This window comes from Diaphorobacter sp. J5-51 (assembly GCF_001023515.1).
Classification (GTDB): Bacteria; Pseudomonadota; Gammaproteobacteria; order Burkholderiales; family Burkholderiaceae_C; genus Diaphorobacter; species Diaphorobacter nitroreducens.
This window is the reverse complement of record NZ_JSYI01000100.1, coordinates 1-47,526: the sequence shown is the minus strand read 5'-3', so window position 1 is coordinate 47,526 and position 47,526 is coordinate 1. Positions and strand designations below refer to the sequence as shown.

Sequence of the window (47,526 nt, the reverse complement as noted above, 5' to 3'; positions counted from 1 at the left end):
CCGCCATCAGCATGGAATCGTGTCCGCCATCGCGTGGAATACGCACGCAGGCTCTGCAGGTTGTGCTCGAAGCCTCCATGGTCCGCCATGCACTCGTTGAGCGCATCCTGCCCTGCATGGCCGAAGGGCGTATGTCCCAGGTCATGCGCCAGGCAAATGGCCTCGACGAGGTCCTCGTTCAGCCTCAGCGACCGCGCGATGGAGCGCCCCAACTGCGCAACCTCCAGCGAATGCGTGAGCCGCGTACGGAACAGATCGCCCTCATGGTTGAGGAATACCTGGGTCTTGTAGACCAGCCGCCGGAACGCGGTGGAATGCACGATACGGTCGCGGTCCCGCTGGTATTCCGTACGCGTAGGCGCCGGCGCCTCGGGATGGCGCCTGCCCTGGGTGCACGCCGAATGACAAGCATACGACGCCAAATGCGCCTCAAGCACCAAACTGCCCCATAACGCCCATCAGACAAGCGCAATAAGCTACTATTTTTATAGCAAACATTAGGACGCACAGCACTGGTCGATGACTTCGCGCACCAGCGCATCCGGCGCGGCGCGCATGATGGCTTTGCCGGGTCCGTCGATCAGCACGAAGCGGATCTCACCGCCTTCTGCCTTCTTGTCCACGCGCATGAGTTCCAGATAGCGCCCCGCATTGTCCTGCGCGTCGAGCACCGGCCCCCGTGTGGGCAGACCGGCCCGCTCGATCAGGCGCGTGAGGCGTTCAACGAAGGAGCCGTCCACCAAACCCAGCCGCTGCGATAGATGCGCGGCCATCACCATGCCTGCGGCAACCCCTTCGCCATGCAGCCACACGCCGTAGCCCATGCCCGCCTCGATGGCATGGCCAAAGGTATGGCCGAAATTCAAAATGGCACGCAGCCCGGCTTCGCGTTCATCCGCGCCTACCACCGCCGCCTTGATCTCGCAGCTGCGCTTGACCACGTGGGCCAGCGCGCCGCGCTCCCGCGCGACGAGCGCGTCCATGTGGGCCTCGAGCCAGGCAAACAACTCCATGTCTGCGATCGGCCCGTACTTGATCACCTCGGCCAGGCCCGCCGCCAGCTCCCGGGCCGGCAGCGAATCGAGCGTCTCCAGATCGCACACCACCAGCCTCGGCTGGTAGAACGCACCCACCATGTTCTTGCCAAGCGGGTGGTTGATGGCAGTCTTGCCACCCACGCTCGAATCCACCTGCGCCAAGAGCGTAGTGGGCACTTGCACAAACGGCACTCCGCGCATGTAGCATGCGGCGGCAAACCCCGTCATGTCGCCAATCACGCCTCCCCCAAGCGCAAACAGCACCACCTTGCGGTCACACCCCTGGCCCAGCAACACATCAAAAATGCGCTGCAGCGTTTCCCAGGTCTTGTATTCCTCGCCGTCGGGCAGCACCACCGTGTGAACCGCCGGGTAGCGAGGCGCGAGCGCAGCTGCCAGAACGCCACCATAGAGAGGCTGCACCGTCTCATTCGTCACGATCAGGGCCGCCGTGCCCGGGGGCAAGGCCTGGTGGTGGGCCAAATTCCCAAGCAAGGCCGTACCAATGTCGATGTCGTAACTGCGGTCGTCCAGTTCGATGCGGACGCTTGTCGTGAGTGAGGAGGGCTGCTTCATCACACCGATTTTCCTACGGACAAAAAAAAATCCCCAGACAAGCTGGGGATGGATTCCAACGGAGAGCGCCCTCAGCGAGCCCGGGACCTACAGGAAGCTCCGGGCCAGGGCGCCGCTCATTAGGAGCAGGACACCGTCACCGAGACTTGGCGCGTCACCGATGTCGAGCCCTTGGTTGCTGTCACGAAGAACGTGGGCGTGCCTTCATCGCCGCGATTAGGCGGGGTAGCCGTCAGGTTGCAGCGAGCAGGCGTGCCCGAAACGAATCCCAACGTACCTGTAGTCCCGCCGGTCAGCCAGCTGGGCAGACCTGCGAAGCTCCAAGTCACGCCGGAAACCGACGACGTGAAGGCAAAGGCGAAGTTCTGACCTGCTACCGCCGTACCCAACGCGCACACCTGGTTCAGGTTGCAGTTACCGATTGCAAAGTCTTCCGGCCTCACAGCCCCCACCAGATTCAGCGTAATGGTGGCCGAGTCCACCAGCTTATTCTTGTCCCTCACCGTCACCGTAGCCCGGTAAGGACCCTCAACGTCATCCGGCGTGCCACTGAGAAGGCCTGTCTTCGCGTCAACAGTCAGCCCCTTGGGCAGGCCCGTAGCAGACCAACTAAGTGGCGGCAAACCACCCGTGGCCGTCAGCAAATGGCTGTAGGAGATGGTGTTGGTAACGTCACCCAGGTCTTCGTCAGCGACTTTCAGCGGATCTGTGATTGCTTCAAGTACCGACATCACATCGATGATAGAGATCGGATCCTGGATGCCGTTGCCAACGTTGTTGTCATACCGGTCTGCAGTGAACTCCAGGAAGATAGGCCCCGTATCAGTACCACTGAGCAACGAGAACTGTGCAACTCCGCCGATCGAAGGCAACTGCAGCACGCTGCCGCTCAGGCTCCCCGCAACCAAGCGCGCACCAGAAGCCGCATCCGTTCCCGGCAGGATACGCACCTGCACATTGGCTCCGGAATTGCTGGATACCGGCTGAATGGCGTCGTCTTGCACAAACGCCTGCATGATGACAGTACTGGGGAGGTTGCGAATGTCTGCATTGCCCTTCGTACCCATGTAGCTTCGTTCCGAGGGAACAACCATGCTCACACTCGCAGGCTTACCTGTCACCCCCCCGACGACGATATCAACGCTGGCGGAATGCACCTTCTGATCGCGCGGGTCTGTCACGCTGCAAGTAATACGTGCGGTGCCAGCCTGATTCTTCGCATGGAAGTGGAACGAATTGCCGCCGGAGTTCGAGCCGAGGGTGATGCTGCGGTAGGCCAACGGTACCTTCACCTTGCCGCCATTTCCATCATCCACTTCCTCTTCGTGTGCCGGGTCCCCATCGAGATAGTACAAGCGGCCCGAATCGAGACCGCCAGCCATATTGCAGCTGAAGACATTTTCCCCACCAGGAATTGCGCGATCGCCTTCCTTGGCCTGCACGTACAAGGTAGTGGAGAAAGGAGCGTAAACACCTTGACCCACCGGGTAGTTGCTGACGTTCAGAGGCAATTGCGTCTTTTCGGCACGCAGCGTGATGCTGTAAGGGAAATGGGACTCGCCGCCACTGCCGCCTCCCCCACCGCACCCCACAAGCACGGCAGCTGCCATTGCAGAAATAACATTGAATTTAAAATTTTTCATAATTCACCCATTACAAACTTAACGCACTGGACCACGATCAGTAATTACTTTAGGAGTAATAAAAACCAACATCTCACGCTTGGTAGATTCTTTAGTGCGATTTTTAAATAAATTACCCACTACTGGAACATCTCCCAGCAAAGGAATCTTATTTTCTTGATTGGTCTCTTCCATTTCAAATATACCCCCAATCACCACCGTTCCACCGTTCTCGACAAGCACTTGCGTACGAATATGTTTAGTATCTATCGCCACACCCTGATCGGTGCTTTCCCCCCGGCTATCCTTGTTCACATCCAGATCGAGGATAATATTTCCCTCAGGGGTAATCTGAGGGGTGACTTCGAGTTTCAGAACCGCTTTCTTAAACGCAATCGTGGTAGCACCATTTGGTGCGGTTACTGAATAGGGATATTCTGTACCCTGCTCAATCAATGCCTTCGTCTGGTCGGCAGTAATTAAACGAGGACTCGAAACGATCTTACCCTGCCCATCCGCTTCCATGGCAGACAACTCTAGCGTCAGGAATCGATTAGCCGCCGAGTTAAAGATAGACAAAGCGAACGAGCCCATATCTCGCACGTTCGAGAGGGAAGCCGGCAGGTTAACGAAACTGCCGCCAACATCCACGTTGCCCCCAAAACCAGCTGAGTTAGTAGCATTACTGTAGTTGGTGCCTAGTGCAAGGCGATTGCCACCGCCCAAGGCATAACCTCCGTCTCCACCTCTGTTGGCACGCAAATCCCCGCCGCCCAAGCGTACGCCAAGGGAACGCCCAAAGGAATCCCGGGCTTCGACAATGCGTGCTTCAATCATCACTTGCCGCACGGGCACGTCAAGAGTGAGCAACAGTNATCCCCCCCCCCCGCCGGATGAAGTGTTTGTCGTCAACTGAACTACCATGTCGGCAGCTTTCGCATAATTCAACTGGTACGCTTGCGTACGCAAAGGCTCTAGCTTTTGGATAGCCAATGCGGCCTCATAGTCCTTTTTCGTACGCTCATCGATTTCATCCTTCGGAGCGATCCACAGCACCGTTCCAGACTTGCGCATCCCCAGCCCTTTGGCGTCCATGATAATCTGCAAAGCCTGATCCCAAGGGACATCTTTTAGTCGTAATGTCAGTGCTCCTGTAACCGTATCCGACGTGACAATATTAAAATTCGTAAAATCGGCAATCACTTGCAATAATGAGCGAACCTCAATATTTTGGAAATTCAGCGACAATTTTTCGCCCGAGTATGTAGGTCCCTGGGTCAATTTAGTTAAATCAACCTTTTTCGGCCGAACTTCAACAACAAATTGATTATCGCTTTGATAAGCGCTATATTCCCATTCCCCCACAGGATCGATCATCAGGCGCACGCGTTCCCCCTGTTGGGTCGCAGTGATAGTCTGAACCGGCGTACCAAAATCCGACACATCCAACTTACGCCGCAATCCCTCGGGCAAGGATGAGCGCAGGAAATCAACGATTAATCCCTTCCCCTGCTGTTGTAAATCGACGCCTACCTGATTGTTGGGAAGTCCTACAACAATGCGCCCCGCACCGTCCGTGCTACGTCGAAAATCCAAGTCCTTAAGAGGTAGCACATCAACGTTCTGACTCTCAGCAAAGGAGCCGGCCTGAGACGTCGGCATTTTCGCAGATGAAGTTGCCGCCTCCAGCAATATCATCACAGCGTTACCTTGTGATTCGGCTCTATATGACGTGGGGTGCTTGAGGTTTAAGACTACGCGCGCCCGCTCTCCCGCCTGCACAATGTTGGCAGACTTCACGTTCCCTTGATTAATATCTATCAGCGTGCGGCCTGTGCCATTGGTCACCCCAGGAAAGTCAAGAGCAATACGTGCTGGGCTCTGGATTGAAAACCCGGTAGGGAGTTCTTGTGGTTCGGAAAACTCAATGCGTAGAACTTCGGCACCACCCTGCAAAAGGCCAGAGATAGATTCAATAGACCCCCGTGCCTGAGCTACGGACACGCTCAGCGCTGCGGTAACTATTACACCCATCATCCGTAAATATGCACGAAGACGTACTTTTTCTTGAATCATTTTTTCACCTCACTCCCCTCTTGCAGATCTAGTGTTGTCATCCGCTCCACCCAATCGCCCGAAGAATCTTGGACAATTTCCCGCAAGCGCATATTGGTCTCGGTAATTCCTACTATTTTTCCGTAGTTTTGCCCTAAATAATTACCCAACCGAACTTGATACAACAATTTATCGACACTCACCAACGCGGTAGGCGTGCCTGTTTTATTCATACTTCCTACCATCCGAACCGCATCCAAAGGGTAAGCTTCTAGGGGCTCTTTTCTTCTCGCCATTTCTGGTGCGATTAGCGAGGCATTGGCCGCGGACTCTGCAGAGTCCCGCCTTAATGCCAGCGTCAATTTCATTGAATTGAAGGGATCAACGCCACTATCCGCAATGTAGTCTTGAGGAAAAAACTGCTTGGGTTCCTTCAACGGCGTGACACGTGGTTTCGTTGTCGCACGCAGATCTGCCATCCATTGGCGAAGCTCATCCTCTCCGCTAGGCCCACACCCCGTCAGTATGAAAACGGCGGCTAACGCGGCAATTAGTACATTGTGGTATCTCACTTTTTGGCCCCCTTAGCTGCGGCCTTCTGCGCTTGTATCTCCTCCGGATCAAGATAGCGGAATGTTCGCGCCGTGGCCTCAAGGGTCAAATTACCATTTAAGTCCTTTGAAGCAGGAGTAATTGACAGATTATTCAAGGTAACAATGCGCGAAAGATTCGCCACATCAGATGCAAAGGCCCCCATGTCGTGGTACTTGCCCGCTACTCGAATAGAAATAGGCAATTCAGCATAATAATCTTTAACCACAATCTGCCCAGGACGAAACAATTCGAACTGCAAACTTCGGCCAAGGCCTGCCTGGTTAATATCTGAAAGTAGCGCAGACATTTCCGCTTTGCTTGGCAGCTGTTTTTCCAACTGGATCACGTATTGCTGAATCTGCTCTCTTTGCTTTTTGAGCGCGTCTAGACTAACGGCTTTCACGAGTTTTTTCTGATAGTCTTCTCGCAACGTCTGCTCAGTGCTTCTCTCGGCAGTTAACTCCTGCTCATAGTCAGTCAACTTAAAAAACCAGAGAAATGTAGCTACGCCTGCAACGATGAGTACACAAAGTAACGCACGAGGCAACACCGGCCACAGAGATGGATCTTTTGGATCCAAATTCTGGAATTGCCGTTGCAAATCCTCTAGCAGTTTTGCGAAATCAAATTTCGGCTTGTTTTTCTTTGCCATGTTTACTTCCCCGTGCCTGCTGCGCTGGCAGCTTCCATAGCCTTTTGGGCTTCAGCACTACGCACCAAGCGGAAACGTAAATTAAAGGCGGCAACACGACGCTGATCTTTGGGAGTTAACGAAACGTTAGCTGCGACAATTTCGACCAATTCTGGCTTTGAGAACCAGGGCGTATTATTGGCCAGATTGCGTAGCATCTCTGAAACACGCTCATTAGACTGCGCCATGCCCTGCATGGTGACCGTTTGGTCTGCCTGCTTAAGACTTGTTATATAAACGCCATCCGGCAACTGTAAGACCAGCTCATTAAGAAGGTGTACAGGCAAATTTCGATCGGATTGAAGATCTTCTACAGCTTTTTGCCGAGCCAAAAGGGCAGCAATTTCTTCTTCAAGGGTCGCGATTTCCTTGATTTGTCCTTCAAGGACTTTGATTTCGCTTCGAAGAAAATTATTACGATCCTGCTGATCGGTAATCATCGCTTGAAACCACCAATAAATAGCCGCAGCAATGGCAAGGCCTACCAATGCTGAAGCGAGCATGACGGCTTGAAACGCCTCCCGCCTGCGTTTACGAGCAGCCTCCCGATGCGGGAGTAGGTTGATAAGAATCACTGCAGGAACCTCCGCATTGCCAGCCCACAGGAGGTCAAGTAAGACGGAGCCTCGCGCACCATCTTTTTGAGGCGGACACCCCCACCTACTTCCATGCCATCAAAGGGGTTGATGACGCTGCACGCAAACCCCGTGTTCTGAATGACGGATTCCGTCAAGCCAGGCAGAGGGGCAGATCCGCCTGCGAGCATGATGTGATCCACGCGGTTGTATGGGGTGCTCGTAAAGAAGAACTGCAGCGCGCGGCTGATTTCCTGAGAGAGACTGTCCACGAAGGGGCGCAGGACGGCAGATTGATAGTCCTCAGGCAAGTCGCCATTGCGCTTCTTGCCCTCTGCTTCTTCTTGTGAAAACCCATATTGGCGCACGATCAATTGGGTCAACTGCGCACCACCAAAGGCTTGGTCGCGTTCATACAAGACATCGTCATTCCGAATGACCTGCATGCTCGTCGTCATTGCCCCCACCTCAAAGAGGGCAACGACCGCATCGGCGCCCCGATTGGGCAACCCTTCAATCAGCCGCCCTGCTGCCAAGCGTGCCGCATGCGACTCAATGTCGACGACCACGGGTTTCAGTCCAGCCGCCTCCGCGAGACCTTGACGATCTTGCACCTTCTCTTTGCGAGAAGCCGCAATCAGCACGTCGACATCGCCTGGCGCGCTCTTGCTGGGGCCCACCACGCAGAAGTCGAGGCTCACCTCGTCCAGCGAAAAAGGAATGTACTGGTTGGCTTCGGATTCCACCTGCACTTCCAGTTCCTGCTCGGACATCCCGCCGGGCAGCGTGATGCGCTTGGTGATCACAGCAGAGGATGGCAATGCAAGGGCGACATTCTTGGTTTTGGTCCCGCTCTTCTTCACAACGCGACGCAACGCCTCGGCGACTTCATCGAACTTTTCGATGTTGCCATCCGTGATCCACCCACGCTCCAGTTGCTCGATTGCACAGCACTCGAGAACCAGCGCCCCTCCCTTATCTCGTCCCAACTCCACCAGCTTGACGCTGGAAGAGCTGATGTCCACACCCAGCAATGGGGCAGACTGACGACTGAACAACGACCCCATTGAGATCAAGGTGCCCCTCCGCTACTTATATCTATATGACGCAACAAAACTTAACACTTCACATGAATGCTATCAGTAAGGTTCTTCACCAGCCAAGAGTTTTACCTTTCTCACACAAAAGCGGCGTTGTCAAAAGCAGACGATTTTCAGGTGCTATCGCTGAATCGTCGGCCTTATTTTTCGCGCGGTGACCAAGGCAAGGCGTCCCAGCCAAGCCGAAACGCCAAGATTTTTATAATGACGGGTTGCCTCGTATCGAGACCCTATGCCACAGCCTCCCGACAGAACATCTTCCCCGCCCACATCCTCAATGCCACGCGCCGTGCGCTGGCTTCTGCTGGGGTTCACGTGGATCCTTGGCCTGGGCGCCGCCGCAACGTTGACCGGTGCTCTCGCCATCGGACTGGGCCTTGCGGTGGCCTATCCCAATCTGCCTGATGTGTCCGATCTGGCGGACTACCGCCCTAAGCTACCCTTGCGGGTGTACTCCGCAGAAGGCGCATTGCTGGGAGAGTTCGGTGAGGAGCGGCGTAACTTGACGCCCATCCAGGACATCCCCCCTGTGATGACCAATGCAGTGTTGGCGATCGAAGACGCACGCTTCTTCCAGCACGGGGGCGTGGACTACAAAGGGGTGTTGCGCGCTGCGCTGGCCAATCTGGGGCGCGTAAAAAGCCAGGGGGCTTCCACTATTACCATGCAAGTGGCGCGAAATGTTTATCTTTCTTCCGAAAAAACATTTACCAGAAAAATTTACGAAATATTGCTCACATTTAAGCTCGAGCATCTGTTAACAAAGAACCAGATTCTCGAGATCTACATGAACCAGATTTATCTGGGAAATCGCGCCTATGGATTTGCAGCAGCCGCAGAAACTTATTTTGGCAAGCCGCTGAAGTCCATATCCATTGCCGAAGCAGCCATGCTTGCTGGCCTTCCGAAGGCCCCGTCCGCTTACAACCCCATCTCCAACCCCAAGCGCGCAAGGATCCGGCAGCTGTACATCATTGATCGCATGCTGGAAAACGGCTTCATCACTGCCGAGGAAGCCACTGCTGCAAAGCAAGAGGATCTCAAGCTGCGCTCGTCGACGGATTCGACCCGTATCCATGCGGAGTACGTGGCTGAGATGGCGCGTCAACTCATCTACGCGCAGTACGGCCCCGAGGCATACACGCGCGGATTGAATGTGTACACCACGCTGAATGCCGGCGAGCAGGAGACAGCCTACACCGCGTTGCGCAAGGGCATCATGGACTACGAGCGCCGACAGCATTACCGCGGGCCTGAGCGGTTTGTCAGCCTGCCCTCCGCGTCTGAGGAGACCGAAGACGCCATCGACGACGCTCTGGCCAACCATCCGGATAACGGCAATGTGCTCGCCGCGGTCGTGCTGGAGGTCAACGCCAAGAGGATTCTGGCGGCCCGCGCCGATGGCGAACAGATCGAGATCACGGGCGAAGGCCTCAAGCCCGCGCAGTCCGGACTCAGCGAGAAAGCCCCGCCCAACATCAAACTGCGCCGGGGCGCGGTCATCAGGGTCGTACAAACACCCAAGAAGACTTGGGAAATCACCCAGCTTCCTGAGGTGGAAGGTGCTTTCGTGGCCATCGATCCGCGTTCCGGTGCCATCCGTGCCCTGGTGGGCGGCTTTGACTTCGACAAGAACAAGTTCAACCATGTCACCCAGGCCTGGCGCCAGCCAGGTTCGGCGTTCAAGCCGTTCATCTACTCCGCCGCTCTGGAAAAGGGCTTCACACCTGCCACGGTGATCAACGACGCTCCCTTGTTCTTCAGTGCGGGCGTGACAGGCGGGCAACCCTGGGAGCCCAAGAACTACGATGGCAAGTACGACGGTCCCATGACCATGCGCGCAGGGCTTGCCCGCTCCAAGAACGTCGTTTCCATTCGCATCCTGCAGGCTGTGGGCCCCAAGAATGGGCAGGACTGGGTGACCCGTTTCGGATTCGAAGCCGACAAGCATCCCCCCTATCTGACGATGGCGCTGGGCGCAGGCTCTGTCACCCCGATGCAACTCGCTTCGGCCTACGCGGTGTTTGCCAACGGCGGCTACCGCGTCAACCCCTATCTCATCACCCGTGTCACGGACCACAAGGGACGCATCCTGTCGGATTTCCAACCTCCCGCCGTCGCAGACAACCCCCGCGCCATTGAGCCACGCAACGCGTTCATCATGAACAGCATGCTTCAGGAAGTCGCGCGCTCCGGCACGGCGGCACGTGCACAGGCCACGCTCAAACGCCCCGATATCTATGGCAAGACAGGAACGACCAATGACGCAGTCGATGCGTGGTTTGCAGGCTTCCAGCCCACGCTGGCGGCTGTGACATGGATCGGTTACGACACGCCGCGCAACCTCGGAAGCCGTGAGACCGGTGGCGGACTCAGCCTGCCGGTCTGGATCAGCTTCATGGAAAAAGCGCTCAAAGGCGTCCCAGTGGCAGAGCCCACCGTACCCGCAGGCGTCGTGAACGTGAGTGGCGAATGGTTCTACGAAGAATATGCGCGCAACGCGGGCGTCGCCAGCCTGGGTATGGAGAGCGCCACCCCCACCGATGGTGCGCCGGCTCCGGGAACACCGCCTCCCCCCGAAGAGCGCAACCGCATCCTCGACCTATTCCGTAATTGATGAAGAGGCGGGCCCGTGCGCCCGCGCAATCAATTGCGCAGCCCTTCGCTCGTGGATCGAGCCGCGCTGTCGCCGCTAATCGGTGAACTGGAGCGCTTGCCCCGCTTGCAAAGTGGCGTTGTGGCTGAGCGCTGCAAAGAACTCACCGGCACCCTTGGTATCCATCCACGACGTCCCGTCATGGCGGAAGTGATATCCGCCGGATTGCGCCGCCATCCATATCTCGTGCAGCGGCTTTTGAAGGTTGATCACGATCTGGCTACGGTTGCGGAAAGTGATGGTCACCATGCCCCCCGTACGCTGGCCATCCAGATCGGCGTCGGTGGTGTCGTTGATACGGTCGCAGCTTTGTTCCACCGCCAGCAGCAGCTTTTCTGCACGGTCCATGAATTCGAGGTCGGTCATTACAATTTGCGTATGTTCAGAGCCCGTCAAATTCTAGTCAGGACGATTGTCCTTGCTGTGAGCACGGCAGCCTTCGCGGCCTGTGGCCAACGGGGTCCGCTTTACCTGCCCACGGACCCGGCTGCCGCGCAGCGCGCCACACTCCCTGAAACCCTCAACCCCGCCGCCTCGCGGGCTCCCGCCTCGTCGCCAGTCGATTCCGCTTCCACCACCCGTCCATGACCCATCCCGTTCTGCCCGGCCACCCCCACTTGCACTACCACGACCAAGCGCTTCAGTTGGAGGGCCTTCGCCTTGCCGACCTGGCCCGGGAGTTCGGCACGCCCCTCTACGTCTATTCCCAGGCAGCCATGCTGGACGCCCTGGGGGCCTACCAGCGCGGGTTCGCTGGACGCAAGGTGCAGATCTGCTATGCCATGAAAGCGAACTCGTCGCTCGCTGTCCTGCAGCTTTTCGCACGCCATGGTTGCGGCTTCGACATCGTTTCTGCCGGCGAACTGCAACGCGTGATTGCAGCCGGCGGCGACCCGGCGAAGGTGATCTTTTCCGGCGTAGGCAAGACGCGCGCAGAAATGCGCCAGGCGCTGGAGGTCGGCATTGGCTGCTTCAACGTGGAGAGCGAGGCAGAACTCGACGTGTTGAGCGAAGTGGCCCAATCCATGGGATTGCGCGCACCGATCAGCATTCGTGTCAATCCCAACGTGGACGCCAAGACCCACCCCTACATTTCCACGGGCCTCAAGGGCAACAAGTTCGGTATCGCCCATGAACGCACGGTTGCCACCTACCAGCGCGCAGCCGCCCTGCCCGGCTTGCGCGTGGTGGGCATCGATTGCCACATCGGCTCCCAGATCACGGAAGAGAGCCCGTATCTGGACGCCATGGATCGCATGCTGGACCTCGTGCAAGCCATCGAGGCCGCAGGCATCGCGATCCACCACATCGATTTTGGCGGTGGTCTGGGCATCGATTACAACGGCGACACGCCACCACGGGCCGACGCGCTGTGGGCCAAGCTGTTGGCCAAGCTGGACGCGCGCGGCTACGGTGACCGCCAATTGATGATCGAGCCCGGTCGCTCCTTGGTGGGCAACGCCGGTGTTTGCCTGACGGAGGTGCTCTACCTCAAGCCCGGCGAGCAAAAGAACTTCTGCATCGTCGATGCGGCCATGAACGATTTGCCGCGGCCGGCGATGTACCAGGCCTACCACGCCATCGTGCCCCTGCAGGCGGCCACCCCGACGGCCGTGTCGCACGTGTATGACGTCGTCGGCCCGATCTGCGAAAGCGGGGACTGGATCGGCCGTGACCGCAACCTGGCGGTCGTAGCGGGCGATATGCTGGCGGTGCTGTCCGCCGGGGCGTACTGCAGTTCCATGGGGAGCACCTACAACACCCGCCCCCGACCCGCCGAGGTGCTGGTGGACGGAGCGCAAGCCCACCTCATCCGCACGCGCGAAAGCGTGAACGACATCTTCCGCAGCGAAAAGCTGGTACCGCAGGGCAACCCTTGATAACTATCAAGGAATAACCATTTCGCCCTGAGTACTATTGCACTTTCATTGCGGAGTCACGTGCATGCCTCAGGAACCTCTTGAACTCTACCGGGACAAGAACCACGCTTGTCTGATGTTCTCGGACCTTGTCGAGGAGGATGGGCAGGCGGTTCAGGCCAACCAGTTCCTGATCGTGGACGACGACACGGGCGCCATCATCGACCCGGGCGGCAATCTGGCGTTCAACGAGTTGTTCATGGGCATGTCCAAGCACTTTCCGCCCCACAAGCTGTCCTACCTGATTGCGTCGCACGCCGACCCCGACATCATCGCCTCGCTGGACCGCTGGTTGAGCAGCACCAAGGCGACGCTGGTCATCTCACGCATCTGGGAGCGCTTCGCACCGCACTTCACCAAGCTCGGCAAAACCGAGAACCGCATCATCGGGGTGCCCGACAGCGGCGGCCGCCTGCCGCTGGGCCGGCACGAACTGGTGCTGCTGCCGGCGCATTTCATGCATTCCGAAGGCAACTTCCACTTCTACGACCCGGTCAGCCGCATCCTGTTCACGGGCGACCTGGGCGTGTCCATGACCTCGGGCGCCGACGCACGCGTGCCGGTGACCCATCTGGCACCGCACATTCCACGCATGGAAGGCTTTCACCGCCGCTACATGGTCTCCAACAAGATCCTGCGCCTGTGGACGCGCATGGCGCGGCAACTGGACATCGCCATGGTGGTTCCGCAGCACGGCGCGCCCATCATGGGCAAGCCGGCCATCGACGACTTCTTCCAATGGCTCGACAGCCTGATGTGTGGCATCGACCTGTTTGATGACCGCGCCTACCAGATCCCCACGGGTCACATCGATCCTGTCACCCGCCAGGTGCGCCCTGCGCTGCAGGCCGTGCGCGCCTGAAGGTTTGATAGAAAATCGGCTCTAGCGCTTACCCAGAAAGCGCTATCAGCTATCTAATTAATAGCAATCAGACGGCACGGCGGCGCCGGCGCAACCAAGGCCGAGCGAGCAGCAACGCCGCCAGGATGGCGGCATAGACCGCCACCTCGGCAAAGTCGTTCTTGCCCGACCGCATCCAGAAAAAGTGCAGGATCGCCAGCCCCGCGGCCAGGTACACGCCGCGGTGCAGTTGCTGCCAGCGCCGCCCGCCCATCCAGCGCATGGCCCGGTTGAACGACGTGGCCGCCAGCGCCAGGAGCACCGCAAAGCAGCCCATGCCCACCAGGATGAAGGGGCGCTTGAGCACGTCACGAAGGATTTCCGGCACATCCAGCCCCATGTCGAACCAGCCGTAGCACAGCAAGTGGAGTGCCGCGTAGGCGAAGGTGTACAGCCCCAGCATGCGCCGAAAGCGTGCCAGCGGCGGCTGGGCCAGCGCCAGCCTCAGGGGTGTGACTGCCAGGGTGAGGCACAGCATGCGCAGCGTCCAGTCGCCCGTGGAGCGGATCAGGGCTTCGGCAGGGTTGGCGCCCAGGCGATCGGCGACCGCCCCATACACCAGCCAGGCCAGTGGTAGCAGGCACAGCACAAACAGCACCGGCTTGGCTGCCGGGTGCAACAACACGCGCGCACCCCAGCCGCGACCCGCCAGCGCGGGAGTACTACCCGAAAGGCGTGCATGCGCCATCAGTAGAACTTGCGCAGATCCATGCCCGCGTAGAGCTGTCCCACCTGGGCCTCGTAGCCATTGAACAGCAGGGTCTTGCGCTTCTTGGCGAACAGTCCGCCCTCGCCGATACGCCGTTCGGTGGCCTGGCTCCAGCGCGGGTGGTCCACATCCGGATTCACGTTGGAATAGAAGCCGTACTCCTGCCGTGCAGCCTTGTTCCACGCGGTACCAGGCTCCTTCTCGACGAAGCGGATCTTGACGATGCTCTTGGCGCTCTTGAAGCCGTACTTCCACGGCACGACGATGCGCACCGGTGCGCCATTCTGATTGGGCAGCACCTCGCCATACATGCCGAAGGCGAGCAGCGTGAGCGGATGCATGGCCTCGTCCAAGCGCAGGCCTTCGGTGTAAGGCCAGTCCAGCACACGCGAGCCCACGTAAGGCATGGTGGCTTTGTCCGCCAGCGTGACGAACTCGACGTACTTCGCACTGCCCTGCGGCTCCACCCGCTTGATCAACTCTGCCAACGAGTACCCCACCCAGGGGATCACCATGGACCAGCCCTCGACGCAGCGCAGGCGGTAGATGCGCTCCTCCTGCGCGCTGAGCTTGAGCAGCTCGTCGATATCGAAGCGCCGTGGCTTGTTGACCAAGCCTTCCACTTCTACGGTCCAGGGGCGGGTTTTCAGGGTATGGGCGTTGCGCGCGGGGTCGCTCTTGTCCGTGCCGAATTCGTAGAAATTGTTGTACGTGGTGGCGTCCTGGTACTCGGTGACCTTCTCCATGGTCACCGCGCCCGGCACGGCGGACGGCGCACCCGGCAGGGGCGCGAGCCTCCCCGGGCGGCGGACTTGGTCAGCGAGGGCAACACGCCCTGCCCAGCCGGCCATCGCCGCGCCACCAGCACCCGCTGCCAGCAGGCGGAGCATGGCGCGTCGCTGCTCATAGACGGCGCGCGGCGTGATCTCGCCGGCGCAAGGGTGGATATAACCGTTGTCTCGGGTAGGAATCAACATGGGGGTCCTTCTGGCAGCCGCATCTGCCACAGTCTGCATGGGACACAGACTGCCCGCAGGGCCCGCAGGTTCCCCCCTTGGACGCCGAGGGTTACAAGGTTCCGTAGCTGTGCAGCCCGCTCAGGAACATGTTCACGCCCAGAAAGGCGAAGGTGGTCACCGCCAGGCCCACCAGCGCCCACCACGCCGACATGGTGCCGCGCAAACCCTTCATCAGCCGCATGTGCAGCCATGCCGCGTAGTTGAGCCACACGATCAGCGCCCAGGTTTCCTTGGGGTCCCAGCTCCAGTAACCGCCCCAGGCCTCCGCGGCCCACAGCGCTCCCAGGACCGTGGCGATGGTAAAGAACGCAAAGCCCACGGCGATGGACTTGTACATCACATCGTCCAGGATCTCGAAGGACGGCAACCGCTCGGCAATGCGCCGGCGCGCCAACAAGATGCCCGCCACGATCAGCGCAGAAACACCGAAATACACCATCCAGTAGCCACCGCCGTTGTCGGCCGCGCCCTGGCGAAAGACGATGGGCTCAAAGCACAGCACCACGCCCAACAGCCACAGCGGTGCCAGTTTCCACCAGCGCGTTTCGCTCGCCTGCTGTTTGATCAGGTAGGCAAAGGCCACCATGGCCGACAGCGCGAAGGTGCCGTAGCCGATGAAGTTGGCCGGCACATGCAGCTTCATCCACCAGCTCTTGAGCGCGGGCACCAGCGGCTGGATCTCATGCGCCTCGCGCACGACCGTGTACCACAGCAGAAAGCCCACGGCGGCGCTCACCACCAGCATCACGAAGCCGCCGAGCGCGCAGGTTTCGTACTGCTCCTCGTAGTACAGGTAGAACACGGCCGTCATCCAGCAGAACATGACGAACACCTCGTAGAGGTTGCTCACCGGGATGTGGCCGATATCCGGGCCGATCAGGTAGCTTTCGTACCAGCGCACCATGGTGCCGATCAATGCCAGCGCCACGGCCACCCACGCAATGCGCGAGCCGATGCGCATCATCGTCTGCCCTTGACCGCGCGAGAGCATGCCCACCCAATAGAACGCGGTGCTCATGAAGAACAGCATGCTCATCCACAGGATGGCCGACTGGCTCGACAGAAAGTACTTGAGTCCGAAGACCGTGTCCGCGCGCGCCAGGTCGCCCGCGCCATTGTTCTGGTACAGCCCGATGGCCAGCAGCGAGCACGCGGCCACCATCAGCATCAGTGTGCTCAGCGGGCGCCAGAACCAGCCCAGCCAGATCACGCTGGGAATGGAGCCCAGCAAAATGGCCTTCTCATACACATCCATGTACGCCGCATAGCGCTGCAGCGCGAACACGCCCCCCGCGACCACCAACAACGCAAACAGCCAGTCCCACCAGCTGCGGCGTGCGAAATACCCTTCGCTCAACGTGAGCGTGGTCGTGGCTGTATTCATGAGGCACCTCCGTGCGGGGATGTTCCGATCAATTGGGTGGTGAGCTGCGCGAATTCACGATCCGCATCCAGCGTCTTGCGGTTGGTGGACAGCGCCATCGTCGCGCGAGCGCCAGTCTCATGGGGTGCCAGCCATACCCATACGCGGCGTTCACGCACGTAGAGCATGGCAAACACGCCGATGATCAGCAGCGCGCAGCCCAGGTACACCACGTTCTTGCCCGGCGCGCGCGCCACCTGGAACACGCTGGCCTGCACCTGCTTGAAGTCACGCAGCTCGAACGCCAGGGGCACCGGATAGGCCTGTGCATCGCTCAGGCTCAACACCGCCTGCGTCATGAACGCCTGCGTTGCGCCATTCTGTGGCAAGGGGGCCAGGCCTGCACGTTCGCGGGTGATCTGCGCCAGTTCGAACAAGGCGCCGTTGAGGATGCGCACCAGCACCTCGCTGGCGCGGTTGCGCTCGTCTTCGGGCACATTGGCCTCCATGAAGTCCGATATCGCCTGCAGCCCGCCGCGCGGCCGGCCGCCCGCCGCAGCAGGCTCGTCGATCGCACCGGCGAACAGCGCGAGCGCGCGCCCCGCCGACTGCGCGAGTTGCTCGGCCAGCTCGGGGCGCGCCCCATCCACGGCCGCTGCCGCGTAGCGACGCACCGCCAGTTCGCGTATCTGCGGATCGGCCAGTGCCAGGCGCATGCGCAAGAAGCCGTCCATGCCACCCTCGGCATCCACCGGCACGCGCAGATAGCGGAAGGGCTCCGCGGGGGTCTCACGCACACCCAGCAAATACATGGGCTGACCGTCGCCCGTGTCCACGGGCAGCATGAAATTGTGGAACTCCCGCGCCTGGCCCGCGGCATCGCGCAGCTTGTAGGTGATGCTGGGGCCCACGTTGCGCAGTTCGCGCTTGCTCACGGTCTTGTTACCGGCACCCAGGCGCGATTCGATCGATTCGCGCAGATCCACCTTGCGCACGTCAGCGCCCGAACCGCTGGCGCCGGTATCGCCGAAGTTCTCCACATTGAGTACCCGCAGCCCCGTGAACTCCAGCGTCATGCCTTCGCCCGAGCCCGAGTGCGTGAGGCGCGTGGAGCCGCCGATCACGCCTTGCACATCGAAGGGCTCCGCGCCCGGCGCCATGGGGCGCGCACGCAGGTGCACTTCGGAGCCGCCATCGTCAAAGCTGGATTGGTAGATTTCGATGCCCCGGTAGCTCACGGGATGGTTGACCTCCACGCGCGCCGGCGTGGCCTCGCCCGTGGCGCGGTCGTGGATCACGATCTCGCTGGCGAACAGCTTGGGCATGCCGGTGGAGTAATGCTCCACGATGAACTTCTTGAGCTCGACGGCAAACGGCAGTTCCTGCAGCAGTACGCCGTCGGACTGGCTCAGGATGGCGGTGCCGGACTGCGTGCCCTCGGCCACCACAAGATTGCCGCGGAACGTGGGATTGCGCTCGGACAGCCGGTGTTCGGGCTTGACCTCGGAGATCAGGCCAGAGCCCGCATAGGGCGTCTTGCCACCAAACCACATCTGTGCCCGCACGACGAGATCGCCGTCGAGCAGGCCGCCCAGGCACACCAGCACGATGGCGCTGTGCGCGGCGATATAGCCCAGCTTGTTGGCGGCACCGGCCTTGGCGGCCACCATCCAGCCGTCACCTGCCGGGGTCTGGCGCTGCTGCAGGCGCACCTTCCAGCCTTTGGCAACCAGTTGCTGGCCCACGCGGCGCGCGGCCGCCTCGGGCGTTTCGGCCGCCAGCTCCGCGCTGGCCTTGTGGTGGAACGCCTGCAGGCTCTTCTCGCGGATGTCTTCCTTGTAGGTACGCAGATCCGCCAGATACTTGGGCGCATGCCGGGCAATGCACAGCGAGGTGCTGACCACCAGAAAGCCCAGGATCACGAGGAACCACCAGGCGCTGTAGACCGCGTTCAGCTTGAGCGCCAGGAACACATCCGCCCAGAACGGGCCGAACTGGTTCACATAGTTGACGGCCGGCTCGTGCTGCTTGAGCACCGTGCCGATCACCGAGGCAATGCAGATCACGGTCAGCAACGCGATCGCGAAGCGCATGGACGCCAGCAGCTCGGTCATCGACCGCATGGCGTGCGTCCGGGGGGCGCTGCTAGGACCGAAAGTGGTGTCAGACATGAAAGACGCGAAGGCCGGGAGGAATCCACCTACGCCAGTCAACCCTGCGTGCGTAGGCCCATGAGAAAGGGCGGGCCATCCGTTCAGATGAGCCCGCCCGTCTTGGGTGCGATTATCGGCGGTAGGTTCCAAAGGCGCATCGGAGCACCCCTGGAAATTTGACGTGAATCAACGCAAACCGGCAATGTAGTCAGCCACGGCCTTGATCTCGCGGTCGTTGAGCTTGGCGGCCACGTCGCGCATCTGCACGTTGTTGCCACGCTTGCCGTCGCGGAAGTCCACCAGCTGCTTGACCGTGTAGTCGGCATGCTGGCCCGACAGGCGCGGGTACTGGGCGGGAATGCCGGAACCGTTGGGGCTGTGGCAGCCGGCGCAGGCGGCAATGTTGCGGTCCTGGATGCCGCCGCGGTAGATGCGTTCGCCCATGGCGACCAGATCCTTGTCCTTGGCAAAGCCTTCCTTGGCTTGCTTGGAGGCCAGCCACCACGACACGTTGCGCATGTCGTCCTCGGAGAGGATGGCGGCCATGCCTTGCATGATGGGGTCAGCGCGCTTGCCGGCCTTGAACTCCTGCAGCTGCTTGACCAGGTATTCCGGGTGCTGCTGCGCCAGCTTGGGGTTGGCTGCGATGGTGGAATTGCCGTCGGCGGCGTGGCAGGCGGCGCACACGGCGGCGTAGCTGGCCTCGCCCTTCACGAGATCAGGCTTCGCTGCCTTTTGCGGCGCCGGGGTTTCGCCTGCGGCAAGGGCCGAGGCAGCGGGGACTGCCAGTGCGGCAGCCATCAGCAGGGAGGCGAGCAACTTCATATCGGGGGATCTTGTGTTATGAGCGCAAAACCCCGCGATTCTACAATGCCCCCTGTTTCGCCCTATCCCTTGGAAAACCCATATATGCCGACCACATCACATGCGCCAGTTGCTGGCTCCCTCCCGCCAGCGCCGGACGCCAAGGTCGCCATGGGGTGGATGCACACCGCGCGCTTCCTGACGACGGCCGCACAGTTGCACCATTTGCCCGCCATCGAGGTGCCCGAGATCGCCTTCGTGGGCCGCTCCAACGCAGGCAAATCCACCTGCATCAACACCCTCACCCAACAGCGCCAACTGGCGTTTGCATCCAAGAAGCCCGGGCGCACCCAGCACATCAACCTGTTCGCGCTGGGCAAGCAGGGCGCAACGGACGCGGTGCTGGCCGACCTGCCGGGCTACGGCTACGCGGCCGTGTCGCGCTCGGACAAGCTGCGCTGGCAGCAAGTGATGCTGAGCTACCTGGTGAGCCGCGAAAGTCTCACCGCCATCGTGCTGCTGTGCGACCCGCGCCTGGGCCTGACCGAGCTGGACGAGGCGCTGCTGAACGCCGTGCGGCCGCGCGTGGAGGCAGGGCTCAAGTTCCTGGTGCTGCTCACCAAGGCCGACAAGCTCACGCGCGCCGAGCAGGCCAAGGCACTGTCCATCACGCGACTGCAGGCCGGCGGCGGTGAGGTCAGGATGTTCTCCGCGCTCAAGAAGCAGGGCGTGGACGAAGTGGCGCAACTGCTGTGGCAGTGGGCCCACCCCGTCCAAAAAGAGGATGCGGCCGTGGAAGCCCTGCCGCCATCTGAAGACCAAAACTGACACCAGCGCCCGTCCATCAAGCGCTGGCAGCTATGAAAGGCGTAGCGTATGGCGGAGACGATCACCCACACACTGCCGCACGGCATCACGCTGCACTGCCGCGTGGCCGGCATGCCGGGGCGCCCGGTGCTGCTGTTCCTGCACGGCTTTCCCGAAGGCGCGTTCATCTGGGACGCGCTGCTGGGCCATTTCGCCGATCCGGCACACGGCGGCTACCGCTGCGTGGCGCCCTGGCTGCGCGGCTACGCACCCTCCAGCGCGCCGGCTGCGATAGAGGCCTACCGCCCCAAACATCTGGTGCAGGACATCGCCGCGCTGATCGCCCAGGAAGCCGGTGCCGGCACGCCGCTGGCGGCGCTGGTGGCACACGACTGGGGCGGGGCCGTGGCCTGGAACCTGGCCAACCAGCATCCCGGACTGCTCAAGCGCCTGATGGTCATCAACGCGCCGCACCCTGGCGCCTTCTTGCGCGAATTGCAGAGTAGTGCCGCGCAGCAGGAGGCCAGTGCGTACATCCACTTCCTGTGCCGCCCCGATGCCGAGTCACTGCTGGCCGAGAACGATTTCGCGCGCCTGTTCGGCTTCTTTCGCCGCGCCGATGGCAGCGCGCCCGGCTGGCTCACCCCTGCACTGCGCGCGCACTACCGCGCGCAGTGGGCTGCGGGGCTTGCCGGGCCTTGCAACTACTACCGTGCCAGTCCGCTGCGGCCGCCGCTGCCCTCGTCTTCCCAGGACGACGGGACGCCGGACATCCGCTCCCTCACGCTGCCCGCCGACATGCTGCAGGTGCCCGTACCCACGCAAGTGCTGTGGGGCATGGACGACCCCGCGTTGCTGCCCGGTCTGCTGCAGGGGCTCCAAGCCTGGGTGCCACGCCTGCAGGTGCAGCAGGTGCCCGGCGCCACGCACTGGGTGGTGCACGAGCAGCCGGGGCTGGTGCGCGACACCCTGGCGGATCTTCTTCGCCAGGCACTATTATTTTCGTAGCTGCTAGCGCTTACCAGATAAGCGCCAGAGCCATTTTTACTGATACACCGAATCCTGCCCCTCCGGGCGGGTCTTGAAGCGCTTGTGCACCCAGTAGTACTGCGCGGGCATGGTGCGGATGGCGGCTTCCAGCTCGCGGTTCATGCGCGCCGTGTCGGCCACAGGGTCCTCGGTGGGAAAGTGGTCCCAGGCGGGGGTCAGCTCGGCCACGTAGCCCTCGGGCGTCATGCGGCTGTACAGCGCCACCACCTTGGCGCGCCCCAGGCGCGCAAAGCGCGACAGTGACGGGATGGTGGCCGCGTCCGGCATGGCGAAGAAGGGCACGAACACCGAGTCGTTCCTGCCGTAGTCCATGTCGGGCAGCAGGTACAGCAGCCCGCCCTTGCGCAGGCACGAGATGATGGGTTTCACGCCGTCGGCGCGGTTGAGCATGCGCACGTTGCCAAAGCGCTGGCGGCCCGCCATGAACCATGCGTCCAACACCGGGTCGGGGTTGGTGGCGAAGATCGAGGTGAACTCGCGCCGTGTGTTCAGCGGCAAGGCGAGGCCGCCTGCGTCCATGCTGTAGAAGTGCGGCGCGAAGACGATGGTTGGCGTGTCGCCTTCCAGCTCGTGCAGCGCGCCCACCAGCTTCACGCGACTGCGCACCAGCGCCTCGGAGCCCGACCACAACCAGCCGCGGTCCAGGAAGGTCTGGCAGAACACCACGAAGGACTCGCGCGCCCACGCGCGGCGCTGCGACTCGGGCACCTCCGGGAAGCACAGGGCCAGGTTGCGCAGCGCCACCCTGCGCCGCGGCACGGCCAGCACGAACAGCACCCGGCCGATGAACCGCCCCAGCGCACGCAGCGCCGGCAGCGGCAGGCGACCCAGCAAATTCAGCAGCGCGATGCCCGCGCGCGCCATCATGCGCGGCCCTCCGGCGGTGCATCGGCCCCGGCAGAGGTATGCATCTCCGCGCGGGGCTGCTTGTAGCGGGCGTAGCCCCACAGGTATTGGTCGGGGCTTTTGCGGATGAGGTATTCCATGGCTTGGTTGAGCTGCAGCACGGCCGCGTCGAGTGTAGGCGCCAGCGGCTGGGACAAATCCTCCAGGTGCAGCACATAGCCGCGCCCGCGTGGCAGGCGCTCACACCGCGCCAGGATCACCGCCGCACCGGTCTGCTGCACCAGGCGCGCAGCCAGCGTCATGGTGTAGGCCGGGCGGCCGAAGAACGGCGACCACACCCCCAGCCCCTGCGGCGGCACCTGGTCAGGCAGCAGGCCCACCGCCTCGCCGCGCCGCAGCGCCTTGATCATCTGGCGCACGCCCTGCAACGTGGTGGGCACGGCCTGGATGCCGGGGCGGTTGCGCGCGGTCTGCATCACCTCGGCCAGCCAGCGCTGGCGCGCGGGCCGGTACAGGATGGTGATGGGGCCGTGCTCCGGCGACCAGCGCCGCGCCGCCGCCTGCACCGACAACTCGAAACAGCCAATGTGCGGCGTGAGGAACACGATGCCGCGGCCTTGGCCCCAGGCCCGTTGCACGCATTCGGCCCCGCGTATCTCGCAGGCCGGCGGCTCGGGCCACAGCCACAGACGCGGCGCCTCGGCCACCATGCGCCCCGCGTGCGCTATGGCCGCACGCACGTCACGCAAGGCATAACCCGCGCGCGCGGCGTTGTCGATGAAGCGACGGCGGTAGGTGGGCGATGCGCAAAACGCCACCCAGCCAAGCGCCGCGCCAATGACATGCAGCAACCACAAGGGCAGCGCGGAAACGAGCCGAAAGAGGGATGACATTACAATGACGGCCGTCGCCGAGTTAAATGAGCAACTTGCAGGGCGACGTTAAACACAACTGCTAAAGCGTTCGCCGAGGCTCCATGAGGCTCTGGGCAACGCCCAAATGCTGACAACACGGAGTTTATTCAAATGGCGAACGATTTCCTCTTCACGTCCGAATCGGTCTCTGAAGGCCACCCCGACAAGGTGGCGGACCAGATCTCCGACGCCATCCTGGACGCAATCTTCACGCAAGACCCCCGCAGCCGCGTGGCAGCCGAGACGCTGACCAACACCGGCCTGGTGGTACTGGCCGGCGAGATCACCACCAACGCACACGTGGACTACATCCAGGTGGCGCGCGACACCATCCAGCGCATCGGCTACGACAACACCGAGTACGGCATCGACTACAAGGGCTGCGCAGTGCTCGTGGCCTACGACAAGCAGTCCAACGACATCGCCCAGGGCGTGGACCACGCCAGCGACGACCACCTGAACACCGGCGCCGGTGACCAGGGCTTGATGTTCGGCTACGCCTGCGACGAGACGCCCGAGCTGATGCCCGCGCCCATCTACTACGCGCACCGCCTGGTCGAGCGCCAGGCCCAGTTGCGCAAGGACGGCCGCCTGCCCTTCCTGCGCCCGGACGCCAAGAGCCAGGTGACCATGCGCTACGTGGACGGCAAGCCCCACAGCATCGACACCGTGGTGCTCTCCACCCAGCACAGCCCCGACCAGAGCGAGACCGCCACCAAGATGAAGGCCAGCTTCACCGAGGCCATCATCGAGGAGATCATCAAGCCGGTGCTGCCCAAAGAATGGCTGCAGGACACCAAGTACCTCATCAACCCCACGGGCCGCTTCGTCATCGGCGGGCCGCAGGGCGACTGCGGCCTGACGGGCCGCAAGATCATCGTGGACACCTACGGCGGCGCCTGCCCGCACGGCGGTGGCGCATTCAGCGGCAAGGATCCGACGAAGGTGGACCGCAGCGCCGCCTACGCTGCGCGCTACGTGGCCAAGAACATCGTGGCCGCCGGCCTGGCGCGCCAGTGCCAGATCCAGGTGGCTTATGCCATCGGCGTGGCGCGCCCGATGAATATCACCGTGTACACCGAGGGCACCGGCGTGATCCCCGACGACCAGGTCGCCCAACTGGTGCAGGAGCACTTCGACCTGCGCCCCAAGGGCATCATCCAGATGCTGGACTTGCTGCGCCCCATCTACGCGAAGACCGCCGCCTACGGCCACTTTGGCCGCGAGGAACCCGAGTTCACCTGGGAGAGGACGGACAAGGCTGCCGCGCTGCGTGCAGCGGCCGGGCTGTAAGGCACGGCGACCCCACCAGCGGGTGCGGCAGCCTTGCGGCACAAAGCCCAGGCGCTGCGCGCAGCGGCGGGGCTATGAACCCCGCGTCTGCGTCCAGGCAGTCCCTGAGCTTGGGGGCAGAGTTCATATCGCGCCGCGTTGCGAACGCAGACCAGTACGCCGCCGCGTGGCGCTAAGCGGCCGGCTTGTAATCCTGTGCAGGCGCGCGTGTCAACGCCGCGCGCGCTGCTGGCCGCTGGAGGTGCGCCAGCCGCGGTGGCGCAGGAACTGGGCTTTGAGGACCAGCGCCACTTCCATAACGCGTTCCGCGAAGGCGTGGCTACTGCGCCGGGAGATTCTCGGCGCTAAGGGCGGCGGCCTGCTGCAGGGCCGCAGCGATGCCCTGCTGGGCAAGGCCGCGCATGTATGCCCTTGCAGACGCCATTTTTTCCAATACACCCCCGGCCCCCGCGTCCAGGCTGCCTAAGAATGCGCTGTTCACGCCAACCTGTTCCTGCTGCTGGCGGGCACGCCGCCTGTGCTGCAGCGGCTGTACAGCGCCTGGACGGTTGCCATCATCCTGAAAGGGAACTGCTAATGGCCGCCACAGAACGCACGTGCGCCGTGCTGCTGCTGATCGCCGGCGGCGTGGTGCTGCATGCGCTGCGATAACCGGCAGCACTGTCAACACCCTCCTACACGCTGCGGTTTCGCCAGATGACGGAGCGCCTGCGCCAGCGCCTCTACTCTGGTGCCCAGCCGCCGCACCCGCCGGCGGCCCATCCCAAGGAGGCCTATCCCCATGCTCAAGTACGCGATCATCTTCGCCATCATTTCGCTCATCGCCGGCGCGCTCGGGTTCACCGGCGTGGCCGCTGGCTCGGCCGCCATCGCCAAGGTGCTGTTCGTGGTGTTCCTGGTATTGGCCGTGCTGTTCGTGGTGCTCGCGCTGCTGGGTATCGGGGCCGCGCGCAAAGCCATCAAATAGCGGTGCCGCCCGGATGCGGCCCCGCAGTTGCCTACACTGCAGGCCCTGCACGCTCGCATCCGCGCCATGACCCGCACCGTCCACCTGCTCGCCATCGATCCCCAGAACGACTTCTGCGATCTGCCCGCCGCGTGGCACTCGCGCGATCCCCATAGCGGCGCGGTAACCGCCCCGGCGCTGCCCGTTCCCGGCGCGCATGCGGACATGCAGCGCCTGGCAGCGTTCATCCGCGCGCAGGGGGCAGGTATAGACCACATCACTGTCACCCTCGACTCGCACCAGCGGTACGACGTGGCGCACCCTGCCTACTGGCAGCGCAGCGACGGGGGCGCGGTGGCGCCCTTCACCGCCATCACCGCTGCGCAGGTCCGCGCGGGTGCGTTTGCGCCGCGTGACCCTGCCGCGCTGGCGCGCACACTGGACTACCTGGACACGTTGGAAACCCAGGGCCGTTACACCCTCATGGTCTGGCCCGTGCATTGCGAAATCGGCAGCTGGGGCCATGGCGTGCATACCGACGTGCTGGCCGCGTGCAGCGACTGGCAGGCGCATCGCGTGCGCGCCGTGCAGTCCGTCTTCAAGGGCATGAGCCCCTGGACCGAGCACTACAGCGCCGTGCAGGCCGAAGTACCCGACGCGGCCGACCCGCACACCACCCTGAACACCCAGCTGCTGGACCAATTGGCCAGCGCAGACCTGCTGCTCATCGCAGGCGAGGCCAGCAGCCACTGCGTGCGCGCCACCACCGAGCACATCATCCAGCACCTGGCCCGCCTGCACCCCGGGTGGAGCCCGCGGCGTCTGGTGCTGCTTACCGATTGCATGAGCCCCGTGGCCGGCTTCGAGGCGCAGCATGAGGCCTTCCTGGAGGCGATGCACGCCCAGGGTGCACAGCTGGCGGCTTCAAGCGAAATTTGCCTCTAGCGCTTATCCATCAAGCGCGAGCAGCTCACTTTTTTGAGAACACACGAATCGCCGCATGTACGACACCGCCATCCTCATCGGCCGCTTCGAGCCCGTCCACACCGGCCATCTCGCCCTGCTGCGCGAAGCGCTGGTGCAGGCGCGGCAGGTCATCGTCATCGTCGGCTCGGCCTTCCAGGCGCGCACACCCAAGAACCCGTTCACCTGGCACGAACGCGAAGCCATGCTGCGCGGTGCTCTGCCCGAGGGCGACCGCACGCGCCTCACCGTGCTGCCGGTGCGCGACTACTACAACGAGGCGGTGTGGGTGGAAGCCGTGCGCAACGCGGTGGCGCGCCACAGCCCGCCGCAGGCGCGCGTGGGGCTGGTCGGCCATTTCAAGGACGCCACGAGCAGCTACCTCAGCGCCTTTCCGGGCTGGGAATTGATACGCATGGAGCGCCAGGGCCGCATAGACGCGACCGCCATCCGCGACGCCTACTTCGGCGCCACACCCGCCACCGTGGCCCATGCGCTGCAGCCGCTGGCGCCCATGCTGCCGCCCGCCACGCAAGCGCTGTTGGAGCAATTCGCCCACACGCCGCACTTCGCCACACTGCAGCAGGAATGGCAGATGCTGCGCGGTTACCGCGCCGCCTGGGCAACGGCGCCCTACCCGCCCGTGTTCGTGACCGTGGACGCGGTACTGCGCTGCCAGGATCACGTGCTGCTCATCCGCCGCGCCCACGCACCAGGGCGTGGCCTGCTGGCGGTGCCCGGCGGCTTCATCGAACAACGCGAGACGCTGTGGCAGTCCTGCCTGCGTGAACTGGCAGAGGAAACGAATTGCGCCCTGCCCGAGGCCACGCTGCGCGCGGCGCTGCGCAGTGTGACGGTGTTCGACCACCCCGACCGCAGCCAACGCGGCCGCACCATCACCCACGCGCACTACTTCGACCTGCAGGACGCTCCGCTGCCCCCGGTGCAGGCGGCTGACGACGCGGCGCATGCCGAGTGGGTGGCCATCGACCGGCTCGCGGGCATGGAAGAAGCGTTCTTTGAAGACCACTTCCACATGCTGAACCACTTCTTGCGCCTCACAGTCCACTGAGGCGGACGGGGAAGTGCGGCTGCCCTCCGCGCTCCCGCACCTTGATCGCAGGCCCTGCCGACACTGCGGCCTTGAAACTGCCACGAATGCCTCTATCATTAGCACTCGAAACAGACGAGTGCTAACAACACCGCTGTGTCAGTTCCCTGCGTCCGCGTTGCGGGCGCGTTGTTTGATGTCGCAATCCTTTTTGTTATCAGGAGAGATGCAATGAATCTTCGCCCCCTGCACGATCGCGTGATCGTCAAACGTATCGAAAGCGAAACCACGACCGCCTCGGGCATCGTGATCCCCGACAACGCTGCGGAAAAGCCCGATCAAGGCGAAGTGCTGGCCGTTGGCCCTGGCAAGAAGAACGACAAGGGCGAGCTGATCGCCCTGAACGTGAAGGTCGGCGACCGCGTGCTGTTCGGCAAATACAGCGGCCAGACCGTGAAGGTCAATGGCGACGAGCTGCTGGTGATGAAGGAAGACGACCTGTTCGCGGTCGTCGAGAAGTAATCCCTTCTGGTCAACTCATTTTTCATAGCTGCCTGCGCTTGATAGATCAGCGTTGGCAGCCCATTTGATTCAAATTTGTAGGAGCCAAAAATGGCAGCAAAAGACGTAGTGTTCGGCGGCGAAGCCCGCGCTCGCATGGTTGAAGGCGTGAACATCCTGGCCAACGCGGTCAAGGTGACCCTGGGCCCCAAGGGGCGCAACGTGGTGCTGGAGCGCTCGTTCGGCGCCCCCACGGTGACCAAGGACGGCGTATCCGTGGCCAAGGAAATCGAACTGAAAGACAAGCTGCAGAACATGGGCGCGCAGCTCGTGAAGGAAGTGGCTTCCAAGACCAACGACATCGCTGGTGACGGCACCACCACCGCCACCGTGCTGGCCCAGGCCATCGTGCGCGAAGGCTCCAAGTACGTGGCCGCCGGCCTGAACCCCATGGACCTCAAGCGCGGCATCGACAAGGCCGTGGTGGCCCTGGTGGAAGAGCTGAAGAAGGCCTCCAAGGCCACGACCACCTCCAAGGAAATCGCCCAGGTGGGTTCGATCTCCGCCAACTCCGACGAGTCCGTGGGCAAGATCATTGCCGACGCGATGGACAAGGTGGGCAAGGAAGGCGTGATCACCGTGGAAGACGGCAAGAGCCTGGAAAACGAGCTGGAAGTCGTGGAAGGCATGCAGTTCGACCGCGGCTACCTGTCGCCCTACTTCATCAACAACCCCGAAAAGCAGGCCGCGATCCTCGAAAATCCCTTCGTGCTGCTGTTCGACAAGAAGATCAGCAACATCCGTGACCTGCTGCCTACCCTGGAGCAAGTTGCCAAGGCTGGCCGTCCTCTGCTGATCATTGCTGAAGATGTCGAAGGCGAAGCCCTGGCAACGCTGGTGGTGAACACCATCCGCGGCATCCTGAAGGTCGTGGCCGTGAAGGCGCCTGGCTTCGGCGACCGCCGCAAGGCCATGCTGGAAGACATCGCCATCCTGACGGGCGGCAAGGTGATCGCCGAGGAAGTGGGCCTGACGCTGGAGAAGGTGACGCTGGCCGACCTGGGCCAGGCCAAGCGCATCGAAGTGGGCAAGGAAAACACCACCATCATCGACGGTGCTGGTGCCGCTGCCGACATCGAAGCGCGCGTCAAGCAGATCCGCATCCAGATCGAGGAAGCCACCAGCGACTACGACCGTGAGAAGCTGCAAGAGCGCGTGGCCAAGCTGGCCGGCGGCGTGGCCGTGATCAAGGTGGGCGCTGCCACCGAAGTCGAGATGAAGGAAAAGAAGGCCCGCGTGGAAGACGCCCTGCACGCCACCCGCGCTGCCGTGGAAGAAGGCATCGTGGCCGGCGGCGGCGTGGCACTGCTGCGCGCCAAGCAGGCCGTGGGCGACCTGTCCACCGGCAACCCTGAGCAGGACGCCGGTATCAAGCTGGTGCTGAAGGCTGTCGAAGCGCCCCTGCGCGAGATCGTGGCCAACGCCGGTGGCGAACCGTCGGTGGTCGTGAACGAAGTGCTGAACGGCAAGGGCAACTACGGCTTCAACGCAGCCAACGACACCTACGGCGACATGCTGGAAATGGGCATCCTGGACCCCACCAAGGTGACCCGCACGGCCCTGCAGAACGCCGCTTCCGTGGCCTCGCTGCTGCTGACGACCGAAGCCATGGTGGCCGAGGCGCCGAAGGACGAGTCCGCAGCCCCCGCCATGCCCGGCGGCATGGGCGGCATGGGTGACATGGGCATGTAATTGCCAGGTCCCCGCCTGCGCCCTGAAGGCGCAGGCAGCACCCAACCCGCAAGCAGTGCTTGCGGGTTTTTTTTCGCCTGCGTGTGTGGCGGGCGACCTTCCGCGGCGCACTGCGCGCGGATCTGGCCCGCCTTTCCCCAATACCCCTACGCAAAAGCAAGCTTTGCGCTCATCGCATAATTGTATTTATATGTAAATATTAGTAATTCATTGCTAGCGTTTCACTCTGGCCGTACCGCCATCGCACGGCCCTTCGCAGGAGCCTCCGCCATGCACACGACCCCTCGCCGTCTCTTTCCCTGCCTCCTCTCCCGCGACCCCTACCGGCGTGTGCGCGTCGGCATGGCGCTGCTCGCGCTGCTGCTGATGAGCTCCAGCGCCCTGGTGATGCTGTTGCTGCACCACCCCAGCGCAAACCACCACCTGGACGCTGTGCGGTGGTGGGCGGCGCTTTCGGTGGGGGGGCTCGCAGTCATCACGCTGCTGATCCGCACCGGCTGGTCCGAGCGGCTGCGCGATCCGTCCCTGACCCTGGTGCAAATGGCGTGGACCATCACCAGCGGCGCCGTGGCCTACGTGCTGGCAGGGGAAGGCCGAGGCGTGGTGCCCTCCGTGCTGGCCATGATCCTGTTCTTCGGTGCGCTGGGCCTGCCGCCGCGCCAGGTCGTGGGCATCGGGCTCTACGCGATGGCGGCGTTCTCGGTGGCGGTGGTCGTCTCGCCGCGTTTCTACGCAACGACGTTCGACGTCATGGATGGCGCCTACGCAGCCATGATCCTGATCGTGCTGGCCGGGTGCATGGTGGTGAACCTGCGCGTGCAGCAGATGCGCCAGCGCCTGGACCGGCAACGTGAGGCGCTGGCCGAAGCCCTCGCGGAAAACCGGGCGCTGGCCATGCGCGACGAGCTCACGGGCCTGTACAACCGCCGCGCCATGGTCGAGCTGATCCAGCTGGAGTGCCGGCGCCGCCGCCGGGGGCAGGGCACGTTGTTGTTCGCCATGATCGATGTGGACCATTTCAAGCGCGTCAACGACCACCACGGCCACGCCATGGGCGACCATGTGCTGCGGGTGTTCGCCGACGCCCTGCGCGCCAATGTGCGCGAAACCGATGTGCTGGCGCGCTGGGGCGGCGACGAGTTCCTGCTGCTGCTCAGCGACATCGAACCACGCAGCGCCCAGACCCTGCTGGAGCGCACGCGCGAAGCCATCGCTGCCCTGCCCGTGCCCAACGCACCGCCGGGCCTGCGCCTGAGCATGTCCGCCGGCCTGGCGCTGCACCTGCCCCATTCGTCACCCCAGGAAACGCTGGAGCGTGCCGACCAGGCGCTCTACGCCGCCAAGGACCAGGGCCGCAACCGGGTGGCCTTGGCTCCAGAACTCCAGCCGGCGCCTGTAGATGATGCGCCGGCCATGCCCCAGGCAGCGCGCGCCTGAGCCCCGTCAGAGCGGGAAGCGCACCCCGTTCCAGGCCGCCAGACGGCGCAACAGCCCCGCGCTGGACGGGTCCAGCCCCTGCACATCCCCCGTGGCCAGACGCGGCTCCAGGTCCTTGGCGATGCCTTTGCCCAGTTCCACACCCCACTGATCGAAGCTGTTGATGCCCCAGAGCGCCCCGCTGGTGAACACGCGGTGCTCGTACAGCGCGATCAGCGCGCCCAGCGACGCCGGGTCCAGACGCTCCAGCACCAGAAATGTGCTCGGCCGGTTGCCGCTGAAGCGCCGGTGGCCGTCGGCTTCTTCGGGCCGTCCCATCATCAGCGCCCGTGCCTGGGCCAAAGCGTTGGCCACCAGACGCGGGTGCTGGTCCGGCAAATCACGCCCCGGCTCGCGCAGCGCGATGAACTCCACGGGCACGGTGTCGGGCCCCTGGTGGATCATCTGAAAGAACGCATGCTGCCCATTGGTGCCCGGCTCGCCCCAGACCACGGGAGAAGTGGCATAGGGCAGCGGCTGGCCGTGCGCATCCACCCCCTTGCCGTTGCTCTCCATCTCCAATTGCTGCAGGTACGCCGGCAGGCGGCGCAGGCCATGGCTATAAGGTGCCATGCTGCGGCTGGAGAAGCCGTGGAAATTGCGGTACCACAGGTCCAGCAGCGCCAGCCGCACGGGCAGGTTGGATTCCAACGGCGCGGTGCGGAAATGCTCGTCCATCGCATGTGCACCCGCCAGCAGTGCGCGAAAGTGCGGCGCACCCACGGCAATGGCAATCGGCAGCCCGATGGCGGACCACAGCGAATAGCGTCCGCCCACCCAGTCCCAGAAGCCCAACGTGGTGGTGATGCCGAACTGCGCCGCCGCTTCCAGGTTGGTCGTCAGTGCATAGAAATGGCGCGCCAGCGGCAGCCGCGCCCGCGCGTCCTCGCTGCCGCCCTGGTCCAGGAACCATGCACGCGCCGCCTGTGCGTTGGACATGGTCTCGGCGGTGGTGAAGGTCTTCGACGCAATGAGGAACAGCGTGCTTTCGGGCCGCAGCTGGCGCAACAGGCTGCCCAGCTCCATGCCGTCCACGTTGGAGATGAAGTGCAGGCGCTTGCCCGGGTGGCGCAGGTCGTCCAGCGCCTTGACCACCATCGCCGGCCCCAGGTCCGAGCCGCCGATGCCGATGTTCACGATGTCGGTGATGCCATCGTCAGCGCGCACGCGCTCGGCGAGGGCCAGCATGTCCTCCAGCATGGCGTGCACGTCGTGCAAGGCAGAGGCGATTTCAGGCGCTACTGTATCGATAGCTGCTTGCGCTTGATATGCATGCCCTGGAGCCGGTTTTCGCAACAACCAATGCATCACCGCGCGCTGCTCGGTGTTGTTGATCGGTCGGCCCTCGAACATCGCATCGCGGTAGGCCACCACGCCGCATTCACGCGCCAGCTGCAGCAGCAGCGCTTCGGTGGGCGCGTCGATCAGGTTCTTGGACAGGTCCGCAAACACATGCGGAGCGTCCTGGCTGAAGCGCTCGAAACGCTGCGCATCCTGCGCAAATGCGGCGCGCAGGTCGAAGCTGCGGCCGGCGCTTTCGTAATGGGCACGCAGGCGCTGCCACGCGGTCGTGTGGTCGCAGCGGGTGCGGGGATCGTCAAAATTCATGCAGCGGCTTGCATCAGTTGTTCCAGCTTGGCCGCGTCCGCCGCAAATGCGCGGATGCCTTCGGCCAGCTTCTCGGTGGCCATGGCGTCGGCATTGAGCGCATAGCGAAAGCCCGCCTCGTCGTACTGCACGGGTTGCAGCGCAACGCGGCGTGCCGCCTCGGGGTCGAGCACGCGTGCCACCGGCGCATCGCTGGCGGCCAACTGGGCCAGCAGTTCGGGGGCAATGGTCAGCAGGTCGCAGCCCGCCAGCGCGACGATCTGCCCGGTGTTGCGAAAACTCGCACCCATGACCTCGGTGCCGATGCCGAAGTGTTTGTAATGGTTGTAGATGGCGCGCACGGACTGCACGCCCGGGTCATTGGCGCCGGCCATGGCGGCCTCGTCCCAGTTTGCGCCGGCCTGCTTCTTGTACCAGTCGTAAATGCGTCCGACGAAAGGCGAAATGAGCTGCACCTTCGCCTGACCACAGGCCACCGCCTGTGCAAACGAAAACAGCAGCGTAAGGTTGGTGTGGATGCCGCGCTGCTCCAGTTGGCGCGCGGCCTGGATGCCCTCCCACGTGGCGGCGATCTTGATGAGCACGCGGTCGATGTGCAGCCCTTCGGCCTGGTACAGCTCCACGATGCGCTCCGCACGCGCCACGGTCGCCGCGGTATCGAACGACAGGCGTGCATCCACCTCGGTGGACACGCGCCCAGGGATGATCGACAGGATCTCGCAACCGAAACGCACGATCAGGCGGTCCATCAGCTCGTCGATGGCGCGGCCATGCCAGCGCGTCACGCAGTCCTTGAGCAGCGGCGCGTACTCGGGCTTTTGCACGGCCTTGAGGATCAGCGAGGGGTTGGTGGTGGCGTCCTGCGGCTGGAACTGGGCCAGCTGCTTGAAATCGCCGGTGTCGGCCACCACGGTGGTGTACTGCTTGAGCGCGTCGAGTTGGTTCATGGCGTGTTGTCCAGGGAGAAAGGCGCGGGGAGCCCAGCCCCGGCGCGTAACCGGCAAGTGTATGCGCGGCCACGGCCCGTCCCGTATCGGTCAATGCCGACCATGAAACTCGATAACATCGTGCACTGGATACGGACCACATGCGGGCACCGTTTTCCCATCGATCAACCCTCTACACATCACCGCAGCTGGCTCATGAGCTTTGATCTGGTCCTCTTTGGCGGCACGGGCGACCTCGCCTGGCGCAAGCTGCTGCCCGCCTTGTTCCAGGCCTTTCGCCACGGGTCGCTGCCGCCGCAGGGACGCATCATCGGCGTGGCGCGCGACGCGCTGAGCGACGGCGATTACCGCGCGCTGATTGCCCGGCGCTTTGCCGATGTGGAGGGAGAAAAACGCCCCAGCGACGAAGAATTCGAACGCTTTGCCGCGCTGTTGCAGTACCAGCGCATGGATCTGTCCCAGCCAGAGGATTACGCCCTGCTGGCGCGGCGCCTGCGCGAGCGCCATGCCGACACGGTGGTGATGTACCTGGCCACCGCGCCCGCGCTGTTCACCACCGTCTGCGAGCAGCTCGGCGCTGCCGGCCTGGCGACGCCCGCCACCCGCGTGGTGCTGGAAAAGCCCCTGGGGCACGATTTGGCTTCCAACCGTGCCATCAACGCCGCGGTGCGCAGCGTGTTCGACGAACGGCAGATCTTCCGCATCGACCACTACCTGGGCAAGCCCTCGGTGCAGAACCTGCTGGCGCTGCGCTTTGGCAACGCGCTGTTCGAACCCCTGTGGCGGCGCGAGACCGTGGCCAGCATCGAGATCACCATGGCCGAGCAGCTGGGCGTGGAGCAGCGTGGCGCCTTCTACGACCAGACCGGCGCGCTGCGCGACATGGTGCAGAACCACGCGCTGCAGCTGCTGTGCGCGATCGCCATGGAGCCGCCCATCAACGCCCATGCCGATGCCATCCGCGATGAGAAGCTCAAGGTGCTGCGTTCGCTGAGTACGTGGACACCCGCCACGCTGCTGCAGGACGTGGTGCGCGGCCAGTATTCCACCGGCACCACGGCCTGCGAGGGCGTGCGCGCCTATGCCGACGAGGACGGCGTGGCACCCGGCAGCACCACCGAAACCTTCGTCGCCCTGCGCACCGAGATCGCCAATTGGCGCTGGGCGGGCGTGCCGTTCTACATCCGCACCGGCAAGCGCCTGGCCGCGCGCGAGGCACACATCGCCATCAACTTCCGTCCCACGCCCCACGCCATCTACCGCACGCCGCTGGGCGCAGCCAACCGCCTGGTGATCCACCTGCAGCCGCGCGACGGCGTGGCGCTGCACCTGTTTGCCGCGGGGCAGGAAAAGCGCGGCATGCGCATTTCCGAAGCCCAGGCGCTGGCGCCCGTGCAGCTGGACCTGGACTTCGACCAGCGCTTTGGCAGCCAGCGCGTGGGCGCGTACGAGCGGCTGCTGCTGGACGTGATCGCCGGGCGCCTGAATCTGTTCGTGCGCGCCGACGAACAGGAAGCCGCCTGGCATTGGGTGGAACCCATCATGCAGGCCTGGGCCGAGCAGGACGCCCGTGGCGAAGGCCCGCGCCCCTATGCCGCTGGCAGCTGGGGCCCCAGCGCCGCCAGCGCGCTGGTGGCCCGCGAAGGACACACCTGGATGGAAGAATGCTAGACCGCATCACCGCTTCCCTGCCCTCGCTCGCCCCCGCCGAGCAGCGCGTGGCCCAACTCGTGCTGGACGACCCGCGCGCCTTTGCCCACCTGCCGGTGCGCGAGCTGGCCGCGCGCGCGCGCGTCAGCAAGCCGACAGTGGTGCGCTTTTGCCGCAGCATGGGCTATGACGGCCTGGCGGACTTCAAGCTCAAGCTGGCCGGCAGTGTGAGCGAGGGCGTGCCCTTCATCCACCGCAGCGTGGACGCCGACGACAAGACCAACGACGTGCTGGTGAAGGTGGTGGACAACGCCGTGGCCGCCTTCCTGCAGTACCGCAGCGCCGCCAGTACCAATGCGCTGGAGCGTGCGGCCGAGGCCATCGCCAGCACCTGGCAGACGGGGCGGCGCATTGAGTTCTACGGCGCGGGCAACTCCGGCATCGTGGCGCAGGACGCGCAGCACAAGTTCTTTCGCCTAGGCATCACCAGCATCTCCACCAGCGACGGCCACATGCAGGTGATGAGCGCCACGTTGCTGGGCCCGGGCGACTGCGCGGTGATCATCAGCAACTCGGGCCGCACGCGCGACCTGATGGACGCAGCCGACATCGCGCGCAAGAACGGCGCAACCACCATTGCCATCACCGCCAGCGGCTCGCCGCTGGCACACACCTGCCGCATCCACCTGGCGGCCGACCACCCCGAGGGCTACGACCGCTACAGCCCCATGGTCTCGCGCCTGTTGCACCTGCTCATCATCGACGTGGTCGCCACCTGCGTGGCGCTGCGCATCGGCGAGCCGCTGCAGCCGGTGCTGCAGCAGATGAAGAACAACCTGCGGGCCAAGCGGTATACCTGAGGGCACCCCCCTGAGCGGCTGCGCCGCTTCCCCCTCTCTCTACGCGCTGCGCTACGGGAGGGGGGACACCGCCAGCGCCCGGGCCAAGCCCGCTGCGCGGCGGTTGCTGGGATGGGGCGCGCCAGTTCCATGCCGTGCGCCCTATGGCGAAGCACAAAAACAATAGCTGCTACCGCCTGCCCCGCTTGGACTTCAGAAACAAAAGCATCTGAAATCAAGCATTGGCAAGCGGTAGCAGCTCTCTTTTTCAGAGCGCCGCTTCAGCGCCCGTAGGTGGCGGTGAAGCTCGCCTTGGCCAGGGTATGGGCGTTCACCATGAAGCCGGCGAGCGCGGCGGGGGCGTCGTCGGGCACATCGATGCGCTCCACCGACAGCGCATGCACCGTGAAGATGTAGCGGTGCGGCTTGTCGCCCGGCGGCGGGCACATGCCGCCCCAGGCGTACTGCCCGTAGTCGTTGCGGATCTGGCGCGCGCCAGCCGGCAGGTGGGCGCCGCCCTTGGCGCCGGCGTTGGCGGGCAGCTCACTCACCGAAGCCGGCAGATCGATCACATACCAGTGCCAGAAGCCCGAGCCCGTGGGCGCGTCGGGGTCGTACACGTTCACGGCAAAGCCCTTCGTGCCCTCGGGCGCGCCGCTCCAGCGCAGCACGGGCGACTGGTTCCGACCGCTGCAGCCAAAGCCGTCGAACTCGAAGCTCTGTGCAATGGTGCTGCCGTCGGCGATGTCGGGACTGGTGAGGGTGAAGGCGGTCATGCGCGGTACTCCTGGGGTTCGTTGACGGGAAACCGTCAGTATGCCCGCGCATTCCCGCCGTTCACTTCACGGGTCCCGTCACTGCCCCGCGAAGCTCTTGGTGCTGTAGAGCTCGTGCGGCAGCCGGTTCAGCACGGGCAGGCCGGTGGCGGCGTCGCGCGGCTGCTTGTCGATGTAGCTGAAGAAGACATCGGCATCCAGCACGCCGATGTCCAGGCGCCGCGCCGCGGGCACTGCCGCCAGGGTCTTGTAGCCGTCGCCGCCCGTGGCGTTGAAGCTCAACACGAAGAGCCTGTAGGTCTTGGCCGGATCGATCGGCCCCCAGGTGCCGGTGGCGGCGTTGCGCACTTCGAGACCGGAGGCGCGCTGGCCGAAGGCGGCCGAGGCGTTCACGTCGAAGCGCAGGCCGCCGGTATAGGGATAGGGCCCGGTCGATCCGCCCGCCTTGAACACGGCCTCCAGGCCGTCTTCGAGCATGGATTTCACCTCCGCGCCGGTCACGTCCAGGCGAAACAGCATGTTGCCGAAGGGCAGCACCTGGATCACCTGCGCTGCTGTCACCGTGCCGTCCAGCGCAATGCGCACACCGCCGCCGCTTTGCAGCGAGATGTCGGCGCCGCCGTACTTGGCATTGCCCTCGTCCACGTAGGCCTGCGCCACCAACTGCTGGATGTCGCCGCCGCGCAGATGCACGCTGCCCTCGGCGTTGCATGTGGGGCTGGAGCCGCCCGAGCCGGGGTTGCCCGGCACGCGGCGGAAGCACAACTCCTTCGGCACCACCGCCACGTTGGTCTTGTTGAAGACGGCCACGCGGTCCTTGAACGGCTGCAGCGCCGTGGTGGCGGCGGCGGCTGGTTGCGTCACGCGCAGAAAGCCCTTGGCTGCGACGTCCGCATCGATGGCCTTCTTTTCGGCATCGGTCGGGGGCAATTTGTTGATGGTGAAGTCGCTACCGATCAGCACATGCGGCGTGCCGCTGCACTGCGTGAGCTCGCCCTTGCCGTCAAAACGCACCTTCAGCTCGCCCACCACCTGCGCGTATTCCCAGGCCTGCACCACGCAGACGTTCTTGCCGTCCTTGTCGGTCACGCGCGTGGGATAGGCGCCACTGGGCGTGCCCACGCCCGTGGTCTTGAGCGCGTCGGGGCCCAGCAGCGTGTGCGAATCGCCGCCCACGATCACGTCCACGCCGCTGAGCTTGGCGGCGATTTCCTTGTCGTAGCCATAGCCCACGTGGCTCATGACGATGATCTTGTTGATGCTCTGGGCGCGCAGCTTGTCGATCTCACGCTGGGCCGCCGTGACTTCGTCCTCGAACGTGGTGTCCGCGTCGGGGCTGGACGAGGCCTTGGTCTTGCCCGCAATCGTCAGGCCGACGATGCCGATCTTCTGGCCGCTGCGCTCCACCACGGTGGAAGGCTGCACGTAACCGGGTGCCTTGGTGGCGTTGAGCGCCGAGCCGGCACCGAACTTCACGTTGGCGCTGAGCACCGCCGTCTTGCAGGACCCCTTCTTGAGCAGGTCCAGGAATCCCTTGAGGCCCGCGTCACCCTTGTCGAACTCGTGGTTGCCCAGCGTGAAGGCGTCGAAGCACACGGTGTTCATCAGCGCGGCATCGGCCTCGCCGTCCGCGCCCGCGCGGTTGAAGTACAGCGTGCCGGTGAGCGCGTCGCCCGCATGCAGCTTGAGCACGTTGGCGCCCGCGGCCTTGGCCAGGCTGTCGAAGGCCGCGGTGACGCGCGCAAAACCACCGGCTTCGACGGCCACGTCCACAGGCGCGGCGCCGCCCGTGGACAGCTTCAGCGTCTTGGACTTGGCGTCCAGCGTGGAGTGGTGGTCGTTGATGTGCAGGACGGTCAGTTCCAGCGGCTGGGCCTCGTCGTCATCGTTGCCACCGCATGCCGCCAGCACGCCACACGCCGCCAGCGCCACCGCGCCCATCCGCACCCGCCGCCCGTAGGGCTTGTTGGCCCATTGCATCCACGAACCCATGTTCTCGCTCCCTGTTGAATCGTTACAGAGTGGAGATGGTGGGAAGCAAGGATGACAGCGCCGTGAAAGCCCCACACGCGCGCCCGCAGAACAGGGGGCGCGGCCCCTTTTTGCTCACATAAAAAGAGCATTTACCGCTTGCTGCACAAGCGTTAGGGCCGTTTTTCTATCGAACCCTCATACCGCCAACTCCGCCAACGGGATGCGTTTTTCCTGCACGCCGTGGCAGGCCACGCGCGTGCCGCCGTCATCGATGAGCTGGGGGCGCTCGGTGCGGCAGCGGTCGTTGGCGTAGGGGCAGCGTGGGTTGAACGCGCAGCCCGGCGGCGGGTTGAGCGGGTTGGGCACCTCCCCTTGCACGGGCGTGCGCGCGCGGCCGGTGTCGTGCATCTTGGGGATGGCGTCCAGCAACATGCGCGTGTAAGGGTGGCGCGGGTTCTCGAACAGCACCTTCTTGTCGGCCAGCTCCACCAGCCGGCCCAGGTACATCACGCCCACCTGGTCGCTCACGTGGCGCACCACGGCCAGGTTGTGGCTGATGAACAGGTAGGTGAGCTGCCGCTGGCGCTGCAGGTCCTTCATGATGTTGAGCACTTGCGCCTGCACCGACACGTCCAGCGCGCTGGTGGGTTCGTCGCACACCAGGAACTCGGGCTCGGTGGCCAGGGCACGCGCGATGGAGATGCGCTGGCGCTGCCCGCCCGAGAACTGGTGCGGGTACTTGGCCATGTCCAGCGGCGACAGGCCCACGGACTGCAGCAGTTCGCCCACGCGCTTCTTGAGCTGTGCAGCGTCGGTGATGAGACCATGCTCGCGCAGGGGCTCGCCGATGATGTCCTCCACCAGCCAGCGCGGGTTCAGGCTGGCATAGGGGTCCTGGAAGATCATCTGGATGCGCCGGCGCATGGCGCGCGCATCCTTGCCCTTGAAAGCGGCGTGCGCGTCCTGCCCGTCGAAGGTGAGGCCGCCGCGCGTGGGCTCGTACAGCCCCACCAGCAGGCGCGCCACGGTGCTCTTGCCGCAGCCGGACTCGCCCACCAGGGCCAGCGTCTTGCCGCGCTCGATCGTGAATCCCACGCCGTCCACCGCATGCAGCAGCGCGCGCGGCTTGCGCTCGATGACGCGGTTGAGCCAGGGCGCGGAGACATCGAACGTCTTGGCGAGGTCATGCGCCTGCACCAGCGGTGCGGTGGTGGTCGTCGTGGAGCTCATGCGACCACCTCGCTCGTCACGTCGTGCAGCCAGCAGGCGGCCTGCGTAGCGCCGGCGGGCATGAGGTCGGGGCGCGCCTGGCGGCAGCGGTCGAAGGCGCGCGGGCAGCGCGGGTTGAAGGCGCAGCCCTCGGGAATGGCGTTCAGGCGGGGCATGGCTCCGTCGATCTGGTTGAGGCGCTCGCGGTCCTGCTCCATGTCGGGAATGGACGCCATGAGGCCGGCGGTGTAGGGATGGGCGGGCTGGTTGATGACCTCGTGCACGGGGCCGATTTCGGCCACGCGCCCGGCGTACATCACGGCCACGCGGTCGCAGGTCTCGGCGATCACGCCCATGTCGTGGGTGATCAGCATCACGGCCGCGCCGCGCGTCTTGCAGATGCTCTTGAGCAACTGGATGATCTGCGCCTGGATGGACACGTCCAGCGCCGTGGTGGGCTCGTCCGCCACGATGAGCTGCGGCTCGGCCGCCAGCGCCAGGGCAATCACCACGCGCTGGCGCATGCCGCCCGAGAACTGGTGCGGGTAGTGGTCGATGCGCTGCTCGGCCGCGGGAATGCCGGTGTCCTTGAGCAGGTCGATGGCCCGCTGGCGCGCCTGCGCGGCGCTCATGGGCAGGTGGGTGAGGATGGTCTCCACCAGTTGCTGGCCCACGGTGTACAGCGGGTTGAGCGAAGTCAGCGGGTCCTGGAAGATCGCGCCGATCTTGCGCCCGCGGATGTGGCGCATCTGCTCGTGCGGCAGGTTGTCGATGCGCTGGCCCTGCAGCACGATCTGGCCCGAGGCCACGCGCCCCGGCGGCTCCAGCAGACCGATGATGGACGCGCCCGTGAGCGACTTGCCCGCGCCGGACTCGCCCACCACACCCAGGATCTCGCCCGGTGCGATGGAGAACGACACGTTGTCCAGCGCGCGCAGCGTGCCGCGGCGGCCAGGGAATTCGACGACGAGGTTGTGGACTTCGAGAAGTGACATATCAGTTATCCAGTGCAGTGCGCGCCGCCCGCATCGCATGAAACGGGCGCCCCCATAACGAGGGCAGCCGAGCAAGGGTCCGGGCCGGCCGCGCCGCAGCGAGGGCTGCGCCCCCCTGCCCGCATGGCGCAGCCATGCGAGAGCGGAGGGAAGGCGCAAAGCGACTCAGGAGGTGTTCCATTTCAGCGCAGGCGCGGGTTGAGTGCATCGCGCAGCCAGTCGCCCAGCAGGTTCACGGACAGCGCGATCAGCACCAGCATCACGCCGGGGAAGACAGTGATCCACCACTCGCCGGAGAACAGGTAGTCGTTGCCGATGCGGATCAGCGTGCCCAGCGAGGGCGACGTGGGCGGCGCGCCCACTCCCAGGAAGGACAGCGTGGCTTCGGTAATGATGGCCGTGGCCACCTGGATGGTGGCCAGCACCATGACCGGCCCCAGCACATTGGGCAGCACATGCTTGCGCATGATGCGCAGCGGCGACACGCCGGTGACGCGCGCGGCCTGCACGTATTCCTTGTTGCGCTCCACCAGCGTGGAGCCGCGCACGGTACGCGCGTATTGCACCCAGCCCGTGAGCGAGATCGACAGGATCAGCACGCCGAAGGCCAGCGAATCGGGCGCGTTGGGGAACACCGCACGCCCCACGCCGGCAATCAGCAGCGCGATCAGGATGGCGGGAAACGACAGCATCACGTCGCACAGGCGCATGAGCACGCCGTCCACCCATCCGCCGCGAAAGCCCGCCACCAACCCCAGCGCCACGCCCACGACGACCGACAGCGCCACGGAGGCCAGGCCCACCACCAGCGAGATGCGCGCGCCGTAGATCAGCGCCGAAAGGATGTCGCGGCCCTGGTCATCGGTGCCCAGGGCGTACTTCCAGGTGCCTTCGGCCTGCCACACGGGCGGCAAGCGCGCGTCCGACAGCTCCAGCGTGCTCAGGTCGAACGGGTTGTGTGGCGCCACCCAGCCGGCAAAGATGGAGCAGAACACGCACACGGCGGCAATCAGCGCCGCGATGATGGCCACGGGCGAGGTGCGAAAGCTGTGGGCCACGTCGCTGTCGTACCAGCGCAAGAGCGTTTGTTTCATGGGCGAAGGGTCAGGCAAAAAAGGGAGAAGGCGGCAAGGTCGTACGGTCAGGGGCCCACGCCCATCCACTTGAAAGGCATGGTGTTGTCGGCCATCTGCACCAGGCGGATCTTCTTGGACACGCCCCAGGCCAGGGCCTGCTGGTGCAGCGGGATGTAGGCAATGTCGGCGGCCTGCAGCAGCAAAGCCTCGCGCAGCAGCGCGTCGCGCCGGGTCTTGTCGGTCTGCGTCTGGACCTGCAGCAGCAGCGCGTCCAGCCGCGGGTTGCAATAGCCCNAAGTGGCCCGCGCCCTCGCCGCGCGGGCAGGCCGCCAGCGCGTTCAGCGCACCGTGTGCGTCGTAGGTGGAGGGCGTCCAGCCCATCAGGTAGAAGCCCGCGTCGCGTCGCAGGATGCGCGGGTAGTACTGCGCCTTGGGCTCCGCGCGCACCGTCACGCGCACCTGCAGGGTCGCCAGCTGTGCAGCGATGGCGGTGCACAGCGCCGCGTCGTTCACATAGCGGTCGCTGGGGCAGTCCAGCGTGAGCGCGAAGCCCTCGCCATAGCCGGCCTGCGCCATGAGCGCGCGCGCGGCCGCCACGTCGTGCGGCAGCCGCTTGACGTCGGACTGAAAGCCATTGACGCCCGGTCCCACGATGAGCGCGGCCGGCGTGGCGGCGCCGCGCATCACGTTCTTGATGAGCGCATCAATGTCGATGGCCTGGTAGAAAGCCTGGCGCACGCGCCGGTCCTTGAAGGGGTTGGCGCCGCGCACGCTGGCGTACGGCAGCTCGTCGCTGTGCTGGTCCATGCCCAGGAACAGCGTGCGCAACTCGGGCCCCGTGACCACGCGCACCAGTCCGGCGGCGCTCACGCGTTCGATGTCCTGTACCGGCACGGGCTCCATCACGTCCACGCGGCCGGCCAGCAGCGCGGCCACGCGCGCCTCGTTGTCCGGGATGGGCAGGAAGACGACTTGGCGTGCGTTGCTCTCGATGGTGCCCCAGTAGCGCATGTTGCGCTCGAACACGGTGCGCTGCTGCGGGCGGCGCTCGGCCAGGCGGAACGGCCCCGTGCCATTGGCGCGCAGCGCGGCGGCCTGCCCCGCGGCCCCGCGCGCGTCGCCTACCTGCGCGATGCCCTGCGCCTCGCTCCAGCGCTGGTTCAGCATGTAGACGTGCGACAGCAGGGCCGGCAGCAGCGGCGTGGGCTCGCGGGTTTCGATCTCGATGGTGTGCGCGTCCAGCTTGCGCACCTCGCGCACGCCGCTCAGGTAACTGCGCATGTCCGAGCCTTCGGACTGCGCGCGCCGCAGCGAAAACACCGCATCGTCGGCCGTGAAAAGCGCACCGTCGTGGAAGGACACGCCGCGGCGCAACTCGAAGCGCCACACGGTGGGGGTGGTCGCACGCCAGGCCAGCGCCAGCGCAGGCACCAGGCTCAGATCCTTGTTGCGTCCCACCAGAGGCTCGTACACATTGCCGGTCAGGCTGAGCTGCAGCGATTCATTGAGCGCATGTGGGTCCATCGACAGCGCATCGCCCTGGTTGGCCACACGGATGGTTTGCGCATTAGCTACCAAAAATATAGCTGCTAGCGCTTGCAGTACAAGCGCCAGGGCCATATTTCGCATCCAGACCGTGCTCCGCATCATGCTGCTGTACCGTGCGGTCTCACTGCGCTTGCCCCAGGGGCATGGCCTGCTCGACCAGGCCGGCATGCAGGGCCGCGCCCAGGGGCAGCACGTCGTCATTGAAGTCGTAGCGGCTGTTGTGCAAGGTGCTGTTGCCAGCGCCCATGCCCTGCCCCAGGCGCAGGTAGGCGCCGGGCCGGGCCTGCAGCATGAAGGAAAAGTCCTCCGCGCCCATGCTCGGCTCCAGGTCGCGCTCCACGTTTTCTTCGCCCACCAGCGACGCAGCCACGTCGCCTGCGAAGCGCGCATCGCTCTCGGTGTTGATGGTGGCAGGGTAGATGCGCTCGTAGCGAACGGTGGCGGTAGCGCCAAAGCCCAGCGCGATGGCGTTGCACAGCTCCTTGATGCGGCGCTCCACCATCTCCTGCACGGCAGGGTCGAACGTGCGCACCGTACCCACCAGCGTGGCCGTGCCCGGCAGCACGCTGAACGCGCCCAGGTCGCCCGCCTGCACCGCGCACAGGCTGATGACTGCGCTCTCCAGCGGCCGCACGTTGCGCGAGACGATCCCCTGCACGGCGGTGACGATGTGCGCGGCTACCAGCACCACGTCCACCGTCTGGTACGCATGCGCACCGTGGCCGCCGCGCCCGGTCACTTCGATCGTGACGCGGTCGGCCGCAGCCATCATGGCGCCGCTGTTGATACCCACGGTGCCGGGCCGCATGGCCGGCCAGTTGTGCATGGCGTACACCGACTGCACGGGAAAGCGCTCGAAGAGCCCGTCCTCGATCATCACGCGCGCACCGCCCAGGCCTTCCTCGCCGGGCTGGAAGATCAGCACCGCCGTGCCGTCGAAATGGCGCGTGGCCGCCAGGTAGCGCGCTGCACCCACGAGCATGGCCGTGTGCCCATCATGGCCGCAGCCATGCATCAGGCCGCTCTTGCAGGACTTCCAGGCGAAATCGTTGTGCTCGGCCATGGGCAGCGCGTCCATGTCGGCCCGCAGACCGATCATGCTGCCGCTGCTGCGGCCCTGGCCGTGGATGATGCCCACCACGCCGGTACGGCCGATGCCTTCGTGCACCTCGTCCACGCCTGCGTGCCGCAGCGCCTCGCGCACACGGGCGCTGGTGTAGACCTCTTCAAAGCCCAGCTCGGGGTGGGCATGCAGGTCGCGGCGGAATGCGGTGAGCTCCGGGTGGTACTGCGCGATGTGCGCAAAAGCGCGTCCGCCTGCCTTCAAGCGCTGCTGCACGGCCTGCATGTCAGTGCCCTCCCGCCTTGCCGCCCACGCGCAGGCGCGGGTCCACGGCGAAGTACAGCAGGTCCACCACCAGGTTGATGACCACGAAGATCAGCGCGATCAGGCAGAGGTAAGCGGCCATCACGGGGATGTCGGCAAAGGTCACGGCCTGGATGAACAGCAGGCCCATGCCGGGCCACTGGAACACCGTCTCGGTGATGATGGCAAACGCAATCAGGCCGCCCAGTTGCAGGCCGGTGATGGTCATCACCGGCACCAGCGTGTTCTTGAGCGCATGGCCAAAGTGGATGGCGCGGTCGGTCAGGCCACGCGCACGGGCGAACTTGATGTAGTCGGTGCGCAGCACTTCCAGCATCTCGGCGCGCACCAGGCGCATGATCAGCGTGAGCTGGAAGATGGCGAGCGTGATGGCCGGCAGCGTGATGTGGTGCCAACCCTTGGCCGTGAGCAGGCCTGTGCTCCACCACCCCAGTTGCGTGACATCACCGCGCCCGAAACTGGGGAACCATCCCAGCGTGACCGAGAACACCAGGATCAGCAGGATGCCGATCAGGAATGTGGGCAGCGACACGCCCAGCAACGACAGCGTCATGAACACCTGGCTGGTGACGGTGCCGCGCTTGAGCGCCGCATACACCCCCATGGGCATGCCCACCGCGAGGGCGATGAAGGCGGCCACCAGCGCCAGCTCCAGCGTGGCCGGGAAGCGCTCGGCGATCAGCCGCGAGACCTTGGCCCCCTGGCGCAGGGAGAGTCCGAATTCGCCCTGCGCCGCATTCACCAGGAAGTGCCAGAACTGCACGATGAATGGCTGGTCCAACCCCAGGGCAGCACGCATCTCGGTGATCTGCTCGGGCGTGGCGTCCTGCCCCAGTAGGAAGACCACGGGGTCGCCCACGAACTGGAACAGCATGAACGAGATGAAGGCCACGGCGACCATGACGATCACGGCCTGGATAAGTCGACGCAGGATGAAGGCAAGCATTCTCGGGCTTTTGCAAGATGTCGGGCCATGCTAGCAGGCATCGGGGCGCAGCCAAGGCTCGTCCCCGCAGCGGCCGGGTGCTTAGCCTGGCCGTGGTTCGCCTGCGCGGGTGCTTTCCGCACGCAGGCGGTACGTTATGGCACGGCCGCTCACTGGACCTTGACGGTGCGCATGTCGATGCGGTTGTCGGCGCGATGCACCAGCTCCACATTCTTCTTCATGGCCCAGGGGATGACCTGGTCGTACAGCGGCAGATGCGAGACCGTGTCGTTGGAGAGCTGCAGCGCCTCGGTCAGCATGCGCGCGCGCACCGGAGCGTCCGTCTCGGCCTTGATGCGGTCCACCAGGTAGTCCATGCGCTCATTGCGATAGCGGCCCACGTTGTAGTTGCCATCGCCACCAGTGCCCACGCTGCGCACCAGCGATTGCAGGCTGTACAGCGCGTCAAAGGTCGGCACGCCCCAACCCAGCATGTAGATGCTGGCTTCGCTGCGCTGGATCATGGGAAAGTAGGTCACCAGCGGCAGCGTGCGCAGCTTGGCCTTCACACCGATGCGCGCCCACATGGCGGTGACCGCCTGGCAGATGGCCTCGTCGTTGATGTAGCGGTTGTTGGGGCAGGCGAAGTCCACCTCGAAACCGTCGGCATAGCCGGCCTCGGCCAGCAGCTTCTTCGCGGCCTCGACGTCGTAGGGCATGCGCTTGCCCACGGCCTCCGACCAGCCTGCGACCTGCGGCGCCACCAGGGTACCCGTCGGCTTGCCCAGGCCGCGCAGGATGTTGCGCGTGAGGGCATTGGCGTCGATGGACTGGTACAGCGCCTTGCGCACGCGCAGGTCCTTCAAGGGGTTCTTGGCCTTGATGTTGGAGCCCACGAGTTCATCCCGGAACTGGTCCATGCCCAGGAAGATGGTACGGTTCTCCAGCCCGTCCACCACCTTGATGGTGCCCGACGAGCGCAGGCGGGGCAGATCCTGCGGTGAGGGGTCCAGCACCAGGTCCACCTCACCCGACAGCAGGGCGGCAATGCGCGTGGCGGCCGACTTGATGGGGGTGTAGACGATCTCGGTCACGTTGCCTTCCATCTGGCCCCACCAGTTCGGATTGCGCTTGAAGACCATCTTCACGTCGGGTTGCCATGTCTCCAGCGTATAGCAGGCCGTTGAAAAAGTGCTTTTCGAACGCATCAGGGACGCTG

General features: G+C 64.1%; 43 protein-coding genes and 1 pseudogene. 16 read left to right on the top strand and 28 right to left on the bottom strand.

Features of this window, described 5'->3' with window-relative positions:
* The 9 genes and pseudogenes from dgt to OX89_RS13425 all read right to left on the bottom strand — a co-directional run.
* Window positions 1–440, bottom strand: a 440-nt coding sequence (gene dgt / locus OX89_RS13455; protein WP_047350991.1) for a dGTP triphosphohydrolase, incomplete at its 3' end; no start/stop codon positions are given.
* Window positions 441–497: 57 nt separating this feature from the next.
* On the bottom strand, window positions 498–1,613 hold the full coding sequence (gene aroB, locus OX89_RS13450; protein ID WP_047350990.1) for a 3-dehydroquinate synthase: 1,116 nt from the start codon (window positions 1,611–1,613) through the stop codon (window positions 498–500).
* Window positions 1,614–1,732: 119 nt separating this feature from the next.
* Complete coding sequence (locus OX89_RS13445; protein ID WP_047350989.1) at window positions 1,733–3,256, bottom strand: Ig domain-containing protein; 1,524 nt, start codon at window positions 3,254–3,256, stop codon at window positions 1,733–1,735.
* A gap of 18 nt (window positions 3,257–3,274) precedes the next feature.
* Window positions 3,275–4,109 (bottom strand): annotated as a pseudogene (gene pilQ, locus OX89_RS19150) (type IV pilus secretin PilQ); the annotation flags it as partial.
* Window position 4,110: 1 nt separating this feature from the next.
* A partial coding sequence (locus OX89_RS19145) for an AMIN domain-containing protein (RefSeq protein WP_369799292.1) occupies window positions 4,111–5,311 on the bottom strand: 1,201 nt, incomplete at its 3' end.
* Window positions 5,308–5,862 carry a pilus assembly protein PilP gene (locus tag OX89_RS18225; protein ID WP_084002065.1) on the bottom strand — a complete coding sequence of 185 codons (555 nt, stop codon included), beginning with the start codon at window positions 5,860–5,862 and terminating at the stop codon, window positions 5,308–5,310. The genes OX89_RS19145 and OX89_RS18225, both read right to left, overlap by 4 nt.
* Window positions 5,859–6,536, bottom strand: coding sequence for a type 4a pilus biogenesis protein PilO (locus OX89_RS13435; RefSeq protein ID WP_047350987.1), 678 nt, complete (start codon window positions 6,534–6,536; stop codon window positions 5,859–5,861). The genes OX89_RS18225 and OX89_RS13435 overlap by 4 nt, the downstream gene beginning before the upstream one ends.
* Window positions 6,537–6,538: 2 nt before the next feature.
* Window positions 6,539–7,150, bottom strand: a complete 612-nt coding sequence (locus tag OX89_RS18220) for a PilN domain-containing protein (protein ID WP_084002064.1) — start codon at window positions 7,148–7,150, stop codon at window positions 6,539–6,541.
* Window positions 7,147–8,217 (bottom strand): pilus assembly protein PilM, encoded by a 1,071-nt coding sequence (locus OX89_RS13425; RefSeq protein WP_011804181.1) that lies wholly within the window; start codon window positions 8,215–8,217, stop codon window positions 7,147–7,149. Before OX89_RS13425 ends, OX89_RS18220 begins: the two co-directional genes overlap by 4 nt.
* Before the next feature lie 265 nt (window positions 8,218–8,482).
* Here OX89_RS13425 and OX89_RS13420 point away from each other — a divergent pair, with 265 nt between their 5' ends.
* Window positions 8,483–10,867: a penicillin-binding protein 1A gene (locus OX89_RS13420; protein ID WP_047350985.1), complete on the top strand. Its 2,385-nt coding sequence runs from the start codon at window positions 8,483–8,485 to the stop codon at window positions 10,865–10,867.
* Between the two features lie 75 nt (window positions 10,868–10,942).
* Here OX89_RS13420 and cyaY read toward each other — a convergent pair whose 3' ends face one another.
* Window positions 10,943–11,272: an iron donor protein CyaY gene (gene cyaY, locus OX89_RS13415; RefSeq protein ID WP_011804179.1), complete on the bottom strand. Its 330-nt coding sequence runs from the start codon at window positions 11,270–11,272 to the stop codon at window positions 10,943–10,945.
* Between the two features lie 12 nt (window positions 11,273–11,284).
* On the opposite strand from cyaY, the gene OX89_RS18215 reads away from it, so the two are divergent.
* From OX89_RS18215 to OX89_RS13405, 3 genes are all read left to right on the top strand, one after another.
* Complete coding sequence (locus OX89_RS18215) at window positions 11,285–11,494, top strand: lipoprotein (protein WP_084002063.1); 210 nt, start codon at window positions 11,285–11,287, stop codon at window positions 11,492–11,494.
* Window positions 11,491–12,786: a diaminopimelate decarboxylase gene (gene lysA / locus OX89_RS13410; protein ID WP_047350984.1), complete on the top strand. Its 1,296-nt coding sequence runs from the start codon at window positions 11,491–11,493 to the stop codon at window positions 12,784–12,786. The genes OX89_RS18215 and lysA overlap by 4 nt, the downstream gene beginning before the upstream one ends.
* Window positions 12,787–12,850: 64 nt before the next feature.
* Window positions 12,851–13,687 carry an MBL fold metallo-hydrolase gene (locus OX89_RS13405; protein WP_011804166.1) on the top strand — a complete coding sequence of 279 codons (837 nt, stop codon included), beginning with the start codon at window positions 12,851–12,853 and terminating at the stop codon, window positions 13,685–13,687.
* Between the two features lie 67 nt (window positions 13,688–13,754).
* Here the strand turns inward: OX89_RS13405 and OX89_RS13400 are convergent, their stop codons facing one another.
* The 5 genes from OX89_RS13400 to OX89_RS13380 form a co-directional block, all read right to left on the bottom strand.
* Window positions 13,755–14,414: a sulfite oxidase heme-binding subunit YedZ gene (locus OX89_RS13400; protein ID WP_047350983.1), complete on the bottom strand. Its 660-nt coding sequence runs from the start codon at window positions 14,412–14,414 to the stop codon at window positions 13,755–13,757.
* Entirely contained in the window at window positions 14,414–15,412 is a 999-nt protein-coding gene (gene msrP, locus OX89_RS13395) for a protein-methionine-sulfoxide reductase catalytic subunit MsrP (protein ID WP_047350982.1), read from the bottom strand. Before msrP ends, OX89_RS13400 begins: the two co-directional genes overlap by 1 nt.
* Before the next feature lie 91 nt (window positions 15,413–15,503).
* Complete coding sequence (ccsB, locus tag OX89_RS13390) at window positions 15,504–16,838, bottom strand: c-type cytochrome biogenesis protein CcsB (protein WP_047350981.1); 1,335 nt, start codon at window positions 16,836–16,838, stop codon at window positions 15,504–15,506.
* Entirely contained in the window at window positions 16,835–18,988 is a 2,154-nt protein-coding gene (locus OX89_RS13385; RefSeq protein ID WP_047350980.1) for a cytochrome c biogenesis protein ResB, read from the bottom strand. The genes ccsB and OX89_RS13385 overlap by 4 nt, the downstream gene beginning before the upstream one ends.
* A 168-nt stretch (window positions 18,989–19,156) precedes the next feature.
* Window positions 19,157–19,795, bottom strand: a complete 639-nt coding sequence (locus OX89_RS13380) for a c-type cytochrome (protein ID WP_011804161.1) — start codon at window positions 19,793–19,795, stop codon at window positions 19,157–19,159.
* Window positions 19,796–19,879: 84 nt separating this feature from the next.
* On the opposite strand from OX89_RS13380, the gene yihA reads away from it, so the two are divergent.
* Entirely contained in the window at window positions 19,880–20,602 is a 723-nt protein-coding gene (gene yihA, locus OX89_RS13375; RefSeq protein ID WP_047350979.1) for a ribosome biogenesis GTP-binding protein YihA/YsxC, read from the top strand.
* A 48-nt stretch (window positions 20,603–20,650) separates the two neighbouring features.
* Window positions 20,651–21,589, top strand: coding sequence for an alpha/beta fold hydrolase (locus tag OX89_RS13370; RefSeq protein WP_047350978.1), 939 nt, complete (start codon window positions 20,651–20,653; stop codon window positions 21,587–21,589).
* A 36-nt stretch (window positions 21,590–21,625) separates the two neighbouring features.
* Here OX89_RS13370 and OX89_RS13365 read toward each other — a convergent pair whose 3' ends face one another.
* Window positions 21,626–22,498: a lysophospholipid acyltransferase family protein gene (locus OX89_RS13365; protein ID WP_047350977.1), complete on the bottom strand. Its 873-nt coding sequence runs from the start codon at window positions 22,496–22,498 to the stop codon at window positions 21,626–21,628.
* Entirely contained in the window at window positions 22,495–23,370 is an 876-nt protein-coding gene (locus OX89_RS13360; protein WP_047350976.1) for a lysophospholipid acyltransferase family protein, read from the bottom strand. Before OX89_RS13360 ends, OX89_RS13365 begins: the two co-directional genes overlap by 4 nt.
* Before the next feature lie 132 nt (window positions 23,371–23,502).
* Between OX89_RS13360 and metK the strand changes: the two genes are divergently transcribed.
* The 8 genes from metK (at window position 23,503) to OX89_RS13325 (ending at window position 31,334) form a co-directional block, all read left to right on the top strand.
* Window positions 23,503–24,684 (top strand): methionine adenosyltransferase, encoded by a 1,182-nt coding sequence (gene metK / locus OX89_RS13355; protein ID WP_047350975.1) that lies wholly within the window; start codon window positions 23,503–23,505, stop codon window positions 24,682–24,684.
* A gap of 207 nt (window positions 24,685–24,891) precedes the next feature.
* Window positions 24,892–25,032, top strand: a complete 141-nt coding sequence (locus OX89_RS18850) for a hypothetical protein (protein ID WP_199856246.1) — start codon at window positions 24,892–24,894, stop codon at window positions 25,030–25,032.
* Window positions 25,033–25,465: 433 nt separating this feature from the next.
* Window positions 25,466–25,651, top strand: a complete 186-nt coding sequence (locus OX89_RS13350) for a DUF1328 domain-containing protein (protein ID WP_011804154.1) — start codon at window positions 25,466–25,468, stop codon at window positions 25,649–25,651.
* A 66-nt stretch (window positions 25,652–25,717) separates the two neighbouring features.
* Window positions 25,718–26,575, top strand: a complete 858-nt coding sequence (locus OX89_RS13345; protein WP_047350992.1) for a cysteine hydrolase — start codon at window positions 25,718–25,720, stop codon at window positions 26,573–26,575.
* A 55-nt stretch (window positions 26,576–26,630) separates the two neighbouring features.
* On the top strand, window positions 26,631–27,665 hold the full coding sequence (locus tag OX89_RS13340; RefSeq protein WP_047350974.1) for a bifunctional nicotinamide-nucleotide adenylyltransferase/Nudix hydroxylase: 1,035 nt from the start codon (window positions 26,631–26,633) through the stop codon (window positions 27,663–27,665).
* A 210-nt stretch (window positions 27,666–27,875) separates the two neighbouring features.
* Window positions 27,876–28,166, top strand: a complete 291-nt coding sequence (locus tag OX89_RS13335; protein ID WP_011804151.1) for a co-chaperone GroES — start codon at window positions 27,876–27,878, stop codon at window positions 28,164–28,166.
* Window positions 28,167–28,256: 90 nt separating this feature from the next.
* Window positions 28,257–29,897 carry a chaperonin GroEL gene (gene groL, locus OX89_RS13330; RefSeq protein WP_047350973.1) on the top strand — a complete coding sequence of 547 codons (1,641 nt, stop codon included), beginning with the start codon at window positions 28,257–28,259 and terminating at the stop codon, window positions 29,895–29,897.
* 270 nt (window positions 29,898–30,167) lie between these two features.
* Entirely contained in the window at window positions 30,168–31,334 is a 1,167-nt protein-coding gene (locus tag OX89_RS13325; RefSeq protein WP_047350972.1) for a GGDEF domain-containing protein, read from the top strand.
* Between the two features lie 6 nt (window positions 31,335–31,340).
* Here the strand turns inward: OX89_RS13325 and pgi are convergent, their stop codons facing one another.
* Together pgi and tal are read right to left on the bottom strand one after the other, a co-directional pair.
* Window positions 31,341–32,981 carry a glucose-6-phosphate isomerase gene (pgi, locus tag OX89_RS13320; protein WP_047350971.1) on the bottom strand — a complete coding sequence of 547 codons (1,641 nt, stop codon included), beginning with the start codon at window positions 32,979–32,981 and terminating at the stop codon, window positions 31,341–31,343.
* Window positions 32,978–33,928 (bottom strand): transaldolase, encoded by a 951-nt coding sequence (gene tal, locus OX89_RS13315; RefSeq protein WP_012655675.1) that lies wholly within the window; start codon window positions 33,926–33,928, stop codon window positions 32,978–32,980. Before tal ends, pgi begins: the two co-directional genes overlap by 4 nt.
* 195 nt (window positions 33,929–34,123) lie before the next feature.
* Between tal and zwf the strand changes: the two genes are divergently transcribed.
* Together zwf and OX89_RS13305 are read left to right on the top strand one after the other, a co-directional pair.
* A complete protein-coding gene (gene zwf, locus OX89_RS13310; protein ID WP_047350970.1) occupies window positions 34,124–35,599 on the top strand; it encodes a glucose-6-phosphate dehydrogenase in 1,476 nt (491 codons plus the stop codon).
* Complete coding sequence (locus tag OX89_RS13305) at window positions 35,593–36,438, top strand: MurR/RpiR family transcriptional regulator (RefSeq protein WP_012655673.1); 846 nt, start codon at window positions 35,593–35,595, stop codon at window positions 36,436–36,438. Before zwf ends, OX89_RS13305 begins: the two co-directional genes overlap by 7 nt.
* Before the next feature lie 260 nt (window positions 36,439–36,698).
* Here OX89_RS13305 and OX89_RS13300 read toward each other — a convergent pair whose 3' ends face one another.
* The 9 genes from OX89_RS13300 to OX89_RS13260 all read right to left on the bottom strand — a co-directional run.
* Window positions 36,699–37,193 (bottom strand): YbhB/YbcL family Raf kinase inhibitor-like protein, encoded by a 495-nt coding sequence (locus OX89_RS13300; protein WP_011804144.1) that lies wholly within the window; start codon window positions 37,191–37,193, stop codon window positions 36,699–36,701.
* Between the two features lie 78 nt (window positions 37,194–37,271).
* Complete coding sequence (locus OX89_RS13295) at window positions 37,272–39,185, bottom strand: bifunctional UDP-sugar hydrolase/5'-nucleotidase (RefSeq protein ID WP_047350969.1); 1,914 nt, start codon at window positions 39,183–39,185, stop codon at window positions 37,272–37,274.
* A gap of 177 nt (window positions 39,186–39,362) precedes the next feature.
* On the bottom strand, window positions 39,363–40,397 hold the full coding sequence (locus OX89_RS13290; protein WP_047350968.1) for an ABC transporter ATP-binding protein: 1,035 nt from the start codon (window positions 40,395–40,397) through the stop codon (window positions 39,363–39,365).
* Window positions 40,394–41,371 (bottom strand): ABC transporter ATP-binding protein, encoded by a 978-nt coding sequence (locus OX89_RS13285; protein WP_047350967.1) that lies wholly within the window; start codon window positions 41,369–41,371, stop codon window positions 40,394–40,396. The genes OX89_RS13290 and OX89_RS13285 overlap by 4 nt, the downstream gene beginning before the upstream one ends.
* A gap of 182 nt (window positions 41,372–41,553) precedes the next feature.
* On the bottom strand, window positions 41,554–42,465 hold the full coding sequence (locus tag OX89_RS13280; RefSeq protein WP_011804140.1) for an ABC transporter permease: 912 nt from the start codon (window positions 42,463–42,465) through the stop codon (window positions 41,554–41,556).
* A gap of 277 nt (window positions 42,466–42,742) precedes the next feature.
* On the bottom strand, window positions 42,743–44,094 hold a 1,352-nt coding region (locus OX89_RS13275), incomplete at its 3' end, for an ABC transporter substrate-binding protein (protein ID WP_369799291.1).
* A gap of 22 nt (window positions 44,095–44,116) precedes the next feature.
* Entirely contained in the window at window positions 44,117–45,343 is a 1,227-nt protein-coding gene (locus tag OX89_RS13270; protein WP_047350966.1) for a M20 aminoacylase family protein, read from the bottom strand.
* A 1-nt stretch (window position 45,344) separates the two neighbouring features.
* Window positions 45,345–46,328, bottom strand: coding sequence for an ABC transporter permease (locus OX89_RS13265; RefSeq protein WP_011804137.1), 984 nt, complete (start codon window positions 46,326–46,328; stop codon window positions 45,345–45,347).
* Window positions 46,329–46,477: 149 nt separating this feature from the next.
* Window positions 46,478–47,526: ABC transporter substrate-binding protein (locus OX89_RS13260; RefSeq protein ID WP_047350965.1), on the bottom strand; the 1,049-nt coding region annotated here is incomplete at its 5' end.

Excerpts from the sequence above, each read along its gene's own strand:
- metK (WP_047350975.1), top strand. The coding sequence starts at position 23,503 with ATGGCGAACGATTTCCTCTTCACGTCCGAATCGGTCTCTGAAGGCCAC.
- zwf (WP_047350970.1), top strand. The coding sequence starts at position 34,124 with ATGAGCTTTGATCTGGTCCTCTTTGGCGGCACGGGCGACCTCGCCTGG.
- lysA (WP_047350984.1), top strand. The coding sequence starts at position 11,491 with ATGACCCATCCCGTTCTGCCCGGCCACCCCCACTTGCACTACCACGAC.
- OX89_RS13435 (WP_047350987.1), bottom strand. The coding sequence starts at position 6,536 with ATGGCAAAGAAAAACAAGCCGAAATTTGATTTCGCAAAACTGCTAGAG.
- OX89_RS13285 (WP_047350967.1), bottom strand. The coding sequence starts at position 41,371 with ATGTCACTTCTCGAAGTCCACAACCTCGTCGTCGAATTCCCTGGCCGC.
- aroB (WP_047350990.1), bottom strand. The coding sequence starts at position 1,613 with ATGAAGCAGCCCTCCTCACTCACGACAAGCGTCCGCATCGAACTGGAC.
- OX89_RS13370 (WP_047350978.1), top strand. The coding sequence starts at position 20,651 with ATGGCGGAGACGATCACCCACACACTGCCGCACGGCATCACGCTGCAC.
- OX89_RS13340 (WP_047350974.1), top strand. The coding sequence starts at position 26,631 with ATGTACGACACCGCCATCCTCATCGGCCGCTTCGAGCCCGTCCACACC.
- ccsB (WP_047350981.1), bottom strand. The coding sequence starts at position 16,838 with ATGAATACAGCCACGACCACGCTCACGTTGAGCGAAGGGTATTTCGCA.
- OX89_RS13365 (WP_047350977.1), bottom strand. The coding sequence starts at position 22,498 with ATGATGGCGCGCGCGGGCATCGCGCTGCTGAATTTGCTGGGTCGCCTG.
- OX89_RS13265 (WP_011804137.1), bottom strand. The coding sequence starts at position 46,328 with ATGCTTGCCTTCATCCTGCGTCGACTTATCCAGGCCGTGATCGTCATG.
- OX89_RS18215 (WP_084002063.1), top strand. The coding sequence starts at position 11,285 with ATGTTCAGAGCCCGTCAAATTCTAGTCAGGACGATTGTCCTTGCTGTG.
- OX89_RS13385 (WP_047350980.1), bottom strand. The coding sequence starts at position 18,988 with ATGTCTGACACCACTTTCGGTCCTAGCAGCGCCCCCCGGACGCACGCC.
- OX89_RS13270 (WP_047350966.1), bottom strand. The coding sequence starts at position 45,343 with ATGCAGGCCGTGCAGCAGCGCTTGAAGGCAGGCGGACGCGCTTTTGCG.
- OX89_RS13445 (WP_047350989.1), bottom strand. The coding sequence starts at position 3,256 with ATGAAAAATTTTAAATTCAATGTTATTTCTGCAATGGCAGCTGCCGTG.
- OX89_RS13325 (WP_047350972.1), top strand. The coding sequence starts at position 30,168 with ATGCACACGACCCCTCGCCGTCTCTTTCCCTGCCTCCTCTCCCGCGAC.
- OX89_RS13405 (WP_011804166.1), top strand. The coding sequence starts at position 12,851 with ATGCCTCAGGAACCTCTTGAACTCTACCGGGACAAGAACCACGCTTGT.
- OX89_RS13335 (WP_011804151.1), top strand. The coding sequence starts at position 27,876 with ATGAATCTTCGCCCCCTGCACGATCGCGTGATCGTCAAACGTATCGAA.
- OX89_RS13350 (WP_011804154.1), top strand. The coding sequence starts at position 25,466 with ATGCTCAAGTACGCGATCATCTTCGCCATCATTTCGCTCATCGCCGGC.
- OX89_RS13400 (WP_047350983.1), bottom strand. The coding sequence starts at position 14,414 with ATGGCGCATGCACGCCTTTCGGGTAGTACTCCCGCGCTGGCGGGTCGC.
- OX89_RS13380 (WP_011804161.1), bottom strand. The coding sequence starts at position 19,795 with ATGAAGTTGCTCGCCTCCCTGCTGATGGCTGCCGCACTGGCAGTCCCC.
- OX89_RS13425 (WP_011804181.1), bottom strand. The coding sequence starts at position 8,217 with ATGGGGTCGTTGTTCAGTCGTCAGTCTGCCCCATTGCTGGGTGTGGAC.
- OX89_RS13420 (WP_047350985.1), top strand. The coding sequence starts at position 8,483 with ATGCCACAGCCTCCCGACAGAACATCTTCCCCGCCCACATCCTCAATG.
- pgi (WP_047350971.1), bottom strand. The coding sequence starts at position 32,981 with ATGAATTTTGACGATCCCCGCACCCGCTGCGACCACACGACCGCGTGG.
- msrP (WP_047350982.1), bottom strand. The coding sequence starts at position 15,412 with ATGTTGATTCCTACCCGAGACAACGGTTATATCCACCCTTGCGCCGGC.
- OX89_RS13290 (WP_047350968.1), bottom strand. The coding sequence starts at position 40,397 with ATGAGCTCCACGACGACCACCACCGCACCGCTGGTGCAGGCGCATGAC.
- OX89_RS13280 (WP_011804140.1), bottom strand. The coding sequence starts at position 42,465 with ATGAAACAAACGCTCTTGCGCTGGTACGACAGCGACGTGGCCCACAGC.
- tal (WP_012655675.1), bottom strand. The coding sequence starts at position 33,928 with ATGAACCAACTCGACGCGCTCAAGCAGTACACCACCGTGGTGGCCGAC.
- OX89_RS13295 (WP_047350969.1), bottom strand. The coding sequence starts at position 39,185 with ATGGGTTCGTGGATGCAATGGGCCAACAAGCCCTACGGGCGGCGGGTG.
- groL (WP_047350973.1), top strand. The coding sequence starts at position 28,257 with ATGGCAGCAAAAGACGTAGTGTTCGGCGGCGAAGCCCGCGCTCGCATG.
- yihA (WP_047350979.1), top strand. The coding sequence starts at position 19,880 with ATGCCGACCACATCACATGCGCCAGTTGCTGGCTCCCTCCCGCCAGCG.
- OX89_RS13360 (WP_047350976.1), bottom strand. The coding sequence starts at position 23,370 with ATGTCATCCCTCTTTCGGCTCGTTTCCGCGCTGCCCTTGTGGTTGCTG.
- OX89_RS13305 (WP_012655673.1), top strand. The coding sequence starts at position 35,593 with ATGCTAGACCGCATCACCGCTTCCCTGCCCTCGCTCGCCCCCGCCGAG.
- OX89_RS13345 (WP_047350992.1), top strand. The coding sequence starts at position 25,718 with ATGACCCGCACCGTCCACCTGCTCGCCATCGATCCCCAGAACGACTTC.
- cyaY (WP_011804179.1), bottom strand. The coding sequence starts at position 11,272 with ATGACCGACCTCGAATTCATGGACCGTGCAGAAAAGCTGCTGCTGGCG.
- OX89_RS13300 (WP_011804144.1), bottom strand. The coding sequence starts at position 37,193 with ATGACCGCCTTCACCCTCACCAGTCCCGACATCGCCGACGGCAGCACC.